Source organism: Rhodococcus sp. PSBB066, from assembly GCF_017068255.1.
In the GTDB taxonomy this organism is placed as follows: domain Bacteria; phylum Actinomycetota; class Actinomycetes; order Mycobacteriales; family Mycobacteriaceae; genus Rhodococcus; species Rhodococcus aetherivorans.
Genome location: NZ_CP070859.1, coordinates 284,911 through 340,036, shown reverse-complemented (window position 1 = coordinate 340,036; position 55,126 = coordinate 284,911). Strand labels below are relative to the sequence as shown.

The following is a 55,126-nucleotide window of genomic DNA, read 5'->3' as shown; positions in this document are numbered from 1 at the left end:
GTCGCGGTGGGAGCGCTGTGTGCCGTGATCCCCGACTCGATGCTGTTCTGCTTCGAGCTGGTCACGGTGGGCACCGTCGCGGAAGGTGCACGGTTGGACATCGAGACGCCCGCCGGTGTCGGGCACTGTCGGGACTGCGGGACCGAATTCGCATTGTTCGATCCGATTCTGTTGTGCTCCTGCGGAAGTGCCGATGTCGAAGTGCGGTCGGGTCGCGAGCTTCGCATCGTGTCGATGGAGGTGAGCTGAAGCGATGTGTGCCACCTGTGGCTGTGACGACGAGGCGGGGCCGCGAATCACGGTGCCGCCCGCGCACGACCTTCCCCACGGCGCCGAGCGCGGCCACGAGCACGGCCACGAGCACGGCCACGGCCACGAGCACGGCCACGGCCACGGCCACGAGCACGGCCACGAGCACGGACACGGACACGGGCACGACAGTGCGCCGGTGCAGACCGAGACCGTCACTCTCGAACAGCAGGTGCTCGCGAAGAACGACCTGCTCGCCGAGCGTACGCGGGGGTGGCTCGCGGGTCGCGGCGTGACGGCGATCAACGTGATGAGTTCGCCGGGGGCCGGCAAGACCACCCTGCTCGAACGAACGATCCGTGAGCTGTCCGGCTCTGCGCCGATCGCGGTGATCGAGGGCGACCAGGAGACCCTGCTCGATGCCGAGCGTATCCGCTCGACGGGATGCGCCGCGGTGCAGGTCAATACCGGTGCCGGATGCCATCTCGACGCGCAGATGATGCACGACGCGCTCACCGCCCTGGATCCGGCTCCGGGAACGCTGTTGTTCGTGGAGAACGTGGGGAATCTGGTGTGCCCGGCCCTCTTCGATCTGGGGGAGCAGGCCAAGGTGGTGCTCATCTCGACGCCGGAGGGAACGGACAAACCGCTCAAGTATCCGCACATCTTCGCGGTCGCCGATCTTGTCGTCGTCAACAAGGTCGACCTGCTGCCGTACGTCGACTTCGAACTCGAAACCTGTGTCCGCCACGCCGGATCGGTCAACCCCGGCGTTGAGGTGCTCGCGGTGTCGGCCACCACGGGGGAGGGCATGCAGGCGTGGTACCGCTGGATCGCCGACCGCCGGTCGGGACGATCATGATTCGTTGACATCCCTCCGGAACGGGGCGTTAATAGAGAAAGCGCCGCGCAAGTGGGCCGAGGGTCGACTCCTGCGGCGCAGGAGCGTGGGGCGCTCCGGAAGGTGGTCGGCATGCCCACACCCGAGGCCCAGGCGGCCGAAGAGGCCTTGATCCACGTGTTGTGGATCAACGCCGGGCTCAGTTGCGACGGCGATTCCGTGGCTCTCACCGCCGCCACGCAACCCAGTGTGGAAGAGATTGCACTCGGCGCGCTGCCGGGGCTGCCGAAGGTCGCGGTGCATTGGCCGCTGATCGATTTCGAATGCGGCCCCCAGGGTGGTGCGGACGACTTCCTCGAATGGTTCCGCAAGGCGGACCGCGGCGAGCTCGAGCCGTTCGTGCTGGTGGTCGAGGGTTCGATCCCCAACGAGAAGCTGCACGACGAGGGGTACTGGTCCGGCTTCGGCAACAACGAAGAGACCGGGCAACCGATCACCACCAGCGAGTGGCTCGACCGGCTGGCGCCGAAGGCCACGGCGATCGTCGCGGCGGGCACCTGCGCCACGTACGGCGGCATTCACGCCATGGCCGGTAACCCGACCGGCGCGATGGGCGTGCCCGACTACCTGGGCTGGGAATGGAAGTCGAAGGCGGGTATCCCGATCGTGTGCGTGCCGGGATGCCCCATCCAGCCGGACAACCTGTCCGAGACGCTGACCTACCTGCTGTACCAGGCGACGAATCAGGCGCCGATGATCCCGCTGGACGAGGCGCTGCGGCCGCAGTGGCTGTTCGGCATCACCGTGCACGAGGGCTGCGATCGCGCCGGGTACTACGAGCAGGGCGACTTCGCCACGGAGTACGGCTCCCCGAAGTGCATCGTGAAGATCGGCTGCTGGGGGCCGGTTGTCAAATGCAATGTCCCCAAACGGGGTTGGATGAACGGAATCGGCGGATGCCCCAACGTCGGGGGTATCTGCATCGGCTGCACGATGCCCGGCTTCCCGGACAAGTTCATGCCGTTCATGGACGAGCCGCCCGGGGGGAAGCTCTCGACGCGGGCGGTCGGCGTGTACGGCTCGGCCGTGCGGCAGCTGCGGAGCCTGACGAAGAGCACATTGGACAAGGAGCCGTCCTGGCGTACGCCCGGCACGGAACTCACCACCGGCGCGACCCGTACCTGGTAGTCCCGCCCCGAGAGAGGCAGCCCGATGACAGCCACCGTCCCCGATCCCGCCGCCGGCAGCAACCTGGTGGAGATGGCGTGGGATCCGATCACCAGAATCGTGGGCAGTCTGGGTATCTACACGAAGATCGACTTCGCGAACCGCGAAGTGGCCGAATGTCACAGCACTTCGTCGATCTTCCGTGGCTACTCGCTGTTCATGAAGGGCAAGGACCCGCGCGACGCGCATTTCATCACCAGCCGCATCTGCGGCATCTGCGGGGACAACCACGCCACCTGTTCCTGTTATGCGCAGAACATGGCGTACGGCGCCAGGCCGCCGCACCTCGGGGAGTGGATCGTCAACCTCGGTGAGGCCGCGGAATACATGTTCGACCACAACATCTTCCAGGAGAACCTGGTGGGGGTCGACTACTGCGAGAAGATGGTCTCCGAGACCAATCCGGGGGTGCTGGCGAAGGCCGAGAACACCCGGGCCCCCCGGGCGGACCAGCACGGCTACCGCACGATCGCGGACATCATGCGCTCGCTCAACCCGTTCACCGGCGAGTTCTACCGCGAGGCACTGCACGTGAGCCGCTCGACCCGGGAGATGTTCTGTCTCATGGAGGGTCGCCACGTGCACCCGTCCACCCTGTACCCGGGCGGTGTCGGCACGGTCGCCACGATCCAGCTGATGACCGACTACCTGACCCGGCTCATGCGCTACGTCGAGTTCATGAAGAAGGTCGTGCCCATGCACGACGACCTGTTCGACTTCTTCTACGAGGCGCTGCCGGGGTACGAGAAGGTGGGGCTGCGGCGCACCCTGCTCGGGTGCTGGGGTTCGTTCCAGGACCCGGAGACGTGCAACTTCGCCTACCGGGACATGGAGGACTGGGGCCGGAAGATGTTCGTCACCCCGGGGGTGGTCGTCGACGGCAAGCTGGTGACGACCTCGCTGGTGGACATCAACCTGGGCCTGCGCATCCTGCTCGGCTCCTCGTACTACGAGGACTGGACGGATCAGGAGATGTTCGTGAAGACCGATCCGCTGGGCAATCCGGTGGACCGTCGCCATCCCTGGAACCAGCACACCAATCCGAGACCACAGAAACGCGATCTCGAGGACAAGTACAGCTGGGTGATGTCGCCCCGCTGGTTCGACGGCACCGACTACCTGGCCCTCGACACCGGAGGCGGGCCGCTGGCCCGGTTGTGGTCGACGGCGCTGGCCGGGCTCGTCGACATCGGTTACGTCAAGTCCACCGGGTCGAGCGTGCAGATCAACCTCCCCAAGACCGCGCTGAAGGGGCCGGTGACGTTGGAGTGGAAGATCCCGCAGCACGGCAGCAACACCCTCGAACGCAACCGGGCCCGCACCTACTTCCAGGCCTACGCCGCCGCGTGCGCCCTGCACTTCGCCGAGAAGGCGCTGGTGGAGATCCGGGCCGGCCGCACCAAGACCTGGGAACCGTTCGAGGTCCCCGACGAGGGCATCGGCTGCGGGTTCACCGAGGCGGTGCGCGGCGTTCTCTCGCATCATCTGGTGATCCGCGACGGGAAGATCGCCAACTACCATCCGTATCCGCCGACACCGTGGAACGCCAGCCCGCGCGACAGCTACGGCACACCCGGCCCGTACGAGGATGCGGTGCAGGGGCAGCCGATCTTCGAGGAGAACGACCGCGAGCACTTCAAGGGCATCGACATCATGCGCACCGTGCGCAGTTTCGACCCGTGCCTGCCCTGCGGGGTGCACATGTACCTCGGAGACGGGAAGACCCTCGAGAAACTGCACTCGCCGACCCAGTCGGTCACCGGGGAGTGACGGATGGAGCGATGGCGGGAGTCGGGTGAACGTATCGAGGCACTGCTGGACGCGAGCTCCGCGGCCGGGCCGGCGGCGCGCGAACGGGCCGAGGACCTGGTCCGGGAGGTGATGGGACTCTACGGGGCGGGACTCGCCGGAATCTGCGACGCGCTGGCCCGGTATCCCGGCGCGATGGACGACCTGGCGCGCGACGACCTGGTCGCCAGCCTGCTGCTGATCCACGGGCTGCACCCGCACGACGTGGAGACCCGGGTGCGCACGGCGCTGGACGGGGTGCGCCCGTACCTCGGGTCGCACGGCGGGGACGTCGAGCTGGTCGCGATCCGCGACGACGTGGTCCGGTTGCGTCTGCTCGGCAGCTGCCACGGATGCCCGTCGTCGGCGGTGACCCTGGAGCTGGCCGTGCAGGACGCGGTGCGGGCGGCGGCGCCGGAGATCACCGAACTCGAGGTCGAGACCGCCGGGTCCACGGGGCAAGGACTCATTCCCGCGGCGGCGCTGTTCACCCGGGTGCATTCCGATGTTCGTGGAACATGGTGTGCGGCGCCGGAACTCGACGAGATCCCGGAAGGTGAGGTCGGCGGCTTCGTCGTCGCCGGCCTGCCGGTTCTGGTGTGCCGCGTCGCCGGTGAGCTCCTCGCCTACCGGGACCGGTGCCCGGTCTGCACCCACGCGTTCGCCGGCGCGGCGCTGCACCGGCGGGCCGGGGCCGGGGCGGACGCGGCGGTGCTGCGGTGCCCGACCTGTGCGGCGCACTTCGACGTGCGCGGTGCCGGGGTCCGGCTTGACGCGGGCGACGAACACCTCGAACCGGTGCCGGTGCTGGTGCGGGACGGCGTGCTGTCGGTGGCCGTGCCCGCCGGGGTGGCGTGATGCCGTCCCCCTTCGAGGTCCTGCAGCGTATCGCCGCACCTCGGCCGGCGGGGGAGCGCTGCGAGATGTGCGCCGTGGGCATCGGCGACGGGCACGGGCACGTCGTCGACGTGCAGGCACGCCAGCTGATGTGCGTGTGCCGGGCCTGCTGTCTGCTGTTCACCGATCCCGGGGCGGAACTGCGCTACCGGGCGGTGCCGGAGCGGTACCTGTCCTTCCCGGAGTTCGCGCTCACCCCCGGAGCCTGGGCGAGCCTCGAGATCCCGGTGAACCTGGCGTTCTTCTTCCGGAATTCGACCCTGGGCCGGACCGTCGCGTTCTATCCCGGCCCGGCCGGCGCGACCGAATCGGAGCTGCCGCTCGACGCCTGGGAGGCGCTGTGCGGCGGCAACCCGTCGCTCCTGCCCCCGCTGCCGGACGTCGAGGCGCTGCTCGTGCGGGTTCCGCGACGGGGCGCCGCCGACTGCCATCTGGTGCCCATCGACGCCTGCTACGCGCTGGTCGGCCGGCTGCGACGGGTCTGGCGCGGCTTCGACGGCGGCACCGATGCCCGTGCCGAGCTCGACGCCTTCTTCGCGGAGGTCGCCCGGCGGAGCCGTCCCGTCCCGGCGAGGGGGCAGGCGTGACCGCTCTGGACTTCACGGTCGTCGACATCGCTCCCGAACCGTATGCCGCCACCCCGAGCCTCTCGGCGCGCCTCCGGATCCGGGAAACCACGGGTGCGCCGGTGCACAGCGTGGCGCTGCGCTGCCAGGTGCGCCTGGAACCGGCCCGCCGACGCTACGGTCCGGACGCCGAGGCCGCCCTGGGAGACCTGTTCGGCACCCGCGACCGGTGGGGCAGCACCCTCTCCTCGTTCGCGTGGTTGCAGACGTCCACGATGGTGCCGGGCTTCGCCGGCGAGTGCGAGACGGCACTGCCGCTGCCGTGCACGTACGACTTCGAGGTCGCGGCCGCCCGGTATCTGCACGCCCTCGGCGACGGCGCGGTGCCGCTGCTGCTGCTGTTCAGCGGGACGGTGTTCGGCCGCGGCGGCGGCGGGGTGGCTGTCGAGCCGGTGCCGTGGGACCGCGAGGCCCGCTACGACCTGCCGGTCTCGGTGTGGCACGAGATGATCCGCAGCCACTTCCCCGGCACCGGGTTCGCCCGCATGGGGCACGACACGCTGGCCGCGCTGACCCGGTACAAGGTGGCGCACGGGCACACCGATCTCGACGCGGCGGTCACCGAACTGCTCGCCGCGGCCGAGGCGAGGCCGGCCGCGGCGACCGGCGCGGGGGAGGCGGCGTCGTGACCGTGCAGGGACAGGCTGATCGGGTGCGAGCGGTGGCCGACGCTGTGCTGTACGAGGGATACCTGTTGTACCCGTACCGGGCGAGTTCCCGTAAGAACCACTCCCGCTGGCAGTTCGGTGTGCTCGGCCCGCCCGGCGCCGCCGCCGCGGGGATCGGCGAGGAGCCGGCGCTGGCCACGCAATGCGTGCTGCGCCCACTGCGCGCCGACGCCACGATCGACGTGGTCGTGCGGTTCCTGCAACTGCAGACCCGCACGGTGCAGCGCCGCGACGGCGACGACTACGTCACCGTGGCCGAACTGACCGTCGCGGGCCGCTCGTGGATCGGGTGGGACGAGGCCGTGGAATGCGAGATTCCCCTCGGGCCGCTGCCGGCCACCGAACTCGCCGTCCCGCGTACGGTTCCGGTCGCCGTTCCCGGCGGTGCGGACATCGAACTGCTCACCGCCGCGGACGGTGCCGTCACCGGCCGGGTGGTACGCACGCGGTGGCCGGTGCACGCCGTCGTTCGTGTGGAGCGGGGCCCGTCCGCCGGAACCGGTGCGCCGATGCGCCTGGATCTCGCCGTCGAGAACACCGGCGACGCACCCGTGGACGCCGCCGACGCGCTGCGACGGTCGCTGATCGGGGCGCATCTGATCCTCGCCGCCCGCGGCGGGCGGTTCGTCTCGCTGCTCGAGCCGCCCGCCGACGTCGCCGGCCTCGCGGACGAGTGCGCACACACCCGGTGTTTCCCGGTCCTCGCCGGCGACGCCGACCCCGCCACACCCGGCGAGTCCGCCACGCTGCTGGTGTCCCCGATCATCCTGTACGACCATCCGCAGGTCGCCGAGCAGAGCGGCGGGGACCTGTTCGACGCCACCGAGATCGACGAGATCCTCACCCTGAGGGTCCTGACCCTGACCGACGAGGAGAAGGCCGAGGCGCGGGCCACCGACCCCCGGGCCGCGCAGATCGTCGAACGCTGCGAGACGATGACCCCCGCCGAGATGCAGGCCCTGCACGGCATCCTGAGGGACCCGCACCGCGAGGGCGGGCTGATTCCAGAACTGCCCGACGGCGTCGACTGGTGGACCCCCGAGGCGGACACCAGCGTCCGGCCCGAGACGGACGGGGTGCTGATCGGCGGGATCCGGGTCGCGCAGGGCAGCCTGGTGCGGCTGCACCCGTCGCGCCGGGCCGACGCGCAGGACCTGTTCTTCCGGGACCGGGTGGCGCGCGTGGCCACCGTGCACGCCGACGTCGACGGCGAGACCCACGTCGGGGTCGTCCTCGTCGACGATCCGGCCGCGGACCTGCACGACTGGTACGGGCGCTACCTGTACTTCGCGCCCGACGAACTCGAGCCGCTCGGGAGGAAAGAGGAGCCATGAGATTCATCGGAATGCTGGCCACCGCGGCACTGGCCGCCGCGGTGATCGGCGGGGTGGTCGTGACGGTGCAGTCGCTGCCGGACATCCAGCGGTACCTGCGGATGCGCAGGATGTGACGTGGTGCGGATCCTGGTGGCGGGCATCGGCAACATCTTCCTCGGCGACGACGGCTTCGGCCCCGAGGTGGTGCGGCGGATCCCGGCCGACACACCCGGAACCCGGGTGGTGGACTACGGGATCCGCGGCATGCACCTGGCCTACGACCTGCTCGACGGGTGGGACGCGCTCGTGCTCGTCGACGCCGTCCCCGGCGCCGGCGAGCCGGGCGCCGTGCGGGTCTTCGAAGCCGACACCGCCACGCGGGGACCGGCGGGAATCGACGCGCACGCCATGGACCCGGCCGCGGTGTTCGCGAGCCTCGAGGCGCTCGGCGGGCAGGCGCCCCCCACCGTGGTGGTGGGCTGCCAGGTGGCGGCGGTCGAGGAGGGCCTCGGGCTGTCCCCGGCGGTCGCCGCGGCCGTCGGCCCGGCCGTCGATGCCGTCCGGCGCACCGTGCGCCGCCTGCATGCGCAGGCGCCGCCGGCGGGAGCCGCGGCCGCCGGGGACGAGGGCTGAGCGGTGTGCCTCGGCATCCCGGGACGGGTGATCCGGCGGCTCGACGGCTACGCCGGGCAGCTCGCCCTCGTCGACGTGGCCGGCGAGGAGCGCAAGGTGAACGTCGGCATGCTCGACGACCCGGACCTCGCGCCCGGCGACTGGATCGTCATCCACATGGGCTTCGCGATGGATCGGGTCGACGAGGCCGGCGCGCGGCGCGCGATGGAAGGGCTCGAACTGATGGGACGGCCCCGGGACGAACCGGGAGCGGCACCGTGAACCCCGTGGCCGAGCGACGGCGCCTGGTGGTGCGTGGCGTGGTGCAGGGCGTCGGCTTCCGGCCGTTCGTCGCCGGGCTGGCCCGCGAGTTGCGCCTGGGCGGGTACTGCGGCAACGACGACTCCGGGGTGTTCCTCGAGATCGAGGGTGCCGCCGCGGATCTGGACGAGTTCACCCGCCGCCTGCGCGACGACGCACCGCCGCTGGCCGTGCTCGTCGACGTGGCCGCCGCCCCGCGAATGCCGCGCGGCGAGGACGACTTCCGCATCGTCGAGAGTCACCACGCGGACGGGGCGCGCACCCTGGTCCCGCCGGACGTGGCGACGTGCGCCGACTGCCTGCGCGAGCTGAACGATCCCGCCGACCGGCGCTACCGGCATCCCTTCGTCAACTGCACCCACTGCGGGCCCCGCTACACGGTGATCACCGACCTGCCGTACGACCGGCCGGCGACGACCATGGCCCGGTTCCCCCTGTGCCCGAGTTGCGCCCGCGAGTACACCGATCCCACGGACCGCCGCTACCACGCCCAGCCGATCTGCTGCCCGGACTGCGGGCCGCGGATCTTCGCCGTACGCGACGGCCGCCGGATCGACGGAGACGCGGAGGTGCTGGCCACGGTGCAGGCGGCGCTCGCCGCCGGGGACATCGTGGCGGTCAAGGGACTCGGCGGCTTCCATCTCGTGTGCGATGCCACGAACCCCACCGCGGTGAACCGGCTGCGGGAGCGGAAACACCGGCCGGACAAGCCGTTCGCCGTGATGGCGCCGGACGTCGCGGCCGTCGCCGCGGTGTGCCTGCTGTCCGCGGCCGAGCAGGCCGTGCTCACCGCGCCGGCCCGGCCGATCGTGTTGCTGCGGGCCCGTCCCGGCGCGGCCGTCGCCGACGCGGTCGCACCCGGACTCGACGAGCTCGGGGTGATGCTGCCGTACACGCCGCTGCACCACCTGTTGTTCGCGCCGGTGCCCGGGCACGGGAACGACGTGCCGCGGCTGCTGGTGGCGACGTCGGGAAACCTGTCCGGTGAGCCTCTCTGCTTCCGCAACGACGATGCCCTGGCCCGGCTCGGCGGCATCGCCGATCTGTTCCTGATGCACGACCGGGACATCGCGGTGCCGTGCGAGGACTCGGTGGTCGCGGTCGCCGACGGCGTGGAACTGCCGCTGCGGCGCTCACGGGGATTTGCGCCGATGCCGGTGCTGCTCGGCGGCGCGGCGCCGGTGGTCCTCGCGGTCGGCGCCGAGGTGAAGAACACCTTCTGCCTGACCCGGCAGGACTACGCCTTCTGTTCGGCGCATCTCGGGGACATGGGCACGGTGGAGAGCCGGCGCGCCTTCGAGGCGTCGGTCGCGCAGCTGACCGCCCTGCACCGCGTCACCCCCGAGGTGGTGGTGGCCGACGCGCATCCCGGCTACGCGACCCGGGAGTGGGCCGAACGCTACTGCGAGGACCACGACGTCGAGCTGCGCGCAGTGCAACACCACCACGCGCACGTCGCGTCCCTGCTCGCCGAGCATCGCCGGCTCGGTACCCCCGTGCTGGGGATCGCGTTCGACGGCACCGGATACGGCTGCGACCGCACCGTCTGGGGCGGGGAGCTGCTGCTGGTGGGAACGGATCCCTGCGACGCCCGGCGCGCCGGGCACCTGCGGTCGTTCCCGCTGCCCGGCGGCGACGTCGCCGTGCGCACCCCGGCCCGGGTCGCGCTGGCCGTGCTGCGGGAGGCCGGCATCGAGGAGATCGAGGACCTGCCGTGCGTGAGCGCGCTCGGTGCCGCCGAACGCGCCCTGGTGGACTCGCAGCTGGCGTCGGGCGTCGGCTGCGTGCGCACCACCAGCGCCGGCCGGCTGTTCGACGCGGTGGCCTCCGTGCTGGGGGTGCGGCACCGGATCAGCTACGAGGCGCAGGCCGCGATCGAACTCGAGGTGCTGGCGCGCACCGCCACGGATGCCGCGCCGGTGCATTCGTCGCTGCGGGGGGACGAGCTGGACTGGGCCGGCACGCTGGCCTGCCTCGTCGCCGGCGTCCGGCTCGGGGTCCCCGCCGCGGACCTCGCGGCGGGCTTCCACCGTGCGCTGGCATCGGCAACAGTGCGGTTGGCGGCCCGGATCGCCGATGCGGCGGAGGTACGCACCATCGGCCTGACGGGCGGCGTGTTCCAGAATCGGCTCCTGCTGGGCATGGTCCGAACTATGCTGCAGGACAGAGGGTTCGAGGTGCTGACACACAGGCGGGTGCCGCCGAACGACGGTGGCCTGTCGCTGGGGCAGGCCGCGCTCGGTGCCGCGTTCGCACGCGGCCGGGCCGTGGACCCTGCCGGGACGGGACGAGCGCGATGACATCGACACACGACACCGAGCCGATCGGCGCGGAACTCGCCGCCGACCTCGCCGCGACGGCGCTGAGCCTGGCCCGCCGGTTCCATGCCGGGGCGACCCTGTGGGTGGTGTCCCCGCAGTGGGAGCCGCACGCCCATCACGTGGCGGTCGAGTTCGTGCACCCCGTGATCATGGGTAAACGGGCGTTGCCGTCGGTGTCGCTCGTGGAGCCGGACCCGGTCGCCCAGTGCCGGGTCGCCGCCCGCCCCGGCGACGTCATCCTGGCGGTCGCCTCCGCCGATCAGCCGGCCGTGCGCGAGATCGCCCGGCGCGCACCCGCGTGGGGCACCGACACCATCTGGATCGGCTCCGGTCCGCGGCCCGCGCCCGGTGCGGCCACCCACGTGCTGTGGGTGGACTCGGACGATCCGATGGTGCCCGCCACCGGGCGGTTCGTGCTGCTGTACCACCTGCTGTGGGAACTGACGCACGTGTGCTTCGAGCATCCAGGCCTGCTCGCCGACCCGGGCTGCACCGACGAGGTGTGCGTGACCTGCAGCGACGAGGGCCGGCTCGGCGAGGTGATGTGGCCGGCCGACGACACCGGCGCCGCGCCGGTGCGGACCGCGGCCGGCCGGGAGCGGGTCGACGTCTCCCTCCTCGGCGACGTCACGCCCGGCGACCTGGTGCTGGTGCACGGCGGCGTCGCCCTCACCAGACTCGACGCGCCGGAACTCGATGCTGGGGCACTCGATGAGGGGGAACGGCTGTGAGCACCGAACCGGACGGCACCGACTTCCTGTACCCGTTCATCGACGCGCAGGAGCACGACGCCACCGCCCTGTTGCGCGACCTTGCGGAATCCGCCCGCGGCAAGGCGGCCGACAGCGCGCGTCTGCAACGGGCTTCGCTGGACGAATGGGGCGAGGACCTCGTCGCGGCGGGGCAGCGCATGGCCGAGCGTTTCGCTCGCGGCGGCCGGCTCTACACCTTCGGCAACGGCGGCAGCTCCACCGACGCAGCGACCCTGGCGACGCTGTTCAGCCGGCCGGCCCGGGGACGGCCGGTGCCGGCCTGGTCGCTCGCCGCGGACCAGGCGGTGGTGACGGCGCTCGGCAACGACGTCGGATTCGAGCTGATCTTCTCGCGGCAGATCATCGCGCACGCGCACGGCGACGACGTCGCGATCGCCCTGTCCACGTCTGGCAACTCCGACGACCTGATGACGGCGCTGGCGGAGGCGCGGCGGCGGGGACTGCTCACCATCGGATTCGCGGGGCACGACGGCGGCCGGATGGCCGCCACCGACGATCTCGACTTCTGCTTCACCATCCGCTCGCAGAGCATCCACCGGATCCAGGAGAGCCACGCCCTGATCGGGTACCGGCTGTGGTCGGCCGCGCAGGAACACCTGGCGCGCGCGGAATCGGCGACGGGAGGCGGACGGTGAGCACATCGGCCGAACGCGAGGACCGGGTCCTCGAACGGATCGAGGCGTTCCGGCGGCGCCGGCCGCGCCTGCGCGACACCGTGATCTCCCTCTCGCACGGCGCCGGGGGCAAGGCGTCCGCGGCCCTGGTGGATTCGGTCTTCGTCGAGGCCTTCCGCAACACCGAACTCGAGCAGCTCGGCGACGCCGCCACCGTGCGCCTCGACTCCGGGGAGAGACTGTCGTTCTCGACGGACTCGTTCGTCGTCAAGCCGCTGTCGTTTCCGGGCGGCTCGATCGGGCACCTCGCCGTGCACGGCACGGTCAACGACCTCGCCGTGTCGGGCGCGCGGCCGCGGTGGCTGTCCGCGGCGTTCGTCATCGAGGAGGGCTTCGAGATCGCGCGGCTGCGCGAGATCGTCGCCGACATGGCTGCGGCCGCCACCCGGTCCGGGGTCGAGATCGTCACCGGCGACACCAAGGTGGTGGGCCGGGGCGCCGCAGACGGTCTCTACATCAGCACCGCCGGGGTCGGCCTGGTTCCCGCCGGGCGCCGCCTCGGGGCCGACCTGGTGCGCCCCGGCGACCGCGTGCTGATCTCGGGGACGCTCGGCGACCACGGCATGGCGGTGCTGCTGGCCCGCGGCGACCTGGCGATCGAAGCGGACATCGCCTCCGACACGGCGCCGGTGCACGAGCTGGTGGCGGCCCTGCTCGCAGCCGCGCCGTCGACCCGGTGGATGCGTGACCCCACCCGCGGTGGCGTCGGTACCGTCTGCAACGAGCTGGCGCAGGCCACCGGCTTGGCGGTGGTGCTCGACGAGGCCGCGCTGCCGATCCGGCCGACGGTGACCGGGGCGTGCGACATGCTCGGCATCGACCCGCTGTACGTCGCCAACGAGGGCAAGTTCGTCGCGGTCGTCGCCCCGGACGAGGCGGACGCCGCCCTCGCCGCACTGCGGGCGTGCCCCGGCGGCGGCGACGCCGCGGAGATCGGGGAGATCCTGGCCGAACCGGAGGGCATCGTCGCGTTGCGTACCGCGTTCGGGGGCAGCCGGATCGTGGACATGCTCGTGGGCGATCCGCTGCCCCGGATCTGCTGAGGTGAGGAGAGACGCAATGTGCCTGGGAATTCCCGGCCGGGTGGTCGACATGGTCGACCCCGCCCAGCACCTGGCGAAGGTGGACGTCAACGGCGTGCAACGCGCCATCAGCGTCCGGCTGCTCGCCGGCACCGGCCTGCAGGTCGGGGACTGGGTGCTGGTGCACGTCGGCTTTGCGATGGCCCGGATCGACGAGGACGAGGCGAAGCTGACCCTCGATCAGGTGCGGAAGATGGGCGCCGACTACGTCAACGAGATCGAAGCCTTCAACGCGTCCGAGATCGCGTGAGCACCGGATGAAAGGCGGAGCAGGATCATGAAATTCGTCGACGAGTTCCGCGACCCCGCCGCGGCGCGCGCCCTGGTGGCCTCGATCACCGACCTCGCCGCCGGGGAGGAGTTCAAGTTCATGGAGGTGTGCGGCGGCCACACCCACACTATCTACCGGCACGGCATCGAACATCTGCTGCCCGCGTCGGTGGAGCTGGTGCACGGCCCCGGCTGTCCGGTGTGCGTGATCCCCATGGGCCGCATCGACGACGCCATGTGGCTGGCCGAGCAACCGAACGTGGTGTTCACGACGTTCGGAGACATGATGCGGGTGCCCGGCTCGCGCGGGAACCTGCTCGAGGCCAAGGCCCGCGGCGCCGACGTCCGATTCGTGTATTCCCCGCTGGACGCCCTGAAGATCGCGGTGGACCACCCGGACCGGCATGTGGTGTTCTTCGCCGTCGGATTCGAGACCACCGCCCCGTCCACGGCGGTGACGCTCGTGCGGGCGAGACAGCTCGGCCTGAGCAACTTCACGGTGTTCTGCAACCACGTGACGATCGTGCCGCCGATCAAGGCGATCCTCGAGTCGCCGGATCTGCGGCTCTCGGGATTCCTCGGACCGGGGCACGTGTCGACCGTGGTGGGACTGCGTCCCTACCGCTTCGTCCCCGCCGTGTACGGAAAACCGATCGTGGTGGCCGGATTCGAGCCGCTCGACATCCTCGCCTCGGTGCACATGCTGCTGCGGCAGATCCGGGACGGCCGGTGCGAGGTGGAGAACCAGTACAGCCGGGTGGTGCGGCCCGAAGGAAACGTGCAGGCACTACGGCTGATGGCGCAGACGTTCGCGCTACGGCCGCACTTCGAGTGGCGCGGCCTCGGATTCATCTCGCAGAGCGCGCTCGGCATCCACCCCGACTACGCGGATTTCGACGCCGAGCAGCGGTTCTCGATGCCTGGCCTGCGCGTCGCCGACCCGAAGGCATGTCAGTGCGGCGAGGTGCTCAAGGGCGTCATCAAACCGTGGGAATGCAAGGTCTTCGGCACGGCGTGCACGCCGGAGACCCCCATCGGCACCTGCATGGTGTCACCGGAGGGGGCGTGTGCCGCCTACTACAACTTCGGCCGGCTGCACCGGGACACTGCGGCGCTGGTGGGGCAACGCGGAACGGCCTGATCCGTGGCGGTGGTGACGGAGGGGCAGTGGTGACTGAGGGGCAGTGGTGACGGAGGGGCAGTGGTGACGGAGGGGCAGTGGTGACGGAGGGGCAGTGGTGACGGAGGGGCAGCGGCTCTTCGCCCGTTACGCCCATGCGCCGAACGCACTGGGCTACTGCGGCCCGGCAGGGGCGGCGGCCCTCGAGGCCGCCGCGTGCGGGCACGGCGACGGCGCGGCGGTCGTGGCCGCCGCCCGGCGGTTCACCGGAGCATGGCCCTACCAGGAGCTGATCGCGGCCCTGGCCGGCCGGACCGACCCCCTCGACGCAGAGGTGGTGCGCGCCTACTGGACCGGCAACGCCCTGACGGACCGGATCGATCCGGTGGAGTTCGGGACCCGGCTGCTCGAGCGGCTGGGCACGCAGGCGGGGCACTACTGGACCCACCTGACACCCGAACTGCTTGCCGAGGCGGCCCCGACGCACGCGTTCCACGTGCTGGGGGTGTACCCGTGGTCGCGACTGCTGACCACCGGGATGCCCCAGCCGGTACAGGTTCTCGATTCCTGCCGGATCCGCTGGGGCACCGTCGTCGCCGTCGGACCCGACACGGCGACGGTGCGCAGCCGCCGGCTCGAGTTCGACGGTGCCCGCCTGCGTCTCGGCGCGGAACGCGCCGAGACGGTACGGCGCCGCACCGGTGCGGGTGTGTTCGTGCCGGGACTGCGGCTCGGCGAACATGTTGCGCTGCACTGGGATTTCCTGTGCGACCGGCTCGAGGAGGAGGAGGTGGGCCGGCTGGAGGCCGCGACGGTGCGGCAGCTCGACCGCACCAACGGCCGGCTCGCCGCGGGGTGACGGCGCTCAGCGCGGGTCGGTCTCCGGCAGGGTGAATCCCCACGGCAGTTCCAGCCGGTTCGCGGCGAGCAGGTCGGCGTCGGCGAGCAGGGCGGTGATCGGACCGTCCGCGACGAGTCGTCCGTCGCTCACGATCACGGCCCGGCTGCACACCTGCGCCGCGTACGGCAGGTCGTGGGTGACCAGCAGCAGGGTGGCGTCGATGCCGAGGAGGACCTCGGCCAGTTCCCGGCGGGCGACGGGATCGAGGTCGGTGGACGGCTCGTCCAGGACCAGAACGTCGGGCCGGCACGCCAGCACGGTGGCGAGGGCGACCCGTCGACGCTGACCCGCGGACAGACGCGCGGTGTTGCGGCCGGCGTGCTCGGTCATGCCGACCGCCTCGAGGGCCTCGCGGACCCGGGCGTCGAGTTCGGCTGCGGAAACGCCGAAGTTGGCGGGCCCGAACGCCACGTCCTGTGCGACGGTCGGCATGAACAACTGGTCGTCGGGATCCTGGAACACCAGTCCGACCCGTCGCCGGATCTCACGCAGGGTGTTCCGCGCGACCGGCAGCCCGCCGATCCGGACGGTCCCGGACGACGGCGCCAGTACGCCGTTCAGGTGCAGCATCAGGGTGGTCTTGCCGGCGCCGTTCGGGCCGAGGACCGCGACCCGCTCACCGGCGGTGACGGCGAGGTCGATGCCGTCGAGGGCGCAGTGCCCGTCGGGGTGGACGTGCCGTACCCCCGTCAGCAGCACGGCCGGCTCCGCGGTCATGCCGTCACCCAGGCGGCGGCGCAGACGGCACCGGCGACGGCGGCCGGCAGCAGGCCCGCAGTCCAGGCCATCGCGGTGGCGGGAGGACCGGAGGCCGGGACGGCACCGGTGAATCCGCGGGAGAGCATGGCCAGATGCACCCGCTCACCGCGCTCGTAGGCGCGGACGAACAGCCCCCCGATTCCCCGGGCCGTCGCTCCGATGCGGTGGAGGGTGCGTGGGTCGTCGCCGCGGGAGATCCGGGCACGGTGCATTCGGTTCGCCTCGGCGGCAAGCAGTTCGAGATAGCGCAGCATGAGCACCGCCACCGTCGTGAGCAGTGCCGGAACCCGGAGGCGGGCCAGGCCGGCGGGCAGGTCCTGGGCCGGGGTGGTGGCCGCGAGGACGAGGGAGACGAGCACCCCGAGGGTGCCCTTGACGAGGATGCCCCACGCCGCGTACAGGCCCGGAACCGACAGGGAGAACCCCAGGACGTCGACCCGGTCGCCGGCCTCGGCGAACGGGAGCAGGACGGCGAGCGCGACGAACGGAGCCTCGATCGACATGCGCGGCGCCAGCCAGGCGCAGCGGATCCCGGCGAGTGCGCAGATCGCCGCGACGACCGCGAAATGGAGGGCGAAGGCCCACATCGCCTCGCGCGGAGTGGCGACCACGACGAAGACGAATGCCGTTGCGGCGACGATCTTCACCTCGGTGGGCAGGCGGTGCACAGCAGTCGTCGCGCGTGCAGGCCCGCCCCGCAGCGCGGTGGTCACGGCCGCGCTCCCGGAGTCCTGTTCCCGGATGCGCCCCGTCGACGGACGAGGAGACGGAACAGCGCGGCGGCCACCGCCGAGGTCGCGGCGACGCCGAGAACCCCGGCCACGCCGGTGGATCCGGTGTGGCCGCCGACCGTGTAACCGGCCAGCGGACCCGCGTCCCACGGATGATCGGTGGCCTCACCCGCCAGGCACTCCCCGGTGACCGTGGCGCTACCGTCGACTTCGACCACGGCACACCCCCGCGCGGTCGCGGCCTCGAGGCCGTCGGGGCTCGAATCGGCAAGGTACGAAAGCATCCCCGCGCACAGGAACGCCGCCACCGCGAACAGGATCAGGAGACGCCGGCGCGTCATGCCGGTGCCCGGGTCGGCGGCCGCAGCGGGCGGAGCAGATGGACGATGTCGGGCCGCGCCCGTGCCACCGCGACGACGGTGACGGCGGTGACGAGTCCCTCACCGGCGCCGATGAGAACGTGGGTGCCGAGCAGGAACGCAGCGACGGTGCCGGCGGACCCGGCGGTGCCGCCGACCGCGTACTCGACCAGGAACCCGGTCGCCGCGGCGACCGTCGCGACCAGCGCTGCGGCAAAAGAGATCACGCCGAGGGCCGGTCCGCACGGGTACCGGCGCAGCAGCGGACGCAGCGCCACGGCCGTGCCGTACCCGGCGAGCACGCCGAGCAGGGCCATGTTGGTGACGTTGGCGCCGAGGGCGGTGAGACCGCCGTCGGCGAAGAGCAGTGACTGCACGACCAGCACGACCGTCAGGCACAGGGCGGCGGTCGCGGGACCGACCAGGACGGCGGCGAGCGCGCCGCCGAGTACGTGCCCGCTCACCCCCGGCAGGACCGGAAAGTTGATCATCTGCAGGGCGAAGACGAAGGCCGCGACGAGGCCGGCCAGGGGAGCGATGCGCTCGTCGAGCCCGGACCGGGCCCTGCGGAGCGCCACCGCGAGGCCGAGCGCGGCGACGACGAAGAACGCCAGCGAGGTCCGCGCGTCGAGCAGACCGTCGCTCATGTGCATGGCTACGACGTCCATCGGAAGAACCTCCGAGGCGTGAGGATGCGTCGACGCGATTCTAGCTGCCCACCTGAACAACTGAACAGGCTTTCGGCCGTCGGGCCGGTTCGTCCCGTTCCGCCGGGACCTTCGTGCGGCGCGGTCCGCAGTGGGGCGTCCTGCCGTCTCCCCGGCGAGATCGACTGTCGACAAACGCGGCGCCGCGTGCTCGGATGGAGTGAGGGGGTCCATTCGTCGGAATGCTCGAATCCCCGAGGAGAAGCGATGAACGACGGAACCGGAAGGCAAGAGGAACCGCAGTCGGAGCGGGGTGCCCCCGGCTCGCGCGACATGGGCTCCACCGGCCCCGGAGGAGGGCCCGCGGACCGCCCCGCCGGCGCGTTCGAGGACGACGAGATGATCTCCGCCGACCCCGGCGACGCGGGATCGCACCGACCCGGGCACACCACGACGGTCGGGGATGCGGACGCGGTCGTCCCGCCCTACGAGGGGCGGACGGAGCGCGGGGATGTCCGTCCCGCGCCGGACGACAGGGGAGAGGCGAGCACCGGGGGTGCCGGACGGCCGGTGGCCGACGAGACCCGCAAGTCGGCGGAGCCCTCCGAGACCCCGGGTGGCGCCACGACGTCGCCGACCGAGGAGCGGCCCGCCGGGTGAGCCGACACGACCCGAGGTGACGACGAGGGGCCGGCCCCGCCCACCGGGCGAGGGTGCACCGCGCCGAGGACGCGCGCTGTTCGGGCGGACCAGGGAGCCCGGTGCGCCGGGGCGGCGTCAGACGAACGTGCGCGCCAGCACGATCGCCAGCGCGATCAGCAGTGCGGCCTTGACGATCTCGAGCGCCACATAGGCGTAGTGCACCTTCGAGCGGGGTGCGTCCTCCCCCGCGAGGATGCGGTTCGAGCGGCGCGTCAGCGGCGGGCGGATCACCGCCACCTGGACCGCCAGCACGGCCACCGTCACGAGGAGCAGGATCCACCCGGTCGTGCCGGGCGACGAGACCAGGCACGCCGCGATCAGCACGAGGGCGAGGACCCCCTCCACCGTGTTGAGCGCCCGGAACACCAGGCGACCGATACCGAGTCCGAGGGGGATGGTGATTCCCGGCGCCCGGAACTTCAGGGGTGCTTCGAGGAAGGAGATGGCGAGCACCATCCCGAGCCAGAGCATCGGCACGAACAGTTCCACGTAGCGTGCGAGAGTTTCCATCACCCGTCCTCGACTGCTGTGATCGGCACCTGATCGCCAATCCTAGTGGCGCCTGCGGCGACGGGGACGCCGGCCGCCCTTCGTCACGGCGAGAAGGGTGAGGACGAGGGCCGTCGCTGCGAGAGCGACGACGAAGACGACCACGTGGGCCGCACCCGCGCTGCGGTCACTACAGTCCTGACCGTCCTCGGATCACTCGTTGCGCAGAGGGGGCGCGGGAATTCCGGCCACGGACGTGTGTGAACGATCGACCCGTGGCGGCCCGTTCTTGCTCGGCGGCCGAGACCGAGGAATGCTGCTGACAACTCGCGCTCGACAACGTTCACCGAAAGGATCGGTCATGCCGCGCATCGGTACCGCCGCCCGGGACCTCTACCGACGGGAGATGGCCGCGTCGAAAACTGCCGGCGACCCGCAGCAACGGTGGCGCCACCTCGAACGGGCGCACATCCTGTCCCAGCCGGATCCGTGGTTGCACACCTGCAATCACGTCGCGATGCTCGCCCTGGCGCTGCGCTGCCGTGACCGCCGCGAGGCCCTCGGGCAGGTCGTGCGGATCGTCGTCGCTGCTCCCGGTTCGATGACCGGCCGGTATCCCGAAGGCAACACCGGACGGGTCGCCGCCGGCCTGACGACCCCGATGCCGGTTCCGGCCGATCTGGCCCGGGCGCTGTCGGCGTAGTCGCCCACCCCCGGATTCGGAGGGGCGGACCCCGCTCACGACCGGCTCCTACAGGTGCACGGTCCCGCGGATGCACGTCGTGCTGTGTCCGCCGATCCACACCTCGTCGCCCGACGAGTGCACGGTCACGATGCCGCGGCGGCCGACGCGCGTCCCCTGGCTCGCTCGGTAGTCGGCCGGCGCGATGCCGGCGCCGATCAGCCACTGGGCCAGGCCGGCGTTGAGGCTTCCCGTCACCGGGTCCTCCTTGACGCCGACGGGCGCGGCGAAGGCGCGGACCTCGAACTGCTGCGGCGATCCCGGCGGGTAGGGGCCGACGACACCGAGCATCAGGTCGCGCATGTGCTGGTCGTCGGGTTCGAGGTCGAGCACGTCCTGCGCGGACTCGAGCAGGACCGCAGCCCAGCCGGGCCCGTTGTCGACCCAGTTGTGGGCCACGATCCGCTCGCGCGCGATCCCGAGGCCACGGGCGATGCGGGCCAGGTGGTCCTCGTCGAGGTCGCCGCGACGGACCAGCTCGGGGGCGCGGAACGCTGCCGACTCGTCGGTGTGGCGCAGTTCGACGAGTCCGGCTCCGCATTCCTGGACGAGAAGGCCCGGGGTTTTCGGCACGCCGCCGGCCTCGAGCCACGCGTGCGCCGAGCCGAGCGTGGGATGGCCGGCGAACGGGATCTCCGCGCCGGGGGTGAAGATGCGCAGCCGGTAGTCGGCCTCGGGGGTCGTCGGGGGAAGAACGAACGTGGTCTCGGACAGGTTCGTCCACGCCGCGAACTGCGCCATCGCCTCGTCGGGGATGCCGTCGCCGTCGAGGACGACCGCGACCGGGTTTCCCCGGTACGGCTCGGCGGCGAACACGTCGACCTGCGCGAAGTTCCGGGAACGTGGCTGCACCATCGGCTGTGTCTCCTTCGTCGGTTCCGTCCCGACGATTGTGGTCGCGGCGCCGGCGGGGCGCATCCGAATATGCCGGCGACCCTGCGATGGGCTCAGTGCGGACCATCCGTTCCGCGACGCTCGACCGCATCGGTCCGAACCACCTCGAGGCCGGCATCGATCACGTGCCGATGCGGCGCTGAACGACTGCGGCGCTGAACGACTGCGGCGCTGAACGACGAAGGGCGCGCAGGGAAGTCCCTGCGCGCCCTTCACGGTTCGAGGATTCAGTGCTCGTACGTGCTCAGGTCGCGGTCCTTGCTCTCCTTCGCCAGGAGGATGAACACCGCGCTCAGGACTGCCAGCCCGATCATGAACGCCGCGACCAGGCCGGTGCCGCCGCCGGCGGCCGCCTGCAGCGACGCGAGGATCACCGGCGTGAAGCCCGCGCCGAGCAGTGTCGCGCCCTGGTAGCCGAGCGAGGCGCCGGTGTACCGGGCCGCGGTGCCGAACTGCTCGGCGATGTACGCCGCCATCGGACCGTAGGTCGCGGACTGGCAGACGCCGAAGCCGAGCACGAACCCGAGCGTCACCAGGGCGACGTTGCCGGACGACAGCAGTGCCAGGATCGGCACGATCAGCACGACGAACGCGCCGAGACCGAAGAGCATCACCGGTCGTCGGCCGACGCGGTCGGAGAGGCGGGCGAATCCGAGCAGGGTGAAGATCGCGACGAACTGGCAGACGGCGAACGCCAGGAGCGCCTGCGATCGGGTCACCCCGGAATGGGACGCGTACCCGATGGCGAACGTGGTGAACATGGTCTGGATGCCGAAGCTGGCCATGCACCCCAGGGCGACGAGCAGCAGGTTCCGGGGACGGCGCAGGATGCTCAGGATCGGCGGGGTCCGCCTGTCGACCGCGGTGGCGTCCACCTCGGCCTGCTTGGCCATCGCCTCCCGGAACAGCGGGCTCTCGGACACCCGGGCCCGGACGAACAGGCCGACGGCCAGCATCACCGCGGACAGCAGGAACGGGATGCGCCAGCCCCACGACAGGAAGTCGTCCTCGGGCAGCAGCGCCACCAGCGCCAGGGCGAGGGTGCCGAGCAGGGAACCGGTGGGTGCGCCGGCGTTGGTGAACGAGGCGGCGAAGCCGCGCCCCCGCCCGCCGACGTGCTCGAGGGACATGAGCGCCGCGCCGCCCCACTCACCGCCCACGGCGATGCCCTGGCACACGCGCAGCAGCACGAGAATGATTGCGGCCCAAGATCCGATCGCCGACGCCGGCGGGACGAGGCCGATGAGGAACGACGCGACGCCCATGACCGTCATGGAGATCAGCAGCATCGACTTGCGGCCGTACCTGTCGCCGAAGTGCCCGAAGACGACGCCGCCGAAAGGACGGGCCAGGTAGCCCGCGGCGAACGTGCCCATCGACGCGATGGTCCCGGCGAGCGGGGACAGGTCCGAGAAGAACACGGGTGCGAAGACGATCGCTGCCGCGGTCGCGTAGAGCAGAAAGTCGTAGAACTCGATGGTGCTGCCCAGATAGCTCGACAGCACGACGCGTCGAACTTCCTTCTTTCTCTGGGCCGCAGTGATGTCCGCGGATGCGGTGACGGTCATGGGAGCTCCTGCCGTGGCGGTCGGGTCAGTGGGCGTACTGCTCGCGCAACTTGTCCTTGCGGATCTTTCCGGTGGCGTTGCGGGGGATCTCGTCGAGAACGAGAAGGGATTTGGGGATCTTGTACCTGGCGAGGCGCTCGCCGAGGAAGGCGAACAGCTCGTCCTCGGTGAGGGTGGCGCCGTCGGCGAGGGTGACGGCGGCCCGGCCCACCTCACCCCACTTCTCGTCGGGCACACCGAAGACGGCGCAGCCGAGGACGCCGGGCAGGTCGAGGATGGCGGCCTCCACCTCGGCGGGGTAGATGTTCTCGCCACCCGAGATGATCATGTCCTTGAGCCGGTCGACGATCGTGACGAAGCCGTCCTCGTCGGGAACCCCCACGTCGCCGGAGCGGAACCAGCCGTCGCCGGTGAAGGCTTCGGCGGTGGCGTCGGGGCGATTCCAGTACCGCCGCATCACGTTCGGGCCGGAGATCTGGATCTCGCCGCGGTCGCCGGGGGCGACCTCGGTGCCGTCCGGGTCGACGACGCGCACGTCGGTGAAGAAGTGCGGGGCGCCCGCGGTGCCGAGCTTGCGCTCGGCGTCCTTGGGCGTGAGGATCAGCGCGCCCGGGCCGGTCTCGGTCAATCCGTATCCCTGGCAGAGGCGGACGCCACGGGCGGTGTAGGTCTGCAGGGTCCGTGGCGGTACCGGTGCGGCCGCGACGATCCAGCGACGGATCGAGCTCAGGTCGGTGCGGTTCCAGTTCGGGTGGGTGCTCATCGCGTCGAGCATCGTGGGCACCCCGAACGAGTACGTGACCCTCTTGGTTTCGATCAGGTGCAGGATGCGGCCGGGCTCGAAGCCCTCCTCGACGATCACGGTGCCGCCCTTGAGCAGGGTTGGCAGGGCGACGAAGTTCAAGGCGGCGGTATGGAAGAGCGGTGCGGCGACCAGGGCCACCTCGTCGGAGAGGAAGTCGAGATCGACGATCGGATTCATCACCGCGAACACCACGTTGCCGTGGGTGAGGACGACGCCCTTGGGCCGGCCGGTGGTGCCGGAGGTGTACATGATGAAGCACGGGTCGTCGTGCGTGACCGGGACGTCGAGACGGTCGGCGGGGGCGGTCGCGATGATCTCCTCGTAGCCGACGGCCCGGTCGTCGGGTGCCCCGTCGAGGACCACGCGCCGGGCGGTGCCGGCCGCGGTGGCGGCCGCGGTGGCGGCCGCGTCGGCGACGTCCGCGAGGGCGGCGGAATGGATCAGCACGGCGCTGCCGGAGTCGGCCAGGCAGTACTCCACCTCGGGGGTGGTCAGCCGGGCGTTGAGCGGCACGAACACGGCCCCGAGCAGGCCGGCGGCGAACAGCACCTCGAGGTAGGCGGGGTGGTTCGCGGACAGCAGCGCGACCCGGTCTCCGGGGCCGATACCCCGGGCGCGCAGGGCGTGGGCGAGCCGGGTGACCCGCTCGTCGAGTTCGCGGTAGGTGACGGTGGTGCCGCGGAAGTCGAGCGCGACCGCGTCGGGGGCCTGCCGGGCGCGTCGGTGCGGCCAGGTTCCGGTACCTTGATTGAGCACGGGATCTCCTCGATGCCTTGGGATGCGGGATGGTCTGTGGCCGAAGCGACTACGTCCGGGTGAGCCGGCGACCGACGATCTCCTTCATGATTTCCGTGGTGCCGCCGTAGAGGGTCCCGGCCCGGGAGTCCAGATAGTCGCGGGCGACGTCGTACTCCTTCATGAACCCGTAGCCGCCGTGCAGCTGCACGGCCCGGTGCACCACCTTCAGATGCAGTTCGGTAACCCACCACTTGGCCATCGCCGCCGTCACCTCGTCGAGCCGGCCGTGGGCGGCGTCGAGGATGCAACGGTCCACGAACACCTGCGCGATCTCGATTTCGGTGGCCAGTTCGGCGAGGTAGAAGCGGTTGGCCTGGAAGTCGGCGATGCGCTGCCCGAACGCTGTGCGGTCGGTGGCGTAGCGCAGCGCCGTCTCGAACGTGCGGGTCATCAGGGCCATGGAGGTCACCGCGATGCTGAGCCGCTCCTGCGGCAGGTTGTGCCGCAGATAGCCGAAGCCCCGGTTCTCCTCGCCGAGCAGGTTGGCGCGGGGCACGCGAACGTCGTCGAACACCAGCTCGGCGGTGTCCTGTGCGGACAGGCCCACCTTGTCGAGCGGGCCGTTCTTCGTGAACCCGGGCATGCCGTCCTCGACGACGAGCAGGCTCACCCCGTTCTTCCCGGCGGCGGGATCGGTCTTCGCGACGACGATGATCGTGTCGGCGAGCAGGCCGTTGGAGATGAAGATCTTGCTGCCGTTCAGCACGAAGTGGTCGCCGTCGGGAATCGCGGTGGTGGCGACGGCGGCGAGGTCGCTGCCGGCGCCGGGTTCGGTCATCGCGATCGCGCCGATCGCCTCACCGGCGACCATGGGGGCGAGCCAGCGATGGTTCTGCTCCTCGGTGCCGAGGGCCGTGAAGTACGGGGCGACCAGGTCGTTGAATCCCGACAAGCCCATGGTGACGGCCTGGGCGCCGACGCGGGCGAGTTCCTCGATGAGCACGGCGCCGAACCGGAAATCGTCGATGCCCCCGCCCCCGAACCGTTCCGGCACGGCGACACCGAGCAGGCCGAGCTTGCCGGCCTGCCGGTACAGCTCGCGATCGACGCGGCCCGCCGCGGCCCACGGCTCGAGGTGGGGTGCGACCTCGCGCTCGGCGAAGCGTCGCGCGGTTTCGCGGAACGCGGCGTGGTCGGGTTCGTAGATGGTGCGTTCGAGCGACACGGCACTCATGGAGACGGCGGTCCTCCTTCTGCGACCTCGTGGTTTGTCGCGCAGATCACAGTAGACCAATAATGATTGAAATAGTCAACGGTTGAATTCCATCCGCTTTCCGGGTGGGCGGTGCCCTCAGCTGGGGATATGTGTCTCGGCTAAAAACTTGCAAGCAGTCTGGACTGTTTGTTGTTTTGCTGTTACCGTCCGTTCTTGTGACTCGAACCACATCCACGGGCACGGGGCGCACGCAGGCCGAGCGCACCGCCGTGACCCGGGCGAAACTCCTCGACGCGGCCGTCGACTCGCTCGTCGAACTCGGCTACGCGCGCACCACCACCCAGGTCATCGCCAAACGGGCCGGGGTATCCCGGGGTGCGCAGCTGCATCACTTCCCGACCAAGGAATCGCTCGTCGTCGCCGCGGTCGAGCACCTCGTCGACAAGCGCCTCACGGAGATCCTCGAGGCCAGCCCGGACCCCGAGCGTGGCCTCGACGTCCTCACCGACGCGTTCCGCGGACCGTTGTTCCACGCCGCGCTCGAGCTGTGGGTGGCCGCCCGGACCGATCCCACCCTGCACGAGGCGGTGATCCCCCTCGAGCGCAAGGTCTCCGACGCGCTGCGGGTCGGCTGCCTCGAGATCATGGGGGACCGGATGGGCCCCGACGGAATCGACCTGAGCATCGAGCTGGCCCGCGGCCTCGCCGTCGCCGCCCTGATGCGTACCCCCGAATCGGATCGTGAGATCCGGGAGCGGCTGCTCCCGGTCTGGAAGGAACTGGTGATGAAGTGAGCATCGTGACCCTCCCGCCGCACGTCCACACGCTCGTCGTGGGGGCCGGCTTCGGGGGCATCGGCATGGCGGCCACGCTGCTGCGTGAGCACCCGCGCGCCGACGTCCTCGTGATCGAGCGGGGCGACGACGTCGGCGGCACCTGGCGGGTGAACACCTACCCGGGCGCGGCCTGCGACGTGCCGAGCGCGCTGTACTCGTTCTCCTTCGCGCCCGAACCGGACTGGTCGAAGGCCCACGGCACCCAGGAGGAGATCTACGCCTACCTGCGTCGGGTCGCGACGGAACAGGGCGTCACCGACCGGACGATGTTCGGGTGCGAACTGCGCGACGCGCAGTGGGACGGCGAGAACACCCGCTGGATCGTGTCGACGTCGCGGGGCGACCTCACCGCCGACGTGCTGGTCTCGGCGACCGGTGCGCTGTCCACCCCGACCCTCCCGAAGGTGCCGGGCCTGGAGATGTTCCGCGGCAAGATGTTCCACTCGGCAGAGTGGGACCACGGCTACGACCTGCGCGGCAAGCGCGTCGCCGTGATCGGCACCGGCGCCTCCGCGATCCAGTTCGTCCCCGCCATCGTCGACACCGTCGGGCACCTGACGCTGTTCCAGCGCACCGCCTCGTGGGTCATGCCCAAGCACGATCACACCATTGCGCGTCCGGTGCGCGCCCTCTACCGGCGTTTCCCGCTCGCGCAGAAGATCGTTCGTGGGGCCGTCTACGGGCAGAAGGAAACGTACGTCGTCGGGATGACACGGCCGTTCGCGCGCCGGTGGCTCGTGCCGTTGTTCGAGCGCCGAGCGCTGTCGGTCCTCGACAAGCAGGTCCCGGATCCGGAGCTGCGGACGAAGCTCACCCCGGGGTTCCGGATCATGTGCAAGCGGATCCTGCTGTCCAACGACTGGTTCCCGGCGATCACCCGGCCCGACGTCACCGTGGTTGCCTCCGGGCTGACCGCGGTCACCGAGAAGGGTGTTGTCGACGAGACCGGCAACGAGTACGAGGTCGACGCCGTCATCTTCGGCACCGGCTTCACCGTCACCGAACCGCCTGTGGCCCGGCACATCCGGGGACGCGACGGCCGCACCCTGGCCGAGTCCTGGAACGGCAGCCCCAGCGCCTACCTGGGCGTCTCGGTCCACGGCTTCCCCAACCTTTTCCTGATGTACGGGCCGAACACCAACCTCGGCCACAGCTCGATCGTGTACATGCTCGAATCGCAGGCCGCCTACATCGCGGACGCCCTGCGCACCATGCGGTCCCGGGCACTGGCCACCGTCGAGGTGACCGCCGGCGCGCAGCGCGACTACAACGCCGAACTCGACCCCGCCCTCGCCGGCACGGTGTGGAACGCGGGCGGCTGCCACAGCTGGTACCTCGACCGCAAGGGGCGCAACTCGGTGATGTGGCCGACGTTCACCTGGCGGTACCGCGCCCGGACCAAGCGCTTCGATCCCGAGAACTATGTGACCCGTCCCGCTGCCGAAAGGATTGCGGCATGACCCATTACGACGTTCTGGTCGTCGGGTCCGGCTTCGGCGGCAGCGTCGCCGCGCTGCGCGCGACCGAGAAGGGCTACCGCGTCGGCGTTCTCGAGGCCGGCCGCCGCTTCGCCGACGACGAACTGCCGAAGACCAGCTGGCGACTGCGCAAGTACCTGTGGGCCCCGGCCCTGGGCTGTTACGGCGTGCAGCGCATCCACCTGCTGCCCGACGTCCTGGTCATGGCGGGCGCCGGCGTCGGCGGGGGATCGCTCAACTATGCCAACACCCTCTACCGGCCGCCGGCCCGGTTCTTCCAGGACCCGCAGTGGGGGCACATCACCGACTGGCAGGCCGAGCTCGGACCGTACTACGAGCAGGCGGCGCGGATGCTCGGCGTGCGCCCGAATCCGCTGACGACCCCCGCCGACGAGGTGATGCGCTCGGTGGCCGAGGAGATGGGGGTCGGCGAGACGTTCACCACCACGCCGGTCGGCGTGTTCTTCGGCGAACCGGGGAAGACGGTGCCGGACCCGTTCTTCGGGGGCGCCGGGCCCGAGCGCACCGGCTGCACCGAGTGCGGCGGCTGCATGACGGGTTGCCGGGTGGGCGCGAAGAACACCCTCGTCAAGAACTATCTGTACCTTGCCGAGCAGGCCGGGGCGACGATCCATCCGCTCACCACCGTCACCGAGATCCGTCCGCGCGCCGAGGGGGGATACGAGGTCCGTGCCCGAAGCACGAACCGGATCCGCAAGCGCCACACCGTGTTCACCGCCGACCAGGTGGTGCTTGCCGCCGGCACCTACGGCACGTCGCGGCTGCTGCTCGCGATGCGCGAGACCGGTGCCCTGCCGAGGTTGTCGCCGCGACTGGGCACGGTGGTGCGCACCAACTCCGAAGCGGTGCTCGCCGCGACGGCGCAGGACCGCACCGTGGACTACTCCCGCGGCATCGCGATCACCGCCTCCTTCCACCCGGACGACCACACCCACATCGAACCGGTGCGGTACGGCAAGGGCAGCAACGCCATCGGGCTGTTGCAGGCCCTCCTGGTCGACGGTGGGGGCCGGACACCGCGGCTGGTGAAGTTCCTCGCGGTGGCGGCCCGCAACCCCGCCGCGTTCCTGCGCACCCTGTCGGTGCGGCGCTGGTCCGAGCGGACCGTGATCGCGCTGGTCATGCAGACCGACGACAACTCCCTCGAACTGGCGAGCACGCGCGGGCCGTTCGGACGCCGACTCACGAGCCGTCGCGGGCCCGGCGCGCCACCGCCGGAGTGGATTCCGGTGGGTCACGAGGCCATCCGGCGGGTCGCCGGCAAGATCGACGGCGACGCGGGCGGATCGGTTGCGGACCTGGTCAACATTCCCATGACCGCGCACTTCCTCGGCGGCTGCGTGATCGGGGACTCGCCCGAGTCCGGTGTCGTCGATCCCTACCTGCGCGCCTACGGCCACGAGGGCCTGCATGTCGTGGACGGATCCGTGGTCAGCGCCAACCTGGGCGTGAACCCGTCGCTCACCATCACGGCGCAGGCCGAGCGGGCGATGGCGTTGTGGCCCAACAAGGGTGACGCCGATCCACGCCCGACGCTCGGATCCGGTTACGTGCCGCTCACTCCGGTGCGGCCGGTGCGGCCCAGCGTGCCGGAGTCGGCTCCCGCGGCGCTGCGCCTGCCGATCCATCCCGTCCGACGAGAGGAGGCCGCCCGTGTTGTGGAGCGTGCCTGAGAGCACCGACGAACGTACCGACTGGCCGACGTCCGCGCCGCCGCCGTGGTCGGCGCAGGCGCGCGCGGCCCTGTGGTGGCACCGCAGCGCGCCCGGGGCGGCCCAGTTCGGCCCCGGCGGCCGGACCCTGCCGTTCACCCTCGCGATGGTGGTGGACTACCTCGAATCGCCCGTCGGCCCCTACCGCGAGGTGCTCGCAAGTCCCGTCCTGCGCCCGGGGCTGATCCCGGCGATGGCCGTGCCGTTCATCGCCGTGGACTCCGAGGCGTCCGTGCACGGCGGGCGCGAGCACTGGCATCTGCCCAAGGTGCTCGCCTCGTTCACCGGCGACGTCATCGGCCGGTTCTCCGCCACGGGCGACACATGGAAGGTGGACACCGACGCGACCCCGCGCGGTCCGGAACTGCCGATCGTCGGGGGACTGGCGTTCGCACAGCCCGAACCGGACGGCAGCCAGGCCCGCGCCACGGCACGGCTGAGGGGACGGTTCCGCTACGCCCGGGTCCGCGTCGAGGCGCAGGGCCCGACACTGGGACGGTGGCTGCTGCCGGGGGCACACCACGGCATCGTCATCACGTCGGGCCGGATGAGCATCGGCCCGGCCCGGACGGTGCGCTAGGGAACCTGCGGTGAGCTCACGACGCCTCGCGCATCGTGAGCCCACCGAGTTCGACGACGTACTGCCCGGCTGCGTCGTCCCACGTCACCGAGTAGGTGGTGGGGTAGTAACCGGACTGCTGATACGCGCTCGGCTGCCGCAGTTCCTCGTGCAGATCGGGCCGGGACGCCAGCCAGTCCCGGGTCATCATCGGCTCGATGAAGACGTGCCGGCCGTCCCACGAGCCCTGCAGGACCGTCTCGGTGAAGTGCCCGTGCGGCTCGGCGGTGTCGAGCCAGTGCAGTCCCATGTTGGGGACGGTGCCGAGAATGGGCTGGGGGTCCGACGGCGCGTAGCCTTCCGGGAGGTACTTCGGGTCCGGCAGCTTCGCCGCCCGCTCGAGATACCCGGGGACAAGCGGGTTGATCGCCTCCACCGTCGCGGTGTCGACGAGGTAGAAGTGCACGTCGAAGTGCGGCTGGTCGAACCCGTGTTCCGGATTGTGGCCGTGAGAGTTCCAGTCCAGCGTGACATGGTCGACGACCGTCGCGGGCGCCCCGTCGGGAACGTCGAGCACGTAGGCCTCGGTGGTGGGCAGCAGACCGCTCGTGAGGCCTTCGAGGGCGGCGGCATCGAGGCGGACGCCGATCGCGGTGGGGGTGTCGTCGGGTCCGACGGTGACGTACGTGTGCGCCGATCCGTTACCGACGGGGCGGGGCGGTCCGTCGACGGACGTGGAGCCCTGGGCTCCGGCCACGGAACCGACGACGAGTGCCGTCGCCGTCGCCGTCACGCCGACGACTCCGAGCACCGCGAACGTGCGAAGGTGCACCACTGTCACGACTCCTCTCGCATGGTGAGTCCACCGAGTTCGACGACGTACTCCTGCGCCTGGTCGTCGAAGCTCACCGAGTAGGTGGTGGGGTAGTACGCGCTCTGCTGATAGGCCTCGGGCTGTTTCACCGGCTCGTCGATCGTGGGACGGGTGAGCAGCCAGTCGCGGGTGAGCATCGGCTCGATGAAGGTCCATTCGCCGTCCCAGGATCCCTCGATGAGGATCTGGGTGAAGTCGTACTGTCCCGGCGCGATCGGCAGGGTGCCGTCGACCCAGTGCATCCCCATCTGCGGGACGAGCGCCATCTCCGGCGGACCGGCGGGCACGTAGTCGGCCGGCATGTATCGGGCTTCGGGCATGTTGGCCGCCGCGTCGGCGTACCCGGTTGCGGCCGGGTCGATCTCGGAAATCTGCTCGGCGCCGATCATGTAGAAATGGATGTCGAAATGAGGCTGGTCGAACAGTCCCACCGGTTCGTGCCCGTGCGGGTTCCAGTCCATGGTCAGGTGGTCGAACGCGGTCTCGTCCGCCTCGGCCGGGAACTCGAGCGTGTGCACCTCGAGGGCGTCGGAGAGGCCGTCGAGCGCCGTCGCCGAGAAGCGGACCCCGATCGCCGCGGGGGCACCGTCGTCGCCCTGCTCGACGTAGGTGCGGGCCGTGCCGTCGCCGACCTCGACGGTGGGGCCGTAGGAGTAGGGCTCGGATTCCGTGTCGGATCCGCTGGAGCAGCCGAGCAGCAGGGTGAGCGCGGTGCCGGCCGCGATCGCGATCCCGGAGGCGCGAGAGATCGGGTTGGTGCGCATGGCGAACCTCTTCCGGTGGGCTGAGAAGCAGGGTAGACCCGGCCGGCGGGTCCGTTGTGCGGAATCAGGCGATCGTGTGCGGACCGATCCCGCCCGCCTTTTCTTGACTAATTCCAGAAAAGGGGCATACTGGGGTCATGCAACGAGCGGATGAGCACCTCGACCCCCCGGCGCAACTGCGCTCCGTGGGTCTGCGGGTGACCGCTCCGCGTGTTGCCGTGCTCGGCGCGGTTGCCGCGCACCCCCATTCCGATGCGGACGAGATCGCGGCCGCGGTGCGGAGCGAACTCGGCTCCGTCTCCACGCAGGCGGTGTACGACGTGCTCAAGGCGTGCGTCGGGGCCGGGCTCCTGCGCCGCATCGAACCCGCGGGTTCGCCGGCCCGGTACGAGACCCGGATCGGCGACAACCACCACCACCTGGTGTGCCGCAGCTGTGGCGCGGTCACCGACATCGAGTGCGTCGTCGGAGCGGCGCCGTGCCTCGAACCCTCGGACGACCACGGCTACGTCGTGGACGAGGCCGAAGTGACGTTCTGGGGACTGTGCTCCGACTGTCGAGAGTCTTAGTCCCGCACCATTTCTCCACTCCGACTACGACCCGCACCGCGGCGACGTGGCGCGGAGAGTGCACCCTTCCAGAGGAGGATCACCGTGACGAATCCCCGCCCCACCACCAACAACGTCGGCATTCCGGTCGCGAGCGACGACGAATCGCTCACCGCAGGAACGCAGGGCCCGGTACTGCTGCACGACCACTACCTGATCGAGAAGCTCGCCCACTTCAACCGCGAACGGGTCCCGGAGCGCGTCGTGCACGCCAAGGGCGGCGGCGCGTTCGGCGAACTCGTCGTCACGGGCGACGTCAGTGCCTACACCAAGGCCAAGCTGTTCCAGCCGGGCGCGAAAACCGAATCCCTCGTGCGTTTCTCGACGGTCGCCGGGGAGCAGGGCAGCCCCGACACGTGGCGCGACCCGCGCGGTTTCGCGGTGAAGTTCTACACCGAGGACGGCAACTACGACCTCGTCGGCAACAACACCCCGGTGTTCTTCGTCAAGGACCCGATCAAGTTCCCCGACTTCATCCACTCCCAGAAGCGGCTACCCGGTTCGGGTCTGCGCGACCACACCATGCAGTGGGACTTCTGGACGCTGCGACCCGAGAGCGCCCACCAGGTGACGTGGCTGATGGGTGACCGGGGCATCCCCCGAACCTGGCGCCACATGGACGGTTTCGGCTCCCATACCTACCAGTGGGTCAACGCCGCCGGAGAGCGGTTCTGGGTCAAGTACCACTTCAAGACGAACCAGGGCATCGAATTCCTCACGCAGGACGAGGCCGACCGCCTCGCCGGCACCGACCCCGACTACCACCGCGCCGACCTCCACGACGCGATCGAGCGGGGCGAGTTCCCCAGCTGGACGCTGAAGGTGCAGATCATGCCGGTGGCCGAGGCGGAGGGGTATCGCTTCAACCCGTTCGACCTGACCAAGGTGTGGTCGCAGCGCGACTATCCGCTGATCGAGGTCGGCACCTGGACGCTGAATCGCAATCCGCGCAACTTCTTCGCCGAGATCGAGCAGGCCGCGTTCGCGCCGTCGAACATCGTGCCGGGCATCGGCCTGTCGCCGGACAAGATGCTGCTCGGCCGCGTGTTCTCCTACGCCGACGCGCACCGCTACCGCCTCGGCGCGAACCACGCGCAGCTGCCGGTCAACGCGCCGAGGAACGAGGTGAACTCGTATTCCAAGGACGGCGCCATGCGGTACTCGTTCAACGACCCGGGCACCCCGGTGTATGCGCCGAACAGCTTCGGCGGCCCGCACGCCGACCCGCAGGCCGCCGGCGACGAAGGTTTGTGGGAGTTCGGCACCGAGGCGGTGCGGGCCGGCTACGTCCGGCATGCCGAGGACGACGACTTCGGTCAGGCCGGCACGCTGGTCCGCGAGGTGCTCGACGACGCGGCCCGTGAGCGGCTGGTGGGCAACATCGTCGGCCACATCCTCGGGGGGACCGCGGCGGCGTTGTACGAGCGGATCTTCGAATACTGGTCGAACGTCGACGCCGACCTCGGCAAGAAGGTCGAGGAGGGCGTGCGGGCGGGCCGGGCCTGACCTCCCGTCAGAGAATGCCCCACCAGTAGAGGAGGGTGGCCAGTATCCACACGATGACCGTCTGCATCACTCTGTCCTCCCTCGATACGGATTCTTCCTCCATCATCCGCCCGCGCGGCCGCGGCTGCCACGGACACTCCGGGCCGAAGGGGCCCCGTATCCACTTCGTTGCCTGCGGCCGCGCGGAACTCGGTCACCGCGTCGAGCGTTGAAGCGGGGGAGATATGTCCGAAGCACGGCCGGCGCGCGACGTCCGTCGCCGCCGGGAGGCACATCGACACGGATAGGAGCTCGGATCATGACCGGACCGATCACCAGCACGTTGAACCCGGACCAGCAGAAGGTCGCCGGGGACGCTCTGCAGGGCACCCTCGTCGACATGATCGACCTGAGCCTGATCGCCAAGCAGGCACACTGGAACGTCGTCGGCCCGCAGTTCCGCAGCCTGCATCTCGCGCTGGACGAGATCGTCACGGCCGCCCGCACCTACACCGACGAGGTGGCGGAGCGCCTCACGGCGATCGGCGTCAGCCCGGACGGACGGGCCACCACCGTCGCCCAGGACTCCGGCACCACGGGTTTCGGCGCGGGCTGGACCAAGGACGAGCAGGTCGTCGCGGCGATCACCGACAACCTCGCGGCCGTCATCGGACGCCTGCGCGAGCGCATCGCGGTGACGGACGAGGCCGACCCGGTCACGCAGGACCTGCTCATCGCCCAGACCGCCGGCCTCGAGCAGACGCACTGGATGTGGCAGGCACAGCTCGCCTGAGCCGTCGCGTGCGTGAGGGCCACCCGTTCCCGCGGGTGGCCCTTCGTGTGCGCCGGGCGATCGAACACCTGTGTTACTGAAGTGTCGGATGTGATTGCTACGTTGGCATCGGTTCGTTCTTCGATCGAAAGGTGCCTGCAGCGATGGTCATGGGTCCCACCCACGCGGTGTCCGGGGCGCTGGTCGGCCTCCTCGTCGCCGACGTGCTGCCCCGCGAGTGGGGCGGGCCCACATCCACGGCCGAGACGTTCGCGTTCGCCGCGGTCTGCGCCGGTTCGGCCCTCCTGCCGGATCTCGACACGCCCCAGTCGACGGTGGCGCGGTCCTTCGGGCCGGTGAGTCAGGTCGCGGCGCGCGGCATCGACAACCTCTCGCTCGGTTACTACACGCTCACCAAGGGCCGCCGCGACCGCAGCCGTCGCGGCGGGCATCGCACGCTGACGCACACGGCCCTGTTCGCGGGCCTGCTGGGGGCGGGGGTGTCGACGCTTGTCGCCCGGTTCGACCGGGTCGCGGTCGTCGCCGTCCTGTTCGTCACGCTCGGCCTGGCGCTGCGCGGGCTCGCGGACGGATGGGCCAAGCGCAACGGCTGGCTCGTGGTGACCGCGACCTCGGCGGTGCTGTCGGTGCTCATGTGGAACTGGTTCCCCGGAGAGGTCGGTTCGGTGGGCCTCGGGGTGGCGGTGGCGCTGGGATGCGCGACGCACTGCCTGGGCGACGCCGTCACCAAGGAGGGCATACCGTTCCTCGCGCCGTTCCTGCCGTGGCGCGGCGAGCGCTGGTGGGAGATCAAGATGCCCGGGTTCCTTGCCATCCGCGCCGGCGGCGCCTTCGAGCTGGCGATCCTCGGTCCAGGGCTGACGATCGCCGCGTTCGCGATGGCGGTGTGGTCGATCGACGGCGCGCCGGAACTCCTGCGGGAGGCCGTCGGGGTGTAGGTCCTCGAGGGTGCTCACCTGCGCAGCGACGCGGCGATGCGATACACGGCGGGCACTGTGTACGCCCAGTCCTGCAGCGACAGGTAGGCCGACGTGGGGACGAGCACCACATGCCGCAGCCCGGCCTCCCCGAACTCCCGCAACCGCGCGGTGATCCGGCCCGGTGTGCCGACGAGGAATCCGTATTCGGTGACCTCCGGGGGCACCGCCGCGAGCGCCTCCTCCCACCGGGCCCGGTCGTAGCGTTCCGGGATCACGTCGACCGAGCCGCGGAACTCCGGCCCGAAGGGATGTACCGCGCCGGCCGCAGCCCAGTGTTCGGCGGGGAACAGCAGCGTCCAGTACCGCATCATCCGGCTGTGCAGCATCGCCTGCGCCCGCTTCTGTGTGGGGGCGACGAGGATGTAGGCCACCAACGCCGGCACGATCCGGTCGGGGTCGCGACCGGCCTCGGTGGCGGCGGTACGGATGCGCGCCAGTTTCGCCGCGTACTCGTCCGGGGTGCGCAGTGCGATGGTCATCGGCAGCCACCCGTCGCCGTAGCGCCCGGTCAACTGCAGCATCCGAGGTCCGTGGGCGGCGATCCAGATCTCCGGGGTGCGCCCGGGTGGGGCCTGCAGGTCCATCACCGCCCCGTCCAGGTGGAAGTGCGTGCCGTGGAAGTCGAACGGGCCGTGCGAGTCGAAGCAGCGGCGGACGATCTGCACGGCTTCGGCGAGTCGGTCGACCGGGTGGGCCTGCGACAACCCGTACGGGTCGATGTTCATCCGCTCCCCGCAGCCCAGGCCGAGGATCGGCGCGCGCTTGGTCAGATGCGCCAGGGTCAGGGCGGCCTGAGCGAGCAGCACCGGGTGGCGCCGGATCGGCTCGCTCACTGCCACCCCGAGCCGCATCCTCCCCGCAGGGGCCGCCAGTGCCCCGAGCAGGGTCTGGTAGTCGAACACCTCGTGCGGACTCGACACCTGGTCGCTGAAGCGGGTGAAGGTCCTGTCCCACAGGGCGGTCGGGAAGAACTCCTGGAAATGGTCCCAGACGAACAGCGACGTCAGCCCGCCATACCTCGCCAGCGCCGTGATGACCCGCACCTCGCGCCACGGTGGGTTGGACGAGGTGTACATGCCGGTATCGATCGTGGTGGACGTCATGGCGTTCCCTTCCGGGCCTGTCCGTTCACCGGCGGCCGGCGGTGCTCTGTCGCCGCCGTGCAACGGCACTCTGTCGCCGCCGTGCAACGGCACTCTGTCGCCGCCGTGCAACGGCACGCTGTCGCCGCCGTGCAACGGCACGCTGTCGCCGCCGTGCAACGGCACTTGCCACTGTCTGCCCGTGACCGGGTGCGGGGCTAGGGTCCTACGTCCTCGCTCCGGTCGTGGACGGCGGCGTTCAGCCGGTTCGGCGGCGCATTACGGAACCACTGGCATCGAAAGAGAACTTGTTCTATTTTTGCTCTGTTTCTGCCTCTTCCCAGATCGGAGCCCAGCCCGGTGGACCCCCGCGACGCCCGGACGGACGGCGACCCCGCCTCGACCACGACCCTCAGCCGACGAGCCCTCCTCGGCGCCGCCGGTGCCGCCGGTGCCGTCGCACTGACCGGCCTCGCCTGGACCCCCGCCGGTGCGGTCCCGGCCGGCGATCCGCGCGCCACCATTCCGGCACCGCCGGAGTTCCCCGTAGACATCCCGCTGGCCCAGCAGCGCTTCGAGAACTGGGCCCGGACGATCCGCTTCGACGCGGTGTGGACCGCCACCGCACGCGATGCGCACGACGTCGTGCGCATCGCCGACTGGGCCCGCGCCCACGGTTACCGCGTCCGGCCGCGCGGCACCATGCACAGCTGGAGCCCGCTGACCGTCGTGCCCGGCGAGAGCGTCGAGAAGATCGTGCTGATCGACACGATGGTGCACCTGAACGCCGTCACCGTCGATCCCGCGGGAACACCCGCCACCGTCACCGCCGGCGCGGGTGCGAGCATCGAGTCGATCCTCGCCGCGCTCGAACAGCACGGCCTCGGCTGGGCCAATGCCCCCGCGATCGGCGACATCACCATCGCGGGCGCGCTGTCGATCGGCGCGCACGGCGCCACCTATCCGGCCGCGGGGGAGCGTGCGCTCCCCGGCCAGTCGTTCGGCTCACTGTCGAACCTCGTCGTCGCCCTCACCGCCGTCGTGTGGAACGCCGCCGCCGGCGCCTACGAACTGCGTGAGTTCCGTCGGTCCGAACCCGAGATCACGCCCCTGCTCGCCCACCTGGGCCGCAGCTTCGTCACCTCGGTGACCCTGCAGGCCGGGGCCAACTACCGGCTGCGCTGCCAGAGTTTCACCGACGTGCCGTGGCAGGAACTGTTCGCCCCGCCCGGTTCCCCGGGCCGTACCTTCGAGCGGTTCGTCGAGGAGTCCGGCCGCGTCGAGGCGATCTGGTTTCCCTTCACCGAGACGCCGTGGCTGAAGATCTGGTCGGTGTGCCCCGAGAAGCCACCGACCGCGCGCGAGGTGCACGGCCCGTACAACTACTTCTTCTCCGACAGCATCCCCGAGGAGGTCACCACCCCTCTCGGCCGGGTGGCGAGCGGGATGCAGGCTGCCACCCCGGCCTTCGGTGCCGGCCAGTTCGGGGCCGTCGCCGCCGGTCTCGCCGCCACCGGCACCGCCGACCTGTGGGGCTGGTCGAAGGACCTGCTGTTCTACCTGCGGGCCACCACGCTGCGCGTCATCGCCGGCGGTGGGGTGGTCGTCACGCGGCGCGCGAACATCGCCCGCGTCGTCCACGAGTTCACCACCTGGCTGCACGAGCGGGTGACCCACTACGCCTCGCTCGGGCAGTATCCGGTCAACATGCCGTTCGAGGTGCGACTGTGCACCGTCGACGACCAGTCGGAGGTGCTCGTCGATTCGGCCGGAGCGCCGAATCTGTCGGCCGTGCGTCCCCGTCCCGACCGGCCCGACTGGGACACTGCCATCTGGATGAACGTCGTCTCCATTCCCGGCACCGCGGGGCAGTCCGCGTTCTTCCGGGAGATGGAGCAGTGGATGGCCGACCACTACTCCGGTGACTACGCCACCTTCCGGTCCGAGTGGTCGAAGGGCTGGGCGTTCGACGAGCAGGGGGGACATCGGGATTCGCGGTTCCTCGGCGAGACGATCCCGGCGATGTACCGCACCGGGCTGTCCGCCGACGAGGGCTGGGACGCGGCGCGCGCGGCGTTCGATCGGCACGATCCGCACCGGGTGTTCAGCAACGGTTTCCTGGACCGGCTGCTGCCGCCGGTGTAGGGGCCACGGGAGGGGGTTCCGGTACGGTCCGAGGGCACGGTTCGGTTTCGATCCGGCCGCTTGCGTCTTTCACAACTCCCACACCAGTCACATCCGTATACATTTGCCCCGTTCCATGTGAGTCGACGGTGGGAGCGACGTGCGGAAGTTCGAGACGGGGAAGAAGGCGGGCGGTCACCACGCGGCTCGACGCCACGTCCGCCGTGGATCCGTCGCGGCCGCGATGTCGCTGCTCGCCTTCCTGATCGCGCCGGCGCCACCCGCCGCGGCGAACCCGATCGTCGAGCCCGTCGCGGCCGACCCCAGCATCGTGCGGGCGCCCGACGGGGCATACTACATGTACACCACGGGCGACGACTGGGGCGACGGCCGGGGACTGCGGGGGATGTCCGTCTTCAAGTCCTTCGACCTCACGGACTGGATGTACGTCGACGACGTGTTCTCCGAGAGTCCCGGATGGCATCCGGCGAACAACTACGTCTGGGCTCCCCACGTGATCGAGTCGGACACCGGGTACAGCCTCTACTACGCGCTGCCGGACGGGGCGAATCCGTGCATCGGCCTCGCCACCGCACCCGGACCGGCCGGCCCGTGGACCGACCTGGGCCGCCCCGTGTTCTGTGCCGAGGACGTCGGCGTCCAGGGCACGATCGATCCGTTCGTGTGGGACGACGGCACGACGAAGACGATGTTCGTCGGGAACTTCAAGGGCGTCTACGCCATCCCGCTCGCCGCGGACGGAACCGCGCCCGCAGGCGAACCGGTCCGGGTCGCGGACGAACGCTTCGAGGGGCCGCACGTCGAATACCGCGACGGCTACTACTACCTGTTCCTCTCCTCCGGCCACTGCTGCAACGGCGCAGACACCGCCTACCGGGTGCTCGTCGGCCGGTCCGAGTCGTTGACCGGCCCGTACGTCGACCGCAAGGGTGACGACCTCGACGGCGGTGGCGGCGCGCTCATCCTGGCCGGCAGTGATCCGTGGGCGGGACCCGGGCACAACACGGTGGTGACCGACGACGCCGGCGACGACTGGATCGTCTACCACGCGATTCCCCGCGACGATCTCCAGCTTCCCAGCGGTGCCCAGCGACGGGAGGGCATGATCGACCGGATCGTGTGGGCCAACGGCTGGCCGGAGATCGGCGACGGGTCCCCGTCGTCGACCCGCCCCGACGTTCCCCGGACGGATCTTCCCGTGCGCGTCTCGCTCACGGCCGACACGGCCACGACGCTGCCCGCCTCGGGCGGGGTGATCGAAGCCACCATGCTCGTCGAAGCACCCGGCGACGCGCCCTACACGGGTCAGGTGTGGGGCAGCGCGGTCCGTCCGAACGGCGAGGAAGGCGAACCGGTCCTGGGCCCGATCGACGTCGATCTGGCGCCGGGGGAGACCCGCGAGGAGCGAATCGCCTTCACGGTGAGCGACAGTGCGGCGAACGGCACCTACGGCCTGTACGCCTTCGCCGGCACCCACGGCGTGGAGACGGTCGAGTTCGGTGCCGTCACCGCCCGCAAATCCGACGGGCTCTCGGACGTCGGCGAGTCCCTCGACGTGGTGACACTGCGAGTGCGCGAGACGGCCCGCTGACCGCGTGGTCCCACCCCGGCGCGCCGGGGCTTCGGCGCGACGGGGGAGCCACCCATAATCGAGGGATGGATCGAGCCTCCTATCCGGCGCTGTTGCGCGCAGACACCGAGCGGCTGCTCGCCGCCGGCGAAGGCCGGCTCGACCGGCCGGTCCCGACCTGCCCGCGCTGGTCCGTCGAACGGCTTCTCGGGCACGTCGGCCGAGTGCACCGGAACGCGGCGGGCTGGTTGCGCGCCGGCGGTCGCACCGAGATCCCCCCGGCTCCGGCCGGGGCCGCCGTCGTCGCATGGGTGCGGGACGGACTCGAGGAGCTGACGGAGGCCGTGCAATCGGCCGATCCGCACGTCGACGAGCAGACCTTCGCCGGACCGCAACCGGCTTCGTTCTGGGTCCGTCGCATGGCGGTCGAGACTGCGCTGCACCGGATCGACGCCGAACTCGCCGCGGGCGAGGGCACCACGCCCGTCGACACCGCGCTGGCCGTCGAGGGCATCGACGAACTCTTCGGGGTGCTGCTCCCGTTCCGTGCCCTCGGCGGCGCGGGGGCCCTCGGTGGGGCGGGGAGTGCCGGGTCGCCGGCCGGGTCGGGGAAGACGATGCACCTGCATGCGACCGACCCCGCCCTCGCCGCCGGCGAGGGCGAATGGTTGATCACCTTCGATGCCGACGAACCTTCCGTCGTCCACAGCCACGCCGAGGGGGACGTCGCGGTCCGCGGGCCGGCGTCGGATCTGCTGCTCCTCCTGTGGAACCGGGCGTCCCTCGATCGATTCGACGTGTTCGGTGACGCCGCGCTGCTGACCCGTTGGCGCGACGAGGTGACGATCTGACGCCGATCTCGGTTACTGCCGTGCGAGCAATCGCTCGAGGTCGTCGAGAACGAGCATCGCGCCGGTCGGGCCGAGTGCGAGGAACCACGTCTCGTCGCTCACCGCGACGGCGCGCCCCTGCTGCACGGCTGTGAGGCTCGACCACAGCGGGCCGCCGACGACCGCCGCCTCGTCGGTTTCCCTGCCGTAGCTCGAGTAGAAGATCCGGTCGCCGTCCGCCTCCGTGATCGTTTCCGGGCTGACCTCGGCCGCAAGTTCCTCGATGTCCTGGACCGGCGGACGTCGCAGCCCGACGTCCTGCAGGATGACGCCGATGAACGAGAGGTTCCCGTACAGGCGGATCTTGCCGGACATGAACCGCACGAGCGAGATGCTCGGATCGCCCTGGATCGAGTCCCGCACCTCGTCGGCGCGGCTCTGGTAGGCGTTGAGGACGGACTCGGCCTTCTCCTCCTCGCCCAGCGCGTCCGCGACGAGCAGGAAATTCTCCTTCCACGGGAAACCGGGCCGGATCGAGAACACGGTCGGGGCGATGGCGGACAGCTGCGGGTACATCTTGTCCGCGCGGAGCTTGCTGCCGACAATCAGATCCGGCCGCAGCGCGCCGATGGCCTCGAGATCGAGGTTGTTGATCGTGCCCACGTCGGCGACACCGGCGAGCCGGTCCGCGAGGTACGACGGCTGCTCCGCCGCGCCCTCGGGACTCGCGAGGCCCACGGGTGTGAGGCCGAGGGAGAGGACGTCGTCGAGTTCGCCGCCGTCGAGCACGACGACGCGCTGCGGCTTGGCCGCGATCTCCGTCTCGCCGAGAGCGTGGGTGACCACGCGGGGGAACCGGCCGGGTTCCGCGTCGCTGCCGAGCTTCGCCGTCTCCTCGTCGGCGGTGGCGAACAGCCGGCCGCCCGTGGCCACGTCGGTGTTGCCGGAGCCGGTGTCGCGGGTCGACTCGGCCGCGCCGCCGCACGCCGCGACGGTGAAGGTGACGAGCAGGGCCGCGGCGGTGAGGCGGCCGAGGTGTCTGAGCTTGTGCATGAGGGCAGGCTATCCTTGCCTCATATCCTCCGTGGCCCCACCCCCGGAGGATCAACCCGTTGTCGGGGTCCCTCGCCGGCGGTTGCGCCGGTCGATGTGCAGGGTCCGCAGAACTGCCCGACGGCCGGGTCGCGGGACTGCCGGCGGAACGGCCGGCGCGGTAGTCGGGGAGCGGAACTTCAGTTCGGAGGCGGTTTCCGGGGCGTCATCGGAGGTCGCGCGCAGGAATCGATCAGGCAGAGCGAGCTTGTGGATCGTGCGCAGCGTCAGAAGGTACTGCCGGACGAGCGAGCCGGTGGTGTACGGCAGATCGTACTTCTCGCACAGCGCCCGGACCTTCGTGGAGATCTCTGCGTAGCGGTTGCTGGGCAGGTCCGGGAACAGGTGATGCTCGATCTGGTAGCAGAGGTTACCGCTCATGAAGGCCATCACCGGACCGGCGTGGAAATTGGCGCTTCCGAGCATCTGCCGGAGATACCATTCCGCCCTTGTCTCGCGCTCGAGCTCGACGAGGGTGAACTTCTCGGCGCCGTCCGGAAAGTGCCCGCAGAAGATCACCACGTACGACCACAGGTTCCGGAGCAGATTCGCGGCCAGGCCGGCCGTCAGGGTGCGCCGCCAGCGACGACCGCTGAGGGCGGGGAAGACCAGGTAGTCCTTGAGTGATTGGCGGACAACCTTTCCCAGCAGTGCCCGGTTGTGGTCGGTCTTCTCGGCCGCGCTGCCGGCGTGCTCGTTCACGGAGTGCAGACCGTGCAGTGCGATTCCCCACTCGAATGTGGTTGCCAACAGCAGGTTTCGCAGCGGTTGCGCCAGATTGCCCGGATGCCAAGGCTGGTCGCGGGTGATCCGGATGACGCCGAAGCCGAGGTCGTCGTCCATGCCGACGACGTTGTTGAAGACGTGGTGGCGGTAGTTGTGGGAGTACCGCCACTGTGAGGAGAGCCCGGCCATGTCCCATTCCCACGTGGTGGAGTGGATCTCCGGGTCGTTCATCCAGTCCCATTGCCCGTGCGAGACGTTGTGGCCGATCTCCATGTTCTCCACGATCTTGGCCCCGGCGAGGGCCGTCACCCCCAGCGCCCACCCGGCCGGCGCCTTGCTGGCGCATATCATCAACCGCGCAGCGACATCCAGTGCACGTTGGAATGCGATCGTGCGCCGGATGTAGGCGGCGTCCGCCGCGCCGAGCGACTCGGTGACGTCCCGGCGGATCCCGTTCAGCTCGGTGCTCAGCGCCTCGACGTCTTCCGCGGTGAGGTGCGCATATTCCTTGATGTCGGAGATCGCCATCGTGTTCTTTCCGTATCGAGTCCGCAACGTGCGATGCCGGATGCGGCCCCGCACGGCAGGACTGAATCAGTAGTGGTTGCGGCGGCTTGCCGCGGCGTACTCCGTGGAGTCGGGTGCCCGCTCGCTGTCGCTCGGCCCTCCGGGCCCGACGATCACGGCAGCGAGCAGGGGGTTCGGTCGCAGAACGTCGATCATGGCGGCCTCCGGGCCTGGAGTGTAGACCCAGTCAACACCCGCAGCGCTCGAGGTGTCAACACTGTAGACCTACAGCATAGGGCTACAGTGGAGGCGAACGGAGAGGAGTCCGTGATGCCGAAGGTTCCTGCGGGCCGCTCGATCGGATTCGACGACGGCAGGTCCGGCAGGAACACTCGAGCCCGGGAATTGATCCTTGCGTCTGCGCTCGCGATCATCGATCGCGACGGCGTCGAGGGGCTTTCGATGCGCCGCCTCGGCAAGGCTCTCGGCCGGGATCCGATGACCCTCTACCGTCACGCGCCGAACAAGGCCGCCCTCCTCGACGGAGTCGCCGAAATCGTCCTCGAGCAACTGGTCGTCGACCCCCGCGACGGCGACTGGGAAGATCAACTACGCACGGTTGCAAGGGATTTCCGGCAACTTGCCCTCGACCACCCGCACGTGGTTCCGTTGCTGGTCACCCGCCCCCTGTCCACACCCCTCGCGCTGCGGCCGCTCGGCACGCTGCGTCCGCTCGAAGGCATCCTGACCTTGCTCACCCGGGCCGGATTCTCCGCGGCCGAGGCGTTGCACGTCTACCGGGCCTTGTTCGGATTCCTCCACGGTCACGTCCTCGACGAGCTGCAGGAACTCGTCGAGCAGCCCGAGGAGTCCGACGACCTGCTCCGCCTGGGACTGCATCGCCTGCCGATCGACGAATTCCCGCTCCTGCGCAGTCTCGCGCCGATACTGGCCTCCTACGACGGCGCCGCCGAATTCGAACGCGGCCTCGACCTCTTCTTCTCCGGCCTGAGGGCAACACTGGACTCCGGGGGCGGCCGGCCGTCCGGATGAGCCGCCGGCGCCGGCCGGACCTACGAATCCGCCAGCGTGCGCATGATGCCGTAGGCGTGATCCGGTTCGGTGTCGGGGGACAGGAGTACCAGCACGAGTTGGGTGCCGTTGCATCCGAGGAAGTACATCGTGTGCGGTGGTTGTCCGGGTGCCGGCTCGCGCAGTGCGATACCGCCGGAGTCGAGGTCGAACTCGTCGATTCGCTTTCGCGGTATCTGCAGGGCGTTCCAGTCGAAGCAGACCCGGGCAACGGGGCCGAGTCGCAGGGTGAGCGCGGAGATCAGGTCGTCCAGCTCATCGGTGAGGTTCGCGGTCCACGGGAACCACGAGCCGTCGATCGGGGACGGTGGTGCCGAGTTCGGCCGGAGCAGGAAGCGGGGAGTCTGGGTCGGTGTGGGAAATCGAGCAGGGGGGCGTCGCGACGTTAGGGGGCGCTCGGGCGGGCCGGAGCGATTCCCGTTGCTGTGGGTGATGGCGTGGTTGTGCGTCATGAGACGCTCCTTGCGCGGCCTCGAGGAGGCCGACTTGTCACCGGGAGGCGTCGAGCCGGGCGCTCGAGGCGGGGAACGTGCCGGTCTGCTCACCGTACTTCACGATCGCGTCGGGCGCGTCGTGCCGAGACCCGGAGAACGGGACCGGGGCCCCTTCTCCGGATGGAGAAGGGGCCCCGATCAGGTCCTTCACGAGTCGGGGTGGCGGGATTCGAACCCACGACCTCTTCGTCCCGAACGAAGCGCGCTACCAAGCTGCGCCACACCCCGTTTCGAACCTCGGTTAGCTTACAGCACGATCGGGGTGACGGTTAAATCGCCTGGTCAGTGCGGTGAAAACGTGCTCCGGGTGCCCGCGTCCGCGGTGCTGCGAGCCTGCTCGCGGGGGGCCGGGATCAGCGTCAGCAGCGTCGCCTCGGGCCGGCACCAGAACCGGGCGGGGGCCGTCGGCGACGTGCCGATGCCCGCCGACACGTGCAACCGCATGTGCGAGCCCCAGCGCGACACGCCCTTGACCCGCGACCGGTCCAGCCCGCAATTGGTCACCAGCGCGCCGACCAGCGGCAGGCACAGTTGGCCCCCGTGGGTGTGGCCCGCCAGCACGAGGTCGTAGCCGTCGTCCGCGAACCGGTCCAGCACGCGCGGTTCGGGTGAGTGGGTCAGCCCCAGCCGCAGATCCGCCGCCGGGTTCGCCGGACCCGCGACGGTGTCGTACCGGTCCCGGTCGATGTGCGGGTCGTCGACACCGGCCGCGCTGACGCGCACCCCGGCGATCTCGAGTTCGCGGTGCACGTGCGTGACGTCGAGCCAGCCGCGCTCGCTGAACGCGGCGCGCAGATCGCTCCAGGGCAGCGGCACGCCGTGTACGCGCTCGTGGCCGCGGTCGAAGTACTTCAGCGGGTTCTTCACCCGGGGCCCGAAGTAGTCGTTGCTGCCGAAGACGAACAGCCCCGGCCGGGCGAGCAGACCGCCGAGCGCCTGCACGACGGCGGGCACAGCCTTCGGATGCGCAAGGTTGTCGCCGGTGTTGACCACGAGGTCGGGTTCGAGGCGATCGAGTTCGCGGAGCCAGTTCTGCTTGAGCCGTTGCCCGGGCGTCATGTGGATGTCGCTCAGGTGCAGCACGCGCAGCGTCGAGGCGTCCGGCGCAAGGACCGGGAGGGTCACCTCCCGCAGGGCGAAGGCGTTGCGCTCGATGAGCGTCGCGTAGCCGAGGCCCAGGGCGGCGGCACCGGCCGCGCCGATCGCGGCACGTCGAAGAGTGGGAACGTCTGGCACGTCTCCAGCGTACCGCCGGGGCTCGTCCGCGCACGGGTTCGCGGGGCGCCGCGTAGCGTCGAGGCATGTCCGACACCCCGTCCTCGCTCAAGTCCACGCTCCGCGCCGACCTCACGGCCGCGATGAAGGACAAGGATCCGCTGCGGATCACCACGCTGCGCATGCTGCTTGCCGCGATCCAGACCGAGGAGGTCGCCGGCAAGCAGGCGCGCGAGCTCACCGACGAGGACGTCGTGACGGTGCTCGCGCGCGAGGCGAAGAAGCGCGGCGAGGCTGCCGAGGTGTATACCGAGAACGGTCGCGGCGAACTGGCGGCCAAGGAGCACGCCGAGGCCCGCATCATCGACGAGTACCTGCCGACGCCGCTCACCGACGCCGAGCTGGCCGACGTCGCGGATACCGCCATCGCGCAGGTCGCCGAGGAGATCGGGGAGCGGCCCGGGCCGCGGCAGATGGGTCAGGTCATGAAGGCCGCGACCGCGATCGCCGCCGGGAAGGCCGACGGCAAGCGCCTGTCCGCCGCCGTCAAGTCGCGCCTGTAGCCGAAGACCCCGTCCGGTCGTCGCGCGACCGGACGGGTGACGGTCATCGTCCCGGGATGGGTGCCGGCGCGGCCGGCACCGTCGTGTCCGGCACCTGGCTCTCGGTCGGTCGGCCGGGGGTCGCGCTCGGGCTCGGTGGCGCGGCGCGCACCGAGCCGTCGCTGACGAAGATCGTCACCGTGGACCCCGGGACGGCCGACCCCGACGGGGAGATCGAGGCGACGGTGCCGCTGCGGCCCTCCGCCTTGACCGTCGTCTCCGTCACCTGGAAGCCGGCGTCGATCAGCCGTTGGCTCGCCTGCTGACGGTTCAGACCCACGACGTTGGGCACCTGGGCATTGCCGGCGCCGCGCACGTACTTCTGGTCCGCGGGCGGCAACTCGGTGGGCCCGAACTTGTTCGCGACGGGCAGCAGTGCCGTGAACCAGGTGCGGGCCGGCTCGGTGCCGCCGAACAGATTGCCGTCGGAGCACGGGCGCACGGGTCCGCTGCAGATCTGCCCCGGCGTGGGGGAGTCGCCGTAGGTGTAGACCGCCCCGGCCAGGTTGTTCGTGAACCCGACGAACGCCGACGACATGTGCGACTCGGTCGTTCCGGTCTTCGCCGCCACCGGCAGGTTCCAGCCCACCGATCCGGCCGCACCGGACGCCGTACCACCGCCCGCGGTGTCCTTGCTCAGGGCGGTGGCGAGAGTGTCGGCCAGCCCCGGTTCGACGACCTGCTCGCACGCCTGCTGGGTGATCGGCACGGGCTTGCCGTCGCGGTCGAACACGGCGTCGATCGGCGTCGGCGGGCACCACTTGCCGTGCGAGGCCAGCGTGGCGGCGACGTTCGACAGCTCCAGCGGGTTCACCCAGGTGGGGCCGAGCGTGAACGAGCCGAGGTGCTGGGCCTTCTGCATGTCGACCATGCTCTGCTCGCCGAAGCCGGACGTGTTGGGCTGCGCGTACGAGCGCAGGCCCAGCCGCACCGACATGTCGACGACCGCGTCCACACCGGTGGCCTCGATCAGCTTGACGAAGGCGGTGTTGGGGGACTGTGCGAGCGCGTCCGGCACCGACAGCTTCGCCGGGTACGGTGCGGCGTTCTCGACGCAGTAGGTGGCCGGCGGGCATCCGGGGGCACCGCCGTCGCCGAGGCCGCGGGCGTTGTAGCGGGACGGCACGTCCAGCACGGCGCTGGTGCCGAGGCCCTTCTCCATCGCCGCCGCGACGGTGAAGATCTTGAACACCGAGCCGGCGCCGTGACCGGTCAGCGAGTACGGCTGCGGCTGCACCGTCTGCGAGGCCCCGCCGTCGAGGCCGTACACGCGGCTCGACCCCATCGCCAGGACGCGGTGCGAATCCTCCCCGGGCCGGATCACGTTCATCACCGTCGCGACGTCGTCGACGGTCGGGCTGGTGAACCTGTCCAGCGACGATTTGACCGAGCCCTGGATCTCGGGGTCGAGCGTGGTGCGGATCAGGTACCCGCCCTTGTCGATCTGCTCGCGCGACAACCCGGCCTCGGCCAGGTACTGCAGGGCGTACTCACAGAAGAACCCGCGGTCGCCCGCCGCGATGCAGCCGCGCGGCAGGGTCTTCGGCTCGGGCAGGACGCCGAGCGGCTGCTCCTTCGCGGCCCGGATCTCGGCGGCGCGCTCGGGGATGTTCTGGATCATCGTGTCGAGCACGACGTTGCGTCGCGCCAGCACGCCGTCCGGATTGGTGTACGGGTTCAGCGCGGAGCTGGACTGCACCATGCCGGCGAGCATCGCGGACTGGGTGACGTTCAGATCCTTCGCGTCGATGCCGAAGTACGTCTGGGCGGCGTCCTGCACGCCGAAGGACCCGTTCCCGAACGGCACGAGGTTCAGGTAGCGGGTGAGGATCTCGTCCTTGGTCAGCTCGTCGTCGAGCGTCAGCGCCATCCGGATCTCCCGGATCTTGCGCGCGGGCGTCGTCTCGATCGCCGCGCGCCGCTCGGCGTCGGTCTTGGCGACCACGTGGAGCAGGTAGTTCTTCACGTACTGCTGGTCGATCGTGGACGCGCCCTGCTCGACCTGACCGCTGGTGGTGTTGGTGAGGAAGGCGCGGATCGTGCCCTGCCAGTCCACGCCCTGGTGTTCGGCGAAGCGTTTGTCCTCGATGGAGACGATGGCGAGTTTCATCTCGTTGGAGATCTGGTCGCTCGGCACCTCGAACCGGCGCTGGTCGTAGAGCCAGGCAATGGGGGTGCCCGCCGCATCGGTCATCGTGGTGACCGCCGGCACCACACCCTCGACGAGTTCGGCGGAACTGTTGTCCACCGTGTCCGCGGCGCGGTTCGACACGTAGCCGAAGCCTCCGGCCGCCGGGAACATCACACCGGCCAGCAGGACTCCGCCCAGTGCCGTGCATCCTGCGAGCTTCGCCACCGTTTTTCCGATCGACACGCCTACACAGTACGTGCCACCCCGGGGCGCAGACCCCGGCGCACGCGTTCCCGTGTGCGCGTTGCGCTGGCAAAAGCCCTCCGACGTGCAGTGATGCACGGGCGTACCAGAAAAGTGTTTCTCCACCTTGCATCCGGGGAAGTCTTTACCTAGATTGAGTCCTCAGTGTGATGCAGATAACACCTGAATAGGAATGTGGTGCAGATCCGCCGTGCTACGCCGCCGCTTCTGCGCGCCTTCCAGGACCCCGTGACACGGCGTTCGGAGAGTAAGGGGCAACTGAATGCACATGACCACCCCGATGGCCCGGCTCGACGTAGACCAAGCAGAAGCACGCATCGCATGGGTATCGAAAGCCCGATGCCGTGAAGTGGACCCCGATCAGTTGTTCGTCCGCGGCGCCGCCCAGCGCAAGGCCGCAGTAATCTGCCGGCACTGCCCGGTGATGCTGCAGTGCGGCGCCGACGCCCTCGACAACCGCGTCGAATTCGGCGTGTGGGGCGGAATGACCGAACGTCAGCGCCGGGCGCTGCTCAAGCAGCACCCCGAAGTCGACTCCTGGGCCGACTTCTTCGAAGCGCAGCGTCAGCACCAGAACGCCGTCTGACCGCGCACCCCCGAGACCCGCGAGGTTACGCCTCGCGGGTCATCTGATCCGCGACGGCGCGCAGCCCGTCGAGGTCCGAGACCTCGAACGGCAGCGACGGCACGCCGACGACCGGAACCCGCGGGTGCGCACTCGTGAACCGGGCCAGCAGCCGCAGCTCCCGCTTCGCCGTCACCGCCCGGTGGGCATGGACCCGGAGCACGGCCTCGGCCGGCGCGGTCTCCTTCCGTCCCTGCTCCTCGAGCAGATCCGCCGCGGTCAGGGCGTGGTCGGCCGGCAGCGGGCACAGCGTGGGATGCGTGCGGTTGAGGATCAGACCCGCGAGCGGCATGCGGTCCTCGGAGAGCCGCTCGACGAAGAACGACGCCTCGCGCAGCGCATCCGGTTCGGCCGCGGCCACCACCATGAAGTGGGTGCCCGGCTGCTGCAGCAACTGGTACGTGCGGTTGGCCCGCTCCCGGAACCCGCCGAACATCGAATCGAGTGACTGCACGAAAGCCGAGGCATCCGAGAGCATCTGGCTGCCGACGATCGTGGAGACCGCCTTCAGGGCCAGGCCCATCGCGCCCGTGACCAGCCGCCCGAGCCCGCGGCCCGGCGCGGTGAACAACCGGATCATCCGGCCGTCCAGGAACGCCCCGAGCCGCTGCGGTGCATCGAGGAAGTCCAGCGCGTTCCGCGACGGCGGGGTGTCGACCACGATCAGATCCCACGTGTCGCTCGCCGCGAGCTGCCCGAGCTTCTCCATCGCCATGTACTCCTGCGTGCCGGAGAACGACGAGGCCACCGTCTGGTAGAAGGGGTTGTCGAGGATCTGCTGCGCCTTCTCCGGTGCCGAGTGCTCGAGCACCATGTCGTCGAAGGTGCGGCGCATGTTCAGCATCATCGCGTGCAGCTCGCCCTTCGCGTCCGGCCCCAGCTGCACGAGTTGCGGGCTGTTGTCGAGGGCCTGCACGCCCAGCGCCTGTGCCAGCCGCCGAGCCGGATCGATCGTCAGCACCACGACGTTGCGGCCCTGCTCGGCCGCACGCAGGGCCAGCGCCGCCGCGGTCGTCGTCTTGCCGACCCCGCCCGCGCCGGTGCACACGATGATGCGCGACGAGGGGTCGGCGAGGATGGATCGGACGTCGAGTGGGGGCGCGTGGTGCGCCCGCGGCGCGGTCACCGCACGCCCTGTTCGCCGAGCTGCTCGGCGAGTTCGTACAGCCCGCCGAGATCCACGCCGTCCGCCAGCGCGGGCAGGTGCATTCGTGCCACGTTCACCTCGTCGAGTTGGGCGGCGCTGACCTGCTGCGCCTGCAGGGTGGATGCGTACTCGATCGTCTCGGTCAGCAGACCCGCGAAGTCCTCGTCGCCGAGGGCGACCCCGGCGCGGTCGAGCCCCTCGCGTACCGCCTCCGCGTCGATCCGGCCGGCGGCGGCCTCGTCGACCATCTCCTCGGGCAGGAAGTCGGGGGCGGTGCGGTTGACGATCACCGTGCCCAGCCGCAGGTCCGCCGCGAGCAGCTCGGCCACCGCGTCGGCGGTCTCCTGGACCGGCAGCGCCTCGAGCAGCGTGACCAGGTGGACCATCGTCTCGTCGGAGTGCAGCAGCCGCACCACACCCTCGCTCTGCGACCGGATCGGACCCGACTTGGCAAGGTCGGCCATCGCCTTGGTCACGTCGAGGAAGCTGCCGATGCGTCCCGTCGGCGGGGAGTCCACCACGACCACGTCGTACACGGGTTCGCCGGTGCGGTCGGTACGCACCACGGTCTCCTTGATCTTGCCGGTGAGGATCACGTCCCGCAGGCCCGGCGCCAGCGTGGTCGCGAACTCGATCGCACCGATCCGGCGCATCGCCCGTCCCGCGAACCCGAGGTTGTAGAACATGTCCAGGTACTCGAGGAAGGCCGTCTCGATGTCGATGGCGAGGGCATACACGGCGCCGCCGCTGTCCGTCGTGGCGATCTTGGTCTCGACCGGCGGAAGCGGCGGCACGTCGAACAGCTGCGCGATGCCCTGCCGTCCCTCGACCTCTACGAGCAGCACCTTGCGGCCGCCCGCCGCCAGGGCCAGGGCCAGCGCCCCCGCGACGGTCGACTTACCGGTACCGCCCTTGCCCGAGACGAAGTGCAGCCGCGCCTGCGCGGCCGTCGCCGGCCAGACGTCGTGTTCAGCAGTCGTTGATGCCACGACGTCGAGCCTATAAGTCCGGTGCGCATATAGGGTCGAGACATGAGCGAATTGACAACGTGGGAGTACGCGACGGTGCCCCTGCTGACCCATGCCACGAAGCAGATCCTGGACACGTGGGGAGCCGACGGCTGGGAACTCGTGTCGGTGCTCCCGGGACCCACCGGCGAGCAGCACGTCGCCTACCTCAAGCGCCCGAAGGGCTGAGCCGCGTGGCAGCAGAGGATTCCGCGGGGCGGACCTGGACGGCGCGGCTCGCCGAACTGGGTCTGAGCCTGCCGCCGGTGGCGGCACCCGTCGCCGCCTACGTTCCCGCCGTCCGCACCGGTGACCACGTCTACACCTCGGGGCAGCTGCCGTTCGTCGACGGCACACTCGGTCTCGTCGGCAAGGTGGGCGCCGACGTCTCGGCCGAGGCCGCCAAGTCCGCGGCGCGTATCGCCGCGCTCAACGCGCTGGCCGCGCTGGACGGCCTCGTCGGCATCGACAACCTCGTCCGCATCGTGAAGGTCGTGGGCTTCGTCGCCTCGGCGGAGGGCTTCACCGGCCAGCCGGGTGTGATCAACGGCGCGTCCGAGCTCCTCGGTGAGGTGTTCGGGGAGGCGGGCGTGCACGCCCGCTCCGCCGTCGGCGTGGCCGAACTGCCGCTCGGCGCTCCCGTCGAGGTCGAGATCATCGCCGAGGTGCGCTGACGGGCGCGGGGTGAGCCGGATCTAGAGTGGGACGCACCCCACACCTTCCGACGGAGGAGGCCGGATCATGACGCTGGTTCACCCCGCGTACGCGCAGTTGCGACAGGTCACCGCCAATGCCGCGGTGGTGCTGGCGGAGAACCCGTCGATGATGACGCTCGACGGCACCAACACCTGGATCCTGCGGGCGCCCGGCAGCGACGAGTGCGTCGTGGTCGATCCGGGCCCGCTCGACGAGGCGCACCTCGCGCGCGTCGCCCGGGTGCCCGTGGCGCTGACCCTGGTCAGCCACCGGCACGGCGACCACACCGACGGCGCCGGACGGTTCGCCGAACTCACCGGCAGCGCGGTGCGGGCCGTGGACGCCCGGCACCGGCACGGCGGGGGAGCGGGCCTGGCCGACGGCGAGGTGATCGAGGCGGCCGGACTGCGTATCCGGGTACTCGCCACGCCGGGTCACACGGCGGACTCGCTGTCCTTCGTCGTCGAGGACGACCGCAGCGTGCTCACCGCCGACACCATCCTCGGTCGGGGCACCACCGTCCTCGACGACTCCGACGGCGACCTCGGGGACTACCTCGGGTCGCTGCGCCGGCTGATCGACCTCGGCGCCGGCTACACCGTTCTGCCCGGGCACGGACCGGACCTGCCCGATCTGGAGACCATCGCCCGCGGCTACCTCGACCATCGGGAGGAGCGGCTCGACCAGGTGCGGGCCGCGCTGCGGGTGCTGGGGGACGACGCCACGCCGCGGTCCGTCGTCGAGCACGTGTATGCCGACGTGGACCCGTCGCTGTGGCCGGTCGCGGAGAAGTCGGTCAACGTCCAGCTCGAGTACCTGCGCAGCTTCGCCTGACCTCCCGAACGATCGAGGCCGGTGCATCGACGATGCACCGGCCTCGATTCGTGGAACGGGTGTTACCGCGCGCGGCGGGCGAGGCGCTCCGAGTCGGAGATGAGCACGCTCTTGCCCTCGAGCCGCAGCCAGCCGCGGTGGGCGAAGTCGGCGAGCGCCTTGTTCACGGTTTCGCGGGAGGCGCCGACGAGCTGTGCGATCTCCTCCTGGGTCAGGTCGTGCGTGACGCGCAGCGCGCCCGCCTCCTGGGTGCCGAACCGCTGCGCGAGCTGCAGCAGAGCCTTCGCGACGCGACCGGGCACGTCGGTGAAGATCAGGTCGGCCAGGTTGTTGTTGGTGCGGCGCAGACGGCGCGCGAGCACGCGCAACAGCTGCTCCGCGATCTCCGGGCGCTGGTCGATCCAGGCCTTGAGGGCGTCGCGGTCCATGCTCACGGCGCGGACCTCGGTCACGGTCGTGGCGGTGGAGGTACGCGGGCCCGGGTCGAAGATCGACAGCTCACCGAACATGTCGGACGGGCCCATGATGGTCAGCAGGTTCTCGCGGCCGTCCGGCGAGCGGCGGCCGAGCTTCACCTTGCCGGAGACGATGATGTACAGGCGGTCGCCCGGCTCACCCTCGTTGAAGATGACATGTCCGCGGGGGAAATCGACCGGCTGAAGCTCTTTGACCAGCGCCGCAACCGCCGAGGGTTCGACTCCTTGGAAGATGCCTGCTCTGGCCAGGACGTCGTCCACGTGCGCTCCTTTGGGGAATATTCTCGTCGTCATGCTGCCGGGTCTGCACGACGTCCACGGGCGCCCGGACAGGCCACCTGCAACGCGTACGGAAACGAAGTCTACTGTGCGCGCACTCGGCATGAGTGATTGACACCACGACAGCTGCCGTGCCGTTCCTGCAGCAACGCCCACGCATCCTACCGATGCGTCCCGAAATCAGCTCGCGCGGCGCGCTCCCATGTCGGACTCCGCATCGTCGAGCTCCATGACGAGGACCCGCCGCCGACGGCGGTGGAACCGGGCGAGAGCGTGGGGGAATCCCTCCCTGGCCAGGGTGGCGACGTCGTCGTGGCTCGCCTTGTCGAGGAACTCCTCGACCTCCTGCTGGCGAACGGACAGACGGCTCAGCCGGGACTCGACCCGCTCCATCGCCAATGCGAACAGCATGAGCAGCACGGGGAAGAGTACGACAGCAAGAGCTTGCATACCGGGAAGTAAACACAAGAAAGGTCTCAGAAGCGACACAGCGCCGAATCCGCGACCGGCCGGGTACGTACAGTGGAGCAGGTGCATGCGACCCCGTCCGAGAGTCCCGACGTGCGCCGACGACGCGTGTCCGGAGGCGAGCGGAAACCCGAGAGCAGGCTCGCCCTGGTGCGGCGGGCCCGCCGCATGAACCGGCGGCTCGCCGAGGCGTTCCCTCACGTGTACTGCGAACTCGACTTCACCACGCCGCTCGAGCTGGCGGTCGCCACGATCCTGTCCGCGCAGTGCACCGACGTGCGGGTCAACCAGGTCACCCCGGCTCTGTTCGCCCGCTACCCGGACGCCCGCGCCTACGCGGAGGCCGACCGGGCCGAGCTCGAGGAGTACATCCGGCCCACCGGTTTCTACCGCAACAA

Annotated in this window: 59 protein-coding genes and 1 tRNA gene (2 of these 60 running past the window's edge); 37 read left to right on the top strand and 23 right to left on the bottom strand. The window is 70.4% G+C overall.

The window, feature by feature from the left end:
* The 17 genes from JYA75_RS01640 to JYA75_RS01560 all read left to right on the top strand — a co-directional run.
* A protein-coding gene (locus tag JYA75_RS01640) for a hydrogenase maturation nickel metallochaperone HypA (RefSeq protein WP_006941999.1) crosses the window boundary here: on the top strand, positions 1-249 show its 3' portion. 81 nt of this gene lie to the left of the window's left edge; the window shows 249 of its 330 coding nt (coding positions 82-330); its start codon lies off the left edge, out of view; its stop codon occupies positions 247-249.
* A gap of 4 nt (positions 250-253) precedes the next feature.
* Entirely contained in the window at positions 254-1,111 is an 858-nt protein-coding gene (hypB, locus tag JYA75_RS01635; RefSeq protein ID WP_029547179.1) for a hydrogenase nickel incorporation protein HypB, read from the top strand.
* A gap of 111 nt (positions 1,112-1,222) precedes the next feature.
* Complete coding sequence (locus JYA75_RS01630; protein WP_029547180.1) at positions 1,223-2,278, top strand: hydrogenase expression protein HypE; 1,056 nt, start codon at positions 1,223-1,225, stop codon at positions 2,276-2,278.
* Positions 2,279-2,302: 24 nt separating this feature from the next.
* On the top strand, positions 2,303-4,087 hold the full coding sequence (locus JYA75_RS01625) for a nickel-dependent hydrogenase large subunit (protein ID WP_029547181.1): 1,785 nt from the start codon (positions 2,303-2,305) through the stop codon (positions 4,085-4,087).
* 3 nt (positions 4,088-4,090) lie between these two features.
* On the top strand, positions 4,091-4,963 hold the full coding sequence (locus JYA75_RS01620) for a NifU family protein (RefSeq protein WP_029547182.1): 873 nt from the start codon (positions 4,091-4,093) through the stop codon (positions 4,961-4,963).
* Positions 4,963-5,589, top strand: coding sequence for a DUF5947 family protein (locus JYA75_RS01615; protein ID WP_065923103.1), 627 nt, complete (start codon positions 4,963-4,965; stop codon positions 5,587-5,589). The genes JYA75_RS01620 and JYA75_RS01615 overlap by 1 nt, the downstream gene beginning before the upstream one ends.
* Positions 5,586-6,257 carry a DUF6084 family protein gene (locus JYA75_RS01610; protein ID WP_029547184.1) on the top strand — a complete coding sequence of 224 codons (672 nt, stop codon included), beginning with the start codon at positions 5,586-5,588 and terminating at the stop codon, positions 6,255-6,257. Before JYA75_RS01615 ends, JYA75_RS01610 begins: the two co-directional genes overlap by 4 nt.
* Positions 6,254-7,630, top strand: a complete 1,377-nt coding sequence (locus JYA75_RS01605) for a hypothetical protein (RefSeq protein WP_185713962.1) — start codon at positions 6,254-6,256, stop codon at positions 7,628-7,630. The genes JYA75_RS01610 and JYA75_RS01605 overlap by 4 nt, the downstream gene beginning before the upstream one ends.
* A gap of 117 nt (positions 7,631-7,747) precedes the next feature.
* Complete coding sequence (locus tag JYA75_RS01600; RefSeq protein WP_065923101.1) at positions 7,748-8,245, top strand: hydrogenase maturation protease; 498 nt, start codon at positions 7,748-7,750, stop codon at positions 8,243-8,245.
* 3 nt (positions 8,246-8,248) lie between these two features.
* Positions 8,249-8,506, top strand: a complete 258-nt coding sequence (locus tag JYA75_RS01595) for a HypC/HybG/HupF family hydrogenase formation chaperone (protein WP_006941975.1) — start codon at positions 8,249-8,251, stop codon at positions 8,504-8,506.
* A complete protein-coding gene (gene hypF / locus JYA75_RS01590; protein ID WP_185713961.1) occupies positions 8,503-10,845 on the top strand; it encodes a carbamoyltransferase HypF in 2,343 nt (780 codons plus the stop codon). Before JYA75_RS01595 ends, hypF begins: the two co-directional genes overlap by 4 nt.
* Complete coding sequence (locus tag JYA75_RS01585) at positions 10,842-11,597, top strand: HypC/HybG/HupF family hydrogenase formation chaperone (RefSeq protein WP_006941967.1); 756 nt, start codon at positions 10,842-10,844, stop codon at positions 11,595-11,597. The genes hypF and JYA75_RS01585 overlap by 4 nt, the downstream gene beginning before the upstream one ends.
* Complete coding sequence (locus JYA75_RS01580; protein ID WP_006941965.1) at positions 11,594-12,274, top strand: SIS domain-containing protein; 681 nt, start codon at positions 11,594-11,596, stop codon at positions 12,272-12,274. Before JYA75_RS01585 ends, JYA75_RS01580 begins: the two co-directional genes overlap by 4 nt.
* Complete coding sequence (gene hypE, locus JYA75_RS01575) at positions 12,271-13,356, top strand: hydrogenase expression/formation protein HypE (RefSeq protein ID WP_006941964.1); 1,086 nt, start codon at positions 12,271-12,273, stop codon at positions 13,354-13,356. Before JYA75_RS01580 ends, hypE begins: the two co-directional genes overlap by 4 nt.
* Before the next feature lie 16 nt (positions 13,357-13,372).
* The gene (hypC, locus tag JYA75_RS01570) at positions 13,373-13,645 is read left to right on the top strand and encodes a HypC/HybG/HupF family hydrogenase formation chaperone (protein WP_006941963.1); all 273 of its coding nucleotides are present in this window, start codon (positions 13,373-13,375) and stop codon (positions 13,643-13,645) included.
* Positions 13,646-13,672: 27 nt separating this feature from the next.
* Positions 13,673-14,806, top strand: coding sequence for a hydrogenase formation protein HypD (hypD, locus tag JYA75_RS01565; RefSeq protein WP_006941958.1), 1,134 nt, complete (start codon positions 13,673-13,675; stop codon positions 14,804-14,806).
* A 97-nt stretch (positions 14,807-14,903) separates the two neighbouring features.
* Positions 14,904-15,644, top strand: coding sequence for a DUF6390 family protein (locus tag JYA75_RS01560; RefSeq protein ID WP_051446126.1), 741 nt, complete (start codon positions 14,904-14,906; stop codon positions 15,642-15,644).
* A gap of 6 nt (positions 15,645-15,650) precedes the next feature.
* On the opposite strand, the gene JYA75_RS01555 is transcribed toward JYA75_RS01560, so the two are convergent.
* Genes JYA75_RS01555 through JYA75_RS01540 form a run of 4 tightly spaced genes read right to left on the bottom strand, consistent with a single transcriptional unit; the run spans position 15,651 to position 18,203 of the window.
* A complete protein-coding gene (locus JYA75_RS01555; RefSeq protein ID WP_152103822.1) occupies positions 15,651-16,403 on the bottom strand; it encodes an ABC transporter ATP-binding protein in 753 nt (250 codons plus the stop codon).
* A complete protein-coding gene (gene cbiQ, locus JYA75_RS01550) occupies positions 16,400-17,158 on the bottom strand; it encodes a cobalt ECF transporter T component CbiQ (protein ID WP_051446125.1) in 759 nt (252 codons plus the stop codon). Before cbiQ ends, JYA75_RS01555 begins: the two co-directional genes overlap by 4 nt.
* Positions 17,155-17,517, bottom strand: a complete 363-nt coding sequence (locus tag JYA75_RS01545; RefSeq protein WP_006945654.1) for a PDGLE domain-containing protein — start codon at positions 17,515-17,517, stop codon at positions 17,155-17,157. Before JYA75_RS01545 ends, cbiQ begins: the two co-directional genes overlap by 4 nt.
* On the bottom strand, positions 17,514-18,203 hold the full coding sequence (locus JYA75_RS01540) for an energy-coupling factor ABC transporter permease (protein WP_006945652.1): 690 nt from the start codon (positions 18,201-18,203) through the stop codon (positions 17,514-17,516). The genes JYA75_RS01545 and JYA75_RS01540 overlap by 4 nt, the downstream gene beginning before the upstream one ends.
* Positions 18,204-18,449: 246 nt before the next feature.
* On the opposite strand from JYA75_RS01540, the gene JYA75_RS01535 reads away from it, so the two are divergent.
* Entirely contained in the window at positions 18,450-18,842 is a 393-nt protein-coding gene (locus tag JYA75_RS01535; protein ID WP_072634157.1) for a hypothetical protein, read from the top strand.
* Between the two features lie 117 nt (positions 18,843-18,959).
* Here the strand turns inward: JYA75_RS01535 and JYA75_RS01530 are convergent, their stop codons facing one another.
* Positions 18,960-19,394 carry a hypothetical protein gene (locus tag JYA75_RS01530; RefSeq protein ID WP_203329618.1) on the bottom strand — a complete coding sequence of 145 codons (435 nt, stop codon included), beginning with the start codon at positions 19,392-19,394 and terminating at the stop codon, positions 18,960-18,962.
* A gap of 340 nt (positions 19,395-19,734) precedes the next feature.
* Between JYA75_RS01530 and JYA75_RS01525 the strand changes: the two genes are divergently transcribed.
* On the top strand, positions 19,735-20,076 hold the full coding sequence (locus JYA75_RS01525; RefSeq protein WP_072634159.1) for a DUF3703 domain-containing protein: 342 nt from the start codon (positions 19,735-19,737) through the stop codon (positions 20,074-20,076).
* A 48-nt stretch (positions 20,077-20,124) separates the two neighbouring features.
* On the opposite strand, the gene JYA75_RS01520 is transcribed toward JYA75_RS01525, so the two are convergent.
* The 4 genes from JYA75_RS01520 to JYA75_RS01505 all read right to left on the bottom strand — a co-directional run bounded on the left by JYA75_RS01520 (position 20,125) and on the right by JYA75_RS01505 (position 25,354).
* Positions 20,125-20,970, bottom strand: coding sequence for a PhzF family phenazine biosynthesis protein (locus JYA75_RS01520; RefSeq protein ID WP_006945646.1), 846 nt, complete (start codon positions 20,968-20,970; stop codon positions 20,125-20,127).
* A gap of 266 nt (positions 20,971-21,236) precedes the next feature.
* A complete protein-coding gene (locus tag JYA75_RS01515; RefSeq protein ID WP_050034503.1) occupies positions 21,237-22,577 on the bottom strand; it encodes an MFS transporter in 1,341 nt (446 codons plus the stop codon).
* Positions 22,578-22,602: 25 nt separating this feature from the next.
* Complete coding sequence (locus JYA75_RS01510; protein ID WP_185713960.1) at positions 22,603-24,138, bottom strand: long-chain fatty acid--CoA ligase; 1,536 nt, start codon at positions 24,136-24,138, stop codon at positions 22,603-22,605.
* 49 nt (positions 24,139-24,187) lie between these two features.
* Positions 24,188-25,354 carry an acyl-CoA dehydrogenase family protein gene (locus JYA75_RS01505; RefSeq protein ID WP_203329617.1) on the bottom strand — a complete coding sequence of 389 codons (1,167 nt, stop codon included), beginning with the start codon at positions 25,352-25,354 and terminating at the stop codon, positions 24,188-24,190.
* Positions 25,355-25,551: 197 nt separating this feature from the next.
* Between JYA75_RS01505 and JYA75_RS01500 the strand changes: the two genes are divergently transcribed.
* Genes JYA75_RS01500 through JYA75_RS01485 form a run of 4 tightly spaced genes read left to right on the top strand, consistent with a single transcriptional unit; the run spans position 25,552 to position 29,963 of the window.
* Positions 25,552-26,130 (top strand): TetR/AcrR family transcriptional regulator, encoded by a 579-nt coding sequence (locus JYA75_RS01500; protein WP_006945640.1) that lies wholly within the window; start codon positions 25,552-25,554, stop codon positions 26,128-26,130.
* The gene (locus tag JYA75_RS01495; RefSeq protein ID WP_185713959.1) at positions 26,127-27,632 is read left to right on the top strand and encodes an NAD(P)/FAD-dependent oxidoreductase; all 1,506 of its coding nucleotides are present in this window, start codon (positions 26,127-26,129) and stop codon (positions 27,630-27,632) included. Before JYA75_RS01500 ends, JYA75_RS01495 begins: the two co-directional genes overlap by 4 nt.
* Entirely contained in the window at positions 27,629-29,344 is a 1,716-nt protein-coding gene (locus JYA75_RS01490) for a GMC family oxidoreductase (RefSeq protein WP_185713958.1), read from the top strand. Before JYA75_RS01495 ends, JYA75_RS01490 begins: the two co-directional genes overlap by 4 nt.
* Complete coding sequence (locus JYA75_RS01485; protein ID WP_029547198.1) at positions 29,337-29,963, top strand: acetoacetate decarboxylase family protein; 627 nt, start codon at positions 29,337-29,339, stop codon at positions 29,961-29,963. The genes JYA75_RS01490 and JYA75_RS01485 overlap by 8 nt, the downstream gene beginning before the upstream one ends.
* Positions 29,964-29,979: 16 nt before the next feature.
* Here the strand turns inward: JYA75_RS01485 and JYA75_RS01480 are convergent, their stop codons facing one another.
* Both JYA75_RS01480 and JYA75_RS01475 read right to left on the bottom strand, forming a co-directional pair.
* The gene (locus JYA75_RS01480; protein WP_239010517.1) at positions 29,980-30,783 is read right to left on the bottom strand and encodes a DUF5602 domain-containing protein; all 804 of its coding nucleotides are present in this window, start codon (positions 30,781-30,783) and stop codon (positions 29,980-29,982) included.
* Positions 30,780-31,580: a DUF5602 domain-containing protein gene (locus tag JYA75_RS01475; protein WP_185713957.1), complete on the bottom strand. Its 801-nt coding sequence runs from the start codon at positions 31,578-31,580 to the stop codon at positions 30,780-30,782. Before JYA75_RS01475 ends, JYA75_RS01480 begins: the two co-directional genes overlap by 4 nt.
* A gap of 137 nt (positions 31,581-31,717) precedes the next feature.
* Here JYA75_RS01475 and JYA75_RS01470 point away from each other — a divergent pair, with 137 nt between their 5' ends.
* From JYA75_RS01470 to JYA75_RS01455, 4 genes are all read left to right on the top strand, one after another.
* Positions 31,718-32,149, top strand: a complete 432-nt coding sequence (locus JYA75_RS01470) for a Fur family transcriptional regulator (protein ID WP_029547199.1) — start codon at positions 31,718-31,720, stop codon at positions 32,147-32,149.
* Between the two features lie 84 nt (positions 32,150-32,233).
* Complete coding sequence (locus JYA75_RS01465) at positions 32,234-33,694, top strand: catalase (protein WP_185713956.1); 1,461 nt, start codon at positions 32,234-32,236, stop codon at positions 33,692-33,694.
* Between the two features lie 298 nt (positions 33,695-33,992).
* Positions 33,993-34,466, top strand: coding sequence for a DNA starvation/stationary phase protection protein (locus JYA75_RS01460; protein WP_065923091.1), 474 nt, complete (start codon positions 33,993-33,995; stop codon positions 34,464-34,466).
* 143 nt (positions 34,467-34,609) lie between these two features.
* Positions 34,610-35,404, top strand: a complete 795-nt coding sequence (locus JYA75_RS01455) for a metal-dependent hydrolase (protein ID WP_006945629.1) — start codon at positions 34,610-34,612, stop codon at positions 35,402-35,404.
* Positions 35,405-35,418: 14 nt separating this feature from the next.
* On the opposite strand, the gene JYA75_RS01450 is transcribed toward JYA75_RS01455, so the two are convergent.
* Complete coding sequence (locus tag JYA75_RS01450; RefSeq protein WP_050036259.1) at positions 35,419-36,549, bottom strand: LLM class flavin-dependent oxidoreductase; 1,131 nt, start codon at positions 36,547-36,549, stop codon at positions 35,419-35,421.
* 339 nt (positions 36,550-36,888) lie between these two features.
* Here JYA75_RS01450 and JYA75_RS01445 point away from each other — a divergent pair, with 339 nt between their 5' ends.
* The 3 genes from JYA75_RS01445 to JYA75_RS01435 all read left to right on the top strand — a co-directional run bounded on the left by JYA75_RS01445 (position 36,889) and on the right by JYA75_RS01435 (position 41,094).
* Positions 36,889-38,673 (top strand): cholesterol oxidase substrate-binding domain-containing protein, encoded by a 1,785-nt coding sequence (locus JYA75_RS01445; protein WP_203329616.1) that lies wholly within the window; start codon positions 36,889-36,891, stop codon positions 38,671-38,673.
* Positions 38,674-38,812: 139 nt separating this feature from the next.
* The gene (locus tag JYA75_RS01440; protein ID WP_203329615.1) at positions 38,813-40,264 is read left to right on the top strand and encodes a family 43 glycosylhydrolase; all 1,452 of its coding nucleotides are present in this window, start codon (positions 38,813-38,815) and stop codon (positions 40,262-40,264) included.
* A gap of 65 nt (positions 40,265-40,329) precedes the next feature.
* Positions 40,330-41,094: a maleylpyruvate isomerase family mycothiol-dependent enzyme gene (locus JYA75_RS01435; protein ID WP_203329614.1), complete on the top strand. Its 765-nt coding sequence runs from the start codon at positions 40,330-40,332 to the stop codon at positions 41,092-41,094.
* Positions 41,095-41,106: 12 nt separating this feature from the next.
* Here the strand turns inward: JYA75_RS01435 and JYA75_RS01430 are convergent, their stop codons facing one another.
* The 3 genes from JYA75_RS01430 to JYA75_RS29060 all read right to left on the bottom strand — a co-directional run bounded on the left by JYA75_RS01430 (position 41,107) and on the right by JYA75_RS29060 (position 43,614).
* Positions 41,107-42,126, bottom strand: coding sequence for an iron-siderophore ABC transporter substrate-binding protein (locus JYA75_RS01430; protein ID WP_006945587.1), 1,020 nt, complete (start codon positions 42,124-42,126; stop codon positions 41,107-41,109).
* Between the two features lie 51 nt (positions 42,127-42,177).
* On the bottom strand, positions 42,178-43,419 hold the full coding sequence (locus JYA75_RS01425; protein ID WP_006945580.1) for a fatty acid desaturase: 1,242 nt from the start codon (positions 43,417-43,419) through the stop codon (positions 42,178-42,180).
* 66 nt (positions 43,420-43,485) lie between these two features.
* Positions 43,486-43,614, bottom strand: a complete 129-nt coding sequence (locus JYA75_RS29060) for a hypothetical protein (protein WP_275408345.1) — start codon at positions 43,612-43,614, stop codon at positions 43,486-43,488.
* A 114-nt stretch (positions 43,615-43,728) separates the two neighbouring features.
* Here JYA75_RS29060 and JYA75_RS01420 point away from each other — a divergent pair, with 114 nt between their 5' ends.
* Positions 43,729-44,451, top strand: coding sequence for a TetR/AcrR family transcriptional regulator C-terminal domain-containing protein (locus JYA75_RS01420; protein WP_006945577.1), 723 nt, complete (start codon positions 43,729-43,731; stop codon positions 44,449-44,451).
* A gap of 20 nt (positions 44,452-44,471) precedes the next feature.
* Here JYA75_RS01420 and JYA75_RS01415 read toward each other — a convergent pair whose 3' ends face one another.
* From JYA75_RS01415 to JYA75_RS01405, 3 genes are all read right to left on the bottom strand, one after another.
* Positions 44,472-44,942, bottom strand: coding sequence for a DUF5994 family protein (locus JYA75_RS01415; RefSeq protein WP_203329613.1), 471 nt, complete (start codon positions 44,940-44,942; stop codon positions 44,472-44,474).
* Between the two features lie 196 nt (positions 44,943-45,138).
* A tRNA-Pro gene (locus JYA75_RS01410) sits at positions 45,139-45,212 on the bottom strand.
* 54 nt (positions 45,213-45,266) lie between these two features.
* Positions 45,267-46,220: a metallophosphoesterase gene (locus tag JYA75_RS01405; RefSeq protein ID WP_203329612.1), complete on the bottom strand. Its 954-nt coding sequence runs from the start codon at positions 46,218-46,220 to the stop codon at positions 45,267-45,269.
* 65 nt (positions 46,221-46,285) lie between these two features.
* On the opposite strand from JYA75_RS01405, the gene JYA75_RS01400 reads away from it, so the two are divergent.
* On the top strand, positions 46,286-46,762 hold the full coding sequence (locus JYA75_RS01400) for a GatB/YqeY domain-containing protein (protein ID WP_203329611.1): 477 nt from the start codon (positions 46,286-46,288) through the stop codon (positions 46,760-46,762).
* A gap of 43 nt (positions 46,763-46,805) precedes the next feature.
* Here the strand turns inward: JYA75_RS01400 and JYA75_RS01395 are convergent, their stop codons facing one another.
* Positions 46,806-49,157: a transglycosylase domain-containing protein gene (locus tag JYA75_RS01395; protein ID WP_203330138.1), complete on the bottom strand. Its 2,352-nt coding sequence runs from the start codon at positions 49,155-49,157 to the stop codon at positions 46,806-46,808.
* Between the two features lie 301 nt (positions 49,158-49,458).
* Between JYA75_RS01395 and JYA75_RS01390 the strand changes: the two genes are divergently transcribed.
* Positions 49,459-49,782: a WhiB family transcriptional regulator gene (locus tag JYA75_RS01390; protein ID WP_026137870.1), complete on the top strand. Its 324-nt coding sequence runs from the start codon at positions 49,459-49,461 to the stop codon at positions 49,780-49,782.
* Positions 49,783-49,807: 25 nt separating this feature from the next.
* Here the strand turns inward: JYA75_RS01390 and JYA75_RS01385 are convergent, their stop codons facing one another.
* Together JYA75_RS01385 and JYA75_RS01380 are read right to left on the bottom strand one after the other, a co-directional pair.
* Positions 49,808-50,947: an ArsA family ATPase gene (locus tag JYA75_RS01385; protein WP_006945569.1), complete on the bottom strand. Its 1,140-nt coding sequence runs from the start codon at positions 50,945-50,947 to the stop codon at positions 49,808-49,810.
* A complete protein-coding gene (locus JYA75_RS01380; RefSeq protein WP_006945568.1) occupies positions 50,944-51,957 on the bottom strand; it encodes an ArsA-related P-loop ATPase in 1,014 nt (337 codons plus the stop codon). Before JYA75_RS01380 ends, JYA75_RS01385 begins: the two co-directional genes overlap by 4 nt.
* Before the next feature lie 42 nt (positions 51,958-51,999).
* Here JYA75_RS01380 and JYA75_RS01375 point away from each other — a divergent pair, with 42 nt between their 5' ends.
* The 3 genes from JYA75_RS01375 to JYA75_RS01365 all read left to right on the top strand — a co-directional run bounded on the left by JYA75_RS01375 (position 52,000) and on the right by JYA75_RS01365 (position 53,505).
* Complete coding sequence (locus tag JYA75_RS01375) at positions 52,000-52,164, top strand: DUF4177 domain-containing protein (RefSeq protein WP_006945567.1); 165 nt, start codon at positions 52,000-52,002, stop codon at positions 52,162-52,164.
* Between the two features lie 5 nt (positions 52,165-52,169).
* The gene (locus JYA75_RS01370; protein WP_006945565.1) at positions 52,170-52,649 is read left to right on the top strand and encodes a RidA family protein; all 480 of its coding nucleotides are present in this window, start codon (positions 52,170-52,172) and stop codon (positions 52,647-52,649) included.
* 67 nt (positions 52,650-52,716) lie between these two features.
* A complete protein-coding gene (locus JYA75_RS01365) occupies positions 52,717-53,505 on the top strand; it encodes an MBL fold metallo-hydrolase (RefSeq protein WP_072634178.1) in 789 nt (262 codons plus the stop codon).
* A 62-nt stretch (positions 53,506-53,567) separates the two neighbouring features.
* Here the strand turns inward: JYA75_RS01365 and JYA75_RS01360 are convergent, their stop codons facing one another.
* Positions 53,568-54,242: a Crp/Fnr family transcriptional regulator gene (locus JYA75_RS01360; RefSeq protein WP_003935274.1), complete on the bottom strand. Its 675-nt coding sequence runs from the start codon at positions 54,240-54,242 to the stop codon at positions 53,568-53,570.
* Positions 54,243-54,440: 198 nt separating this feature from the next.
* The gene (locus JYA75_RS01355) at positions 54,441-54,710 is read right to left on the bottom strand and encodes a hypothetical protein (RefSeq protein ID WP_029547213.1); all 270 of its coding nucleotides are present in this window, start codon (positions 54,708-54,710) and stop codon (positions 54,441-54,443) included.
* Between the two features lie 72 nt (positions 54,711-54,782).
* Here JYA75_RS01355 and nth point away from each other — a divergent pair, with 72 nt between their 5' ends.
* Positions 54,783-55,126 carry the beginning of an endonuclease III gene (gene nth / locus JYA75_RS01350; protein ID WP_203329610.1) on the top strand. Its footprint extends 451 nt past the window's final position, so 344 of the gene's 795 nt are visible here — the first part of the coding sequence; it begins with the start codon at positions 54,783-54,785; its stop codon lies off the right edge, out of view.

Bases quoted from the DNA above. Each gene is read 5' to 3' on its own strand.
- JYA75_RS01470 (WP_029547199.1), top strand. From the start codon at position 31,718: ATGCAACGAGCGGATGAGCACCTCGACCCCCCGGCGCAACTGCGCTCC.
- JYA75_RS01625 (WP_029547181.1), top strand. From the start codon at position 2,303: ATGACAGCCACCGTCCCCGATCCCGCCGCCGGCAGCAACCTGGTGGAG.
- JYA75_RS01585 (WP_006941967.1), top strand. From the start codon at position 10,842: ATGACATCGACACACGACACCGAGCCGATCGGCGCGGAACTCGCCGCC.
- JYA75_RS01390 (WP_026137870.1), top strand. From the start codon at position 49,459: ATGCACATGACCACCCCGATGGCCCGGCTCGACGTAGACCAAGCAGAA.
- JYA75_RS01435 (WP_203329614.1), top strand. From the start codon at position 40,330: ATGGATCGAGCCTCCTATCCGGCGCTGTTGCGCGCAGACACCGAGCGG.
- hypC (WP_006941963.1), top strand. From the start codon at position 13,373: ATGTGCCTGGGAATTCCCGGCCGGGTGGTCGACATGGTCGACCCCGCC.
- JYA75_RS01530 (WP_203329618.1), bottom strand. From the start codon at position 19,394: ATGGAAACTCTCGCACGCTACGTGGAACTGTTCGTGCCGATGCTCTGG.
- JYA75_RS01535 (WP_072634157.1), top strand. From the start codon at position 18,450: ATGAACGACGGAACCGGAAGGCAAGAGGAACCGCAGTCGGAGCGGGGT.
- JYA75_RS01375 (WP_006945567.1), top strand. From the start codon at position 52,000: ATGAGCGAATTGACAACGTGGGAGTACGCGACGGTGCCCCTGCTGACC.
- JYA75_RS01620 (WP_029547182.1), top strand. From the start codon at position 4,091: ATGGAGCGATGGCGGGAGTCGGGTGAACGTATCGAGGCACTGCTGGAC.
- JYA75_RS01515 (WP_050034503.1), bottom strand. From the start codon at position 22,577: ATGACCGTCACCGCATCCGCGGACATCACTGCGGCCCAGAGAAAGAAG.
- JYA75_RS01420 (WP_006945577.1), top strand. From the start codon at position 43,729: ATGCCGAAGGTTCCTGCGGGCCGCTCGATCGGATTCGACGACGGCAGG.
- JYA75_RS01555 (WP_152103822.1), bottom strand. From the start codon at position 16,403: ATGACCGCGGAGCCGGCCGTGCTGCTGACGGGGGTACGGCACGTCCAC.
- JYA75_RS01400 (WP_203329611.1), top strand. From the start codon at position 46,286: ATGTCCGACACCCCGTCCTCGCTCAAGTCCACGCTCCGCGCCGACCTC.
- JYA75_RS01540 (WP_006945652.1), bottom strand. From the start codon at position 18,203: ATGGACGTCGTAGCCATGCACATGAGCGACGGTCTGCTCGACGCGCGG.
- JYA75_RS01450 (WP_050036259.1), bottom strand. From the start codon at position 36,549: ATGACGTCCACCACGATCGATACCGGCATGTACACCTCGTCCAACCCA.
- JYA75_RS01520 (WP_006945646.1), bottom strand. From the start codon at position 20,970: ATGGTGCAGCCACGTTCCCGGAACTTCGCGCAGGTCGACGTGTTCGCC.
- JYA75_RS01460 (WP_065923091.1), top strand. From the start codon at position 33,993: ATGACCGGACCGATCACCAGCACGTTGAACCCGGACCAGCAGAAGGTC.
- JYA75_RS01365 (WP_072634178.1), top strand. From the start codon at position 52,717: ATGACGCTGGTTCACCCCGCGTACGCGCAGTTGCGACAGGTCACCGCC.
- JYA75_RS01490 (WP_185713958.1), top strand. From the start codon at position 27,629: ATGACCCATTACGACGTTCTGGTCGTCGGGTCCGGCTTCGGCGGCAGC.
- JYA75_RS01415 (WP_203329613.1), bottom strand. From the start codon at position 44,942: ATGACGCACAACCACGCCATCACCCACAGCAACGGGAATCGCTCCGGC.
- JYA75_RS01425 (WP_006945580.1), bottom strand. From the start codon at position 43,419: ATGGCGATCTCCGACATCAAGGAATATGCGCACCTCACCGCGGAAGAC.
- JYA75_RS01615 (WP_065923103.1), top strand. From the start codon at position 4,963: ATGCCGTCCCCCTTCGAGGTCCTGCAGCGTATCGCCGCACCTCGGCCG.
- JYA75_RS01475 (WP_185713957.1), bottom strand. From the start codon at position 31,580: ATGCGCACCAACCCGATCTCTCGCGCCTCCGGGATCGCGATCGCGGCC.
- JYA75_RS01355 (WP_029547213.1), bottom strand. From the start codon at position 54,710: ATGCAAGCTCTTGCTGTCGTACTCTTCCCCGTGCTGCTCATGCTGTTC.
- JYA75_RS01455 (WP_006945629.1), top strand. From the start codon at position 34,610: ATGGTCATGGGTCCCACCCACGCGGTGTCCGGGGCGCTGGTCGGCCTC.
- JYA75_RS01430 (WP_006945587.1), bottom strand. From the start codon at position 42,126: ATGCACAAGCTCAGACACCTCGGCCGCCTCACCGCCGCGGCCCTGCTC.
- JYA75_RS01505 (WP_203329617.1), bottom strand. From the start codon at position 25,354: ATGAGTGCCGTGTCGCTCGAACGCACCATCTACGAACCCGACCACGCC.
- hypB (WP_029547179.1), top strand. From the start codon at position 254: ATGTGTGCCACCTGTGGCTGTGACGACGAGGCGGGGCCGCGAATCACG.
- JYA75_RS01525 (WP_072634159.1), top strand. From the start codon at position 19,735: ATGCCGCGCATCGGTACCGCCGCCCGGGACCTCTACCGACGGGAGATG.
- JYA75_RS29060 (WP_275408345.1), bottom strand. From the start codon at position 43,614: ATGATCGACGTTCTGCGACCGAACCCCCTGCTCGCTGCCGTGATCGTC.
- JYA75_RS01630 (WP_029547180.1), top strand. From the start codon at position 1,223: ATGCCCACACCCGAGGCCCAGGCGGCCGAAGAGGCCTTGATCCACGTG.
- hypD (WP_006941958.1), top strand. From the start codon at position 13,673: ATGAAATTCGTCGACGAGTTCCGCGACCCCGCCGCGGCGCGCGCCCTG.
- JYA75_RS01545 (WP_006945654.1), bottom strand. From the start codon at position 17,517: ATGACGCGCCGGCGTCTCCTGATCCTGTTCGCGGTGGCGGCGTTCCTG.